Origin of the sequence: Pseudomonas sp. QTF5 (assembly GCF_000512695.2) — a bacterium.
Classification (GTDB): domain Bacteria; phylum Pseudomonadota; class Gammaproteobacteria; order Pseudomonadales; family Pseudomonadaceae; genus Aquipseudomonas.
Genome location: NZ_AZRW02000022.1, coordinates 1 through 56998 on the forward strand (window position 1 = coordinate 1; position 56998 = coordinate 56998).

The 56998-nt window shown below is 59.1% G+C and carries 54 protein-coding genes, 1 other RNA gene and 1 pseudogene (1 of these 56 cut by a window edge); 25 read left to right on the forward strand and 31 right to left on the reverse strand.

Annotated elements, in window-relative coordinates:
- Positions 1-75: 75 nt before the first annotated feature.
- Together IC37_RS17620 and IC37_RS17625 are read right to left on the reverse strand one after the other, a co-directional pair.
- Positions 76-714, reverse strand: a complete 639-nt coding sequence (locus tag IC37_RS17620; RefSeq protein WP_030129055.1) for a peroxiredoxin — start codon at positions 712-714, stop codon at positions 76-78.
- Positions 715-1006: 292 nt separating this feature from the next.
- The gene (locus IC37_RS17625) at positions 1007-2353 is read right to left on the reverse strand and encodes an OprD family porin (RefSeq protein ID WP_030129056.1); all 1347 of its coding nucleotides are present in this window, start codon (positions 2351-2353) and stop codon (positions 1007-1009) included.
- A 369-nt stretch (positions 2354-2722) separates the two neighbouring features.
- Between IC37_RS17625 and tauA the strand changes: the two genes are divergently transcribed.
- A complete protein-coding gene (tauA, locus tag IC37_RS17630; protein ID WP_371916333.1) occupies positions 2723-3709 on the forward strand; it encodes a taurine ABC transporter substrate-binding protein in 987 nt (328 codons plus the stop codon).
- Positions 3710-3877: 168 nt separating this feature from the next.
- On the opposite strand, the gene argA is transcribed toward tauA, so the two are convergent.
- Both argA and argE read right to left on the reverse strand, forming a co-directional pair.
- Positions 3878-5176, reverse strand: a complete 1299-nt coding sequence (gene argA, locus IC37_RS17635) for an amino-acid N-acetyltransferase (RefSeq protein WP_030129058.1) — start codon at positions 5174-5176, stop codon at positions 3878-3880.
- Positions 5177-5442: 266 nt separating this feature from the next.
- Entirely contained in the window at positions 5443-6612 is a 1170-nt protein-coding gene (argE, locus tag IC37_RS17640) for an acetylornithine deacetylase (protein WP_030129059.1), read from the reverse strand.
- A gap of 177 nt (positions 6613-6789) precedes the next feature.
- On the opposite strand from argE, the gene IC37_RS17645 reads away from it, so the two are divergent.
- A complete protein-coding gene (locus IC37_RS17645; RefSeq protein WP_030129060.1) occupies positions 6790-8157 on the forward strand; it encodes an inorganic triphosphatase in 1368 nt (455 codons plus the stop codon).
- Positions 8158-8283: 126 nt separating this feature from the next.
- Here IC37_RS17645 and IC37_RS17650 read toward each other — a convergent pair whose 3' ends face one another.
- Entirely contained in the window at positions 8284-8757 is a 474-nt protein-coding gene (locus IC37_RS17650) for an Lrp/AsnC family transcriptional regulator (RefSeq protein WP_008012567.1), read from the reverse strand.
- A 126-nt stretch (positions 8758-8883) separates the two neighbouring features.
- On the opposite strand from IC37_RS17650, the gene IC37_RS17655 reads away from it, so the two are divergent.
- The 3 genes from IC37_RS17655 to IC37_RS17665 all read left to right on the forward strand — a co-directional run bounded on the left by IC37_RS17655 (position 8884) and on the right by IC37_RS17665 (position 11545).
- Entirely contained in the window at positions 8884-9222 is a 339-nt protein-coding gene (locus IC37_RS17655; RefSeq protein ID WP_030129061.1) for a hypothetical protein, read from the forward strand.
- A gap of 101 nt (positions 9223-9323) precedes the next feature.
- Positions 9324-11108 (forward strand): GspE/PulE family protein, encoded by a 1785-nt coding sequence (locus IC37_RS17660; RefSeq protein WP_030129062.1) that lies wholly within the window; start codon positions 9324-9326, stop codon positions 11106-11108.
- A gap of 116 nt (positions 11109-11224) precedes the next feature.
- Positions 11225-11545: a DUF2388 domain-containing protein gene (locus tag IC37_RS17665; RefSeq protein ID WP_030129063.1), complete on the forward strand. Its 321-nt coding sequence runs from the start codon at positions 11225-11227 to the stop codon at positions 11543-11545.
- A 178-nt stretch (positions 11546-11723) separates the two neighbouring features.
- Here the strand turns inward: IC37_RS17665 and gcvP are convergent, their stop codons facing one another.
- Positions 11724-14597, reverse strand: coding sequence for an aminomethyl-transferring glycine dehydrogenase (gene gcvP / locus IC37_RS17670; protein WP_030129064.1), 2874 nt, complete (start codon positions 14595-14597; stop codon positions 11724-11726).
- Between the two features lie 489 nt (positions 14598-15086).
- Between gcvP and IC37_RS17675 the strand changes: the two genes are divergently transcribed.
- Together IC37_RS17675 and IC37_RS17680 are read left to right on the forward strand one after the other, a co-directional pair.
- The gene (locus tag IC37_RS17675; RefSeq protein ID WP_030129065.1) at positions 15087-15776 is read left to right on the forward strand and encodes a hypothetical protein; all 690 of its coding nucleotides are present in this window, start codon (positions 15087-15089) and stop codon (positions 15774-15776) included.
- 217 nt (positions 15777-15993) lie between these two features.
- Positions 15994-16689, forward strand: coding sequence for a hypothetical protein (locus tag IC37_RS17680; protein WP_030129066.1), 696 nt, complete (start codon positions 15994-15996; stop codon positions 16687-16689).
- Between the two features lie 68 nt (positions 16690-16757).
- Here the strand turns inward: IC37_RS17680 and gcvH are convergent, their stop codons facing one another.
- The 9 genes and pseudogenes from gcvH to IC37_RS17725 all read right to left on the reverse strand — a co-directional run bounded on the left by gcvH (position 16758) and on the right by IC37_RS17725 (position 25931).
- On the reverse strand, positions 16758-17141 hold the full coding sequence (gcvH, locus tag IC37_RS17685) for a glycine cleavage system protein GcvH (RefSeq protein ID WP_030129067.1): 384 nt from the start codon (positions 17139-17141) through the stop codon (positions 16758-16760).
- A gap of 50 nt (positions 17142-17191) precedes the next feature.
- Entirely contained in the window at positions 17192-18274 is a 1083-nt protein-coding gene (gene gcvT / locus IC37_RS17690) for a glycine cleavage system aminomethyltransferase GcvT (RefSeq protein ID WP_030129068.1), read from the reverse strand.
- Between the two features lie 155 nt (positions 18275-18429).
- The gene (locus IC37_RS17695; protein WP_030129069.1) at positions 18430-20046 is read right to left on the reverse strand and encodes an iron ABC transporter permease; all 1617 of its coding nucleotides are present in this window, start codon (positions 20044-20046) and stop codon (positions 18430-18432) included.
- Between the two features lie 204 nt (positions 20047-20250).
- Entirely contained in the window at positions 20251-21255 is a 1005-nt protein-coding gene (locus IC37_RS17700) for an extracellular solute-binding protein (RefSeq protein WP_030129070.1), read from the reverse strand.
- 236 nt (positions 21256-21491) lie between these two features.
- Positions 21492-22709 carry a 2-octaprenyl-3-methyl-6-methoxy-1,4-benzoquinol hydroxylase gene (locus IC37_RS17705; protein WP_177409412.1) on the reverse strand — a complete coding sequence of 406 codons (1218 nt, stop codon included), beginning with the start codon at positions 22707-22709 and terminating at the stop codon, positions 21492-21494.
- A 9-nt stretch (positions 22710-22718) separates the two neighbouring features.
- Positions 22719-22814: pseudogene (locus tag IC37_RS30585) on the reverse strand (tetrameric acyl-CoA thioesterase); the annotation flags it as partial.
- Between the two features lie 10 nt (positions 22815-22824).
- Positions 22825-24012, reverse strand: coding sequence for a 2-octaprenyl-6-methoxyphenyl hydroxylase (gene ubiH / locus IC37_RS17715; RefSeq protein ID WP_030129072.1), 1188 nt, complete (start codon positions 24010-24012; stop codon positions 22825-22827).
- Entirely contained in the window at positions 24009-25343 is a 1335-nt protein-coding gene (gene pepP, locus IC37_RS17720; RefSeq protein WP_030129073.1) for a Xaa-Pro aminopeptidase, read from the reverse strand. The genes ubiH and pepP overlap by 4 nt, the downstream gene beginning before the upstream one ends.
- Before the next feature lie 27 nt (positions 25344-25370).
- Positions 25371-25931 carry a YecA family protein gene (locus IC37_RS17725; protein WP_030129074.1) on the reverse strand — a complete coding sequence of 187 codons (561 nt, stop codon included), beginning with the start codon at positions 25929-25931 and terminating at the stop codon, positions 25371-25373.
- Between the two features lie 128 nt (positions 25932-26059).
- On the opposite strand from IC37_RS17725, the gene IC37_RS17730 reads away from it, so the two are divergent.
- The 4 genes from IC37_RS17730 (at position 26060) to IC37_RS17745 (ending at position 27484) form a co-directional block, all read left to right on the forward strand.
- The gene (locus IC37_RS17730; RefSeq protein ID WP_007982902.1) at positions 26060-26269 is read left to right on the forward strand and encodes a TIGR02449 family protein; all 210 of its coding nucleotides are present in this window, start codon (positions 26060-26062) and stop codon (positions 26267-26269) included.
- A complete protein-coding gene (locus tag IC37_RS17735) occupies positions 26266-26583 on the forward strand; it encodes a cell division protein ZapA (RefSeq protein ID WP_030129075.1) in 318 nt (105 codons plus the stop codon). Before IC37_RS17730 ends, IC37_RS17735 begins: the two co-directional genes overlap by 4 nt.
- Positions 26584-26613: 30 nt before the next feature.
- Positions 26614-26792: non-coding RNA, 6S RNA (gene ssrS / locus IC37_RS17740), on the forward strand.
- A gap of 86 nt (positions 26793-26878) precedes the next feature.
- Positions 26879-27484: a 5-formyltetrahydrofolate cyclo-ligase gene (locus IC37_RS17745; RefSeq protein WP_030129076.1), complete on the forward strand. Its 606-nt coding sequence runs from the start codon at positions 26879-26881 to the stop codon at positions 27482-27484.
- Between the two features lie 35 nt (positions 27485-27519).
- On the opposite strand, the gene IC37_RS30105 is transcribed toward IC37_RS17745, so the two are convergent.
- The gene (locus IC37_RS30105) at positions 27520-27669 is read right to left on the reverse strand and encodes a hypothetical protein (RefSeq protein ID WP_007899400.1); all 150 of its coding nucleotides are present in this window, start codon (positions 27667-27669) and stop codon (positions 27520-27522) included.
- 201 nt (positions 27670-27870) lie between these two features.
- Here IC37_RS30105 and IC37_RS17755 point away from each other — a divergent pair, with 201 nt between their 5' ends.
- Positions 27871-28323 (forward strand): EVE domain-containing protein, encoded by a 453-nt coding sequence (locus tag IC37_RS17755; RefSeq protein ID WP_030129077.1) that lies wholly within the window; start codon positions 27871-27873, stop codon positions 28321-28323.
- A gap of 131 nt (positions 28324-28454) precedes the next feature.
- Here IC37_RS17755 and IC37_RS17760 read toward each other — a convergent pair whose 3' ends face one another.
- On the reverse strand, positions 28455-28862 hold the full coding sequence (locus IC37_RS17760) for a flagellar basal body-associated protein FliL (RefSeq protein ID WP_030129078.1): 408 nt from the start codon (positions 28860-28862) through the stop codon (positions 28455-28457).
- Positions 28863-29013: 151 nt separating this feature from the next.
- On the opposite strand from IC37_RS17760, the gene IC37_RS17765 reads away from it, so the two are divergent.
- Positions 29014-29991 (forward strand): NADPH:quinone oxidoreductase family protein, encoded by a 978-nt coding sequence (locus IC37_RS17765; RefSeq protein WP_030129079.1) that lies wholly within the window; start codon positions 29014-29016, stop codon positions 29989-29991.
- A gap of 219 nt (positions 29992-30210) precedes the next feature.
- Positions 30211-31560, forward strand: a complete 1350-nt coding sequence (glpT, locus tag IC37_RS17770) for a glycerol-3-phosphate transporter (RefSeq protein ID WP_030129080.1) — start codon at positions 30211-30213, stop codon at positions 31558-31560.
- Here the strand turns inward: glpT and IC37_RS17775 are convergent.
- The 6 genes from IC37_RS17775 to IC37_RS17800 form a co-directional block, all read right to left on the reverse strand.
- Positions 31536-32204 (reverse strand): gamma-glutamylcyclotransferase, encoded by a 669-nt coding sequence (locus IC37_RS17775; protein ID WP_030129081.1) that lies wholly within the window; start codon positions 32202-32204, stop codon positions 31536-31538. The two genes, glpT and IC37_RS17775, sit on opposite strands and share 25 nt — an antisense overlap.
- A gap of 210 nt (positions 32205-32414) precedes the next feature.
- Positions 32415-33383 carry a CDP-6-deoxy-delta-3,4-glucoseen reductase gene (locus tag IC37_RS17780; protein WP_030129082.1) on the reverse strand — a complete coding sequence of 323 codons (969 nt, stop codon included), beginning with the start codon at positions 33381-33383 and terminating at the stop codon, positions 32415-32417.
- Positions 33383-34849 carry a 4-hydroxy-3-polyprenylbenzoate decarboxylase gene (ubiD, locus tag IC37_RS17785; RefSeq protein WP_007899385.1) on the reverse strand — a complete coding sequence of 489 codons (1467 nt, stop codon included), beginning with the start codon at positions 34847-34849 and terminating at the stop codon, positions 33383-33385. The genes IC37_RS17780 and ubiD overlap by 1 nt, the downstream gene beginning before the upstream one ends.
- Positions 34850-34991: 142 nt before the next feature.
- Complete coding sequence (rho, locus tag IC37_RS17790; protein WP_007899384.1) at positions 34992-36251, reverse strand: transcription termination factor Rho; 1260 nt, start codon at positions 36249-36251, stop codon at positions 34992-34994.
- Between the two features lie 247 nt (positions 36252-36498).
- Positions 36499-36828, reverse strand: a complete 330-nt coding sequence (gene trxA, locus IC37_RS17795; RefSeq protein ID WP_003206727.1) for a thioredoxin TrxA — start codon at positions 36826-36828, stop codon at positions 36499-36501.
- Positions 36829-36948: 120 nt separating this feature from the next.
- Entirely contained in the window at positions 36949-37656 is a 708-nt protein-coding gene (locus IC37_RS17800) for a FadR/GntR family transcriptional regulator (protein WP_030129083.1), read from the reverse strand.
- 257 nt (positions 37657-37913) lie between these two features.
- Between IC37_RS17800 and IC37_RS17805 the strand changes: the two genes are divergently transcribed.
- The 5 genes from IC37_RS17805 to ppx all read left to right on the forward strand — a co-directional run bounded on the left by IC37_RS17805 (position 37914) and on the right by ppx (position 42520).
- Positions 37914-38699, forward strand: coding sequence for a transporter substrate-binding domain-containing protein (locus IC37_RS17805; protein WP_030129084.1), 786 nt, complete (start codon positions 37914-37916; stop codon positions 38697-38699).
- Between the two features lie 22 nt (positions 38700-38721).
- Entirely contained in the window at positions 38722-39402 is a 681-nt protein-coding gene (locus IC37_RS17810) for an amino acid ABC transporter permease (protein WP_030129085.1), read from the forward strand.
- The gene (locus IC37_RS17815) at positions 39399-40049 is read left to right on the forward strand and encodes an amino acid ABC transporter permease (protein ID WP_030129086.1); all 651 of its coding nucleotides are present in this window, start codon (positions 39399-39401) and stop codon (positions 40047-40049) included. Before IC37_RS17810 ends, IC37_RS17815 begins: the two co-directional genes overlap by 4 nt.
- Positions 40036-40773, forward strand: coding sequence for an amino acid ABC transporter ATP-binding protein (locus tag IC37_RS17820; protein ID WP_030129087.1), 738 nt, complete (start codon positions 40036-40038; stop codon positions 40771-40773). Before IC37_RS17815 ends, IC37_RS17820 begins: the two co-directional genes overlap by 14 nt.
- A gap of 244 nt (positions 40774-41017) precedes the next feature.
- Positions 41018-42520, forward strand: coding sequence for an exopolyphosphatase (gene ppx, locus IC37_RS17825; RefSeq protein ID WP_030129088.1), 1503 nt, complete (start codon positions 41018-41020; stop codon positions 42518-42520).
- Between the two features lie 173 nt (positions 42521-42693).
- Here the strand turns inward: ppx and ppk1 are convergent, their stop codons facing one another.
- On the reverse strand, positions 42694-44916 hold the full coding sequence (gene ppk1 / locus IC37_RS17830; protein WP_030129089.1) for a polyphosphate kinase 1: 2223 nt from the start codon (positions 44914-44916) through the stop codon (positions 42694-42696).
- Between the two features lie 18 nt (positions 44917-44934).
- Positions 44935-45948 (reverse strand): porphobilinogen synthase, encoded by a 1014-nt coding sequence (gene hemB, locus IC37_RS17835; protein WP_030129090.1) that lies wholly within the window; start codon positions 45946-45948, stop codon positions 44935-44937.
- 261 nt (positions 45949-46209) lie between these two features.
- Here hemB and IC37_RS17840 point away from each other — a divergent pair, with 261 nt between their 5' ends.
- Positions 46210-46842, forward strand: coding sequence for a DedA family protein (locus IC37_RS17840; protein ID WP_008076083.1), 633 nt, complete (start codon positions 46210-46212; stop codon positions 46840-46842).
- On the opposite strand, the gene IC37_RS17845 is transcribed toward IC37_RS17840, so the two are convergent.
- Entirely contained in the window at positions 46823-48058 is a 1236-nt protein-coding gene (locus IC37_RS17845) for a sterol desaturase family protein (protein ID WP_030129091.1), read from the reverse strand. The two genes, IC37_RS17840 and IC37_RS17845, sit on opposite strands and share 20 nt — an antisense overlap.
- Positions 48059-48172: 114 nt before the next feature.
- Here IC37_RS17845 and elbB point away from each other — a divergent pair, with 114 nt between their 5' ends.
- A complete protein-coding gene (gene elbB / locus IC37_RS17850; RefSeq protein WP_030129092.1) occupies positions 48173-48841 on the forward strand; it encodes an isoprenoid biosynthesis glyoxalase ElbB in 669 nt (222 codons plus the stop codon).
- A gap of 116 nt (positions 48842-48957) precedes the next feature.
- On the opposite strand, the gene IC37_RS17860 is transcribed toward elbB, so the two are convergent.
- Together IC37_RS17860 and IC37_RS17865 are read right to left on the reverse strand one after the other, a co-directional pair.
- Positions 48958-49413, reverse strand: coding sequence for a YaiI/YqxD family protein (locus IC37_RS17860; protein ID WP_008076086.1), 456 nt, complete (start codon positions 49411-49413; stop codon positions 48958-48960).
- A 106-nt stretch (positions 49414-49519) separates the two neighbouring features.
- Positions 49520-51418 carry an FTR1 family protein gene (locus IC37_RS17865; RefSeq protein WP_030129093.1) on the reverse strand — a complete coding sequence of 633 codons (1899 nt, stop codon included), beginning with the start codon at positions 51416-51418 and terminating at the stop codon, positions 49520-49522.
- Positions 51419-51745: 327 nt separating this feature from the next.
- On the opposite strand from IC37_RS17865, the gene IC37_RS17870 reads away from it, so the two are divergent.
- Genes IC37_RS17870 through IC37_RS17885 form a run of 4 tightly spaced genes read left to right on the forward strand, consistent with a single transcriptional unit; the run spans position 51746 to position 54901 of the window.
- Complete coding sequence (locus IC37_RS17870; RefSeq protein ID WP_030129094.1) at positions 51746-53140, forward strand: COG3014 family protein; 1395 nt, start codon at positions 51746-51748, stop codon at positions 53138-53140.
- Positions 53141-53155: 15 nt separating this feature from the next.
- Entirely contained in the window at positions 53156-53527 is a 372-nt protein-coding gene (locus IC37_RS17875) for a YcfL family protein (protein ID WP_030129095.1), read from the forward strand.
- A gap of 39 nt (positions 53528-53566) precedes the next feature.
- Positions 53567-54154: a penicillin-binding protein activator LpoB gene (gene lpoB, locus IC37_RS17880; protein ID WP_007899345.1), complete on the forward strand. Its 588-nt coding sequence runs from the start codon at positions 53567-53569 to the stop codon at positions 54152-54154.
- 3 nt (positions 54155-54157) lie between these two features.
- Complete coding sequence (locus IC37_RS17885; RefSeq protein ID WP_030129096.1) at positions 54158-54901, forward strand: hypothetical protein; 744 nt, start codon at positions 54158-54160, stop codon at positions 54899-54901.
- A gap of 159 nt (positions 54902-55060) precedes the next feature.
- Here IC37_RS17885 and IC37_RS17890 read toward each other — a convergent pair whose 3' ends face one another.
- The 3 genes from IC37_RS17890 to IC37_RS17900 form a co-directional block, all read right to left on the reverse strand.
- Entirely contained in the window at positions 55061-55693 is a 633-nt protein-coding gene (locus IC37_RS17890) for a LysE family transporter (RefSeq protein ID WP_007899339.1), read from the reverse strand.
- A gap of 251 nt (positions 55694-55944) precedes the next feature.
- Complete coding sequence (locus IC37_RS17895) at positions 55945-56526, reverse strand: mechanosensitive ion channel family protein (RefSeq protein WP_030129097.1); 582 nt, start codon at positions 56524-56526, stop codon at positions 55945-55947.
- Positions 56526-56998 carry the end of an ATP-binding cassette domain-containing protein gene (locus IC37_RS17900; RefSeq protein WP_030129098.1) on the reverse strand. It continues 1438 nt past the right edge of the window, so only the last 473 of its 1911 coding nucleotides appear in the window; its start codon lies off the right edge, out of view; it ends in the stop codon at positions 56526-56528. The genes IC37_RS17895 and IC37_RS17900 overlap by 1 nt, the downstream gene beginning before the upstream one ends.

Here is a 56998-nt window from a genome sequence, read left to right on the forward strand (position 1 = left end):
CAAGGCAGCCTTCAGCTATGAAACATGTTTACCGGACACTAGTGACGCAGAGCGTGGGAACGAGAGTTAGCTGAGTTACCTGTTGGGTTGCGGTGTCAGGCGCAGGTACGGCTTCACTGCGCGATAACCCTTGGGAAAACGTCGTTTGATTTCGTCTTCGTCCTTGAGCGACGGCACGATCACCACTTCATCACCGTGTTGCCAGTTGGCCGGGGTGGCCACCTTGTAATTGTCGGTGAGCTGCAGCGAATCGATCACCCGCAAAATTTCATTGAAGTTACGGCCGGTACTCGCCGGGTAAGTAATCGTCAGTCGAATCTTCTTGTTCGGATCGATCACGAACAGCGAACGCACGGTCAGGGTGTCGTTGGCATTCGGGTGGATCAGGTCATACAGGTCGGACACTTTACGGTCCGCATCGGCGAGGATCGGGAAGTTGACGATGGCGTTCTGGGTTTCGTTAATGTCCTCGATCCACTTGTGGTGCGAATCCACCGGGTCCACGGACAGGGCGATGGCTTTGACGCCACGCTGGGCGAATTCATCCTTGAGCCTGGCGGTGAAACCCAGCTCGGTGGTGCACACCGGCGTGAAGTCCGCCGGATGGGAAAACAACACGCCCCAGCTATCGCCCAGCCATTCGTGGAAACGGATAGTGCCGGCGCTGGAATCTTGTTCGAAATCGGGGGCGATATCGCCAAGTCTGAGGCTCATGGTGCTGCTCCTTGTGAGTGCTTGTTGAGCCCAACTGTGCCTGCGTTTTTTATAGATTAAAAAGAATAAATATCGATTTATTTAGATCATAAGTGAATATTAAATATTTGTTCACTGGACCTGAATGCACATGAGGACGAACATCGCCGACAAGGTTCGAGAAGGCCTTGAGTTGCTGCAAAGAGGGGATTTTCAAGGCGAGATTACGGGGGTGACCCCGCTTTGAAAACGCAAAAGCCCCGCCCGGCGAGATGCCGGGCGGGGCTTTTTTACGTCGGTTACGCGAGTGCTGTTACAACAGCGGGATCGAGTAGCTGACGATCAGACGGTTTTCGTCCTGGTCGCGAACGCCCGGGATGTTGGTGCGCCATGTGGCGTTTTTCCACATAACGCCCACATTTTTCAGCGGACCTTCTTGTACGACATACGCCAGGGTCAGGTCGCGTTCCCACTCGGAACGGTCGGAATTGTTCTCGCGACCGTTGGTACCAACGGTGTCAATGTTATCGCCATGCAGGTAAACCATACCCGCCGTCAAACCAGGTACGCCAACCTTGGCGAAGTCATACGCGTAGCGAACTTGCCAGGTACGTTCGCCGGCACGTGCGAACTTGGCGATCTGACTGTCGGTAGTCAGGTAAGCCGACGCGCCGTCACCCTGGTTCAGATAAGGGAAGTCGCTGTTGCCGTTGCTGGCCTGATAACCGCCGCCGAAAGTGTGACCGGCAACAGAGTAAAGGAACAGGCCGCTGTACAGGTTGTTGTCGACTTTACCTCGACCGGAACGGAAGCCTTCATCGTTACCGGAACTGAAATAAGCCGAGTCGTGACCATTGGCACCGTCATCGGAGCTGTTGAAGTAACGCAAGTCAGACTTCAACACGCCAGGACCGATCGACCAGTTGTGAACCAGACCCAGGAAGTGCTGCTTGTAGAAATTTTCCAGGTTGCCGTAGTAGTACTGGGCAGTCAGGTCTTTGGTGAGTTTGTAGTCGCCGCCACCGTAGATGAACTTGTTGCTGTCACGACCGGCAGCGGTGCGAGCGTTCGCACCGGCAATCGACATCTCTTCGTTGCTGCTGGAGTTACGGCCCTTGACATGCTCGATCTGACCGCCGACCAATGTCAGGTCTTTGATTTCGTTCGAGGTGATCTGACCTCCCTGGAAGGTTTGCGGCAGCAGACGACCGTCGTTGGTCACGATCACCGGCAGTTTTGGCTGCAGAGTGCCCAATTTCAGTTCGGTCTGGGAGATCTTGGCTTTGGCAGTCAGGCCCAGGCTGGAGAAGTTATCAACCGCTTCGCCATTGGATTCGCTTGGGAAAACAGTGCCGCCATAAGAGTTGTTGGAAGCGCCGTTCGTGCCGCCGCCTGAATCCAGTTTGATTCCCAGCAAGCCGATGGCGTCGATGCCGAAGCCTACGGTTCCTTGGGTGTAGCCGGAGATGAAGCGCAGATCGAAGCCTTGGCCCCATTCTTCGTTTCTGCTCGGGTCGGCGGAGCCACTACGGTTATCCGTGTTGATGTAAAAGTTACGCAACCCCAATGTAGCTTTGCTGTCTTCAATGAAACCGGCGGCGCCTGCCTGCTGCGTCAAAACCCCTACGGCCACAGCCAGGGCCAAGGTGGACTTCTTCATTGTTTCGCTCCTCTCGTTCTAATTTTTGTATTCTTTGGTCTAGGGTCTAACGCCCCAGATCCACAGATGCGCGATTAGCGCCAGACCGTGACTAACAAGTCAATCGTAACCATGTGTGTCTACGACCAAGGTCTAACCGCAATGATTTGGTCCCTGCAGGGTAATGATTTCCTCATAAACCCAAAAAGAATTATTTCATTCTTTTTAATGCCATTTAGGAATATATCTTTTCGCCAACGATCCGAACCGGGACACAACGTATCGGCTCATAAGCTAATTCCTAAATGGTATTTATTGGCTTTTTTTTAGATCGATTAGCTTTTGCGTATCTCCCATACGTCAATCACTATCGAAAAGGCGACGCCCATGATGGCCAAACGCGCACTATCTAGTCAATTTGTTACAGTTTGTGTGTCGCTGATGTTTTCTTTTTCAGCCCACGCGGCGACGCTCACGGTCGGTTATCAAACCGGTATCGACCCCAGCAAAGTCCCTCAAGCCGATGGCGTTTACGAGAAAACCATTGGCCAGAAAATCGATTGGCGTCGTTTCAACAGTGGCCCGGAAGTGGTCACCGCCATTGCGTCCGGCGATGTGCAGATTGGCAACCTCGGTTCAAGCCCGCTGGCGGCAGCCGCTTCGCGCCACCTGCCGATTGTCGCGTTCATTGTTTCTGCTCAGATCAACGCTGCAGAAGCACTGGTGGTGCGCAACGGCAGCGGCATTGATAAACCGGAAGATCTGATCGGCAAGACCATCGCCACGCCCTTTGTTTCAACCTCCCACTACAGCCTGCTCGGCGCGCTGAAGCATTGGGGTCTGGACGCCTCGAAAGTCAAAGTGGTGAACCTGCAACCGGCGGAAATCGCCGCCGCCTGGAAGCGTGGCGACATCGACGGCGCGTTTGTCTGGTCGCCGGCGCTGGGGGAAATCCGCAAGACCGGCAAGACGTTGACCGACGCCGCGCAGGTCGGCCAATGGGGCGCGCCGACCTTCGAGGTATGGGTCGCTCGCAAGGATTACGCCGAGAAGCATCCTGAAGTCGTGGCCCGATTTGCCAGGGTCACTCTGGATTCATTCGCCGACTACGCCGCCCATAAAGACAGCTGGACCGCCGATTCGGTACCCGTGCAGAAAATCGCCAAATTGACCGGTGCCAATGCCGCCGATGTACCGGAGCTGCTGGCCGGTTCCGCATTCCCGGATGCCAAGGCACAACAGACCACCGCGCTACTGGACGGTGGCACAGCCAAGGCGATTGGCGAGACGGCGAAGTTCTTGAAGGAGCAAGGGAAGGTCGAGACGGTGCTGCCGGATTATTCGCCGTATGTCAGCGCGAAGTTTGTCTCTGAATAACACGCAAAACCTGTGGCGAGGGAGCTTGCTCCCGCTGGAGGCCGGAGGCCTCCCAAACCCGACAACGCGGTGAATCAGTCATAACGTGTTTACTGGTTTTGGGGCCGCTTCGCAGCCCAGCGGGAGCAAGCTCCCTCGCCACAAAAGCCAATACGGACAGCCACCCAGTCAGAGCGCTTTTTCGAAGATCTTCGAATTACGCTGGAAGTTGTAAAGCGACGCCCGCGCCGATGGCAAGCGTTCGACGCTGCTGGGCACGAAACCCCGCTCACGAAACCAGTGGGCCGTCCGGGTGGTCAGCACGAACAAGGTTTTCAGCCCCTGTGCCCGGGCGCGGGTTTCGATGCGTTCCAGCAGTTCATCACCGCGACCGCCATGGCGGTACTCCGGGTTCACCGCCAGACACGCCAGCTCCCCAGCATCCGAATCGGCAATCTGATACAGCGCCGCGCAGGCGATGATCATGCCTTCGCGTTCGACCACGCTGAACTGCTCGATCTCACGCTCCAGCACCTCACGGGAACGCCGTACCAGAATCCCCTGCTCTTCCAGCGGGCTGATCAAGTCCAGCAAACCGCCGACGTCCTCGATGGCTGCCTCGCGCACAACTTCGAATTGCTCCTGAGCCACCAGCGTACCGCCACCGTCACGGGTGAACAGTTCGGTCAGCAGCGCACCATCTTCGGCGTAGCTGACGATGTGACTGCGCGCCACCCCGCCCCGGCACGCCTCAGCGGCCGCGTCCAGCAGCTCAGCTTGATAGTTGCTGCCCAGGCGCTGCAAATGCGCCGGCACTTGTTGCGGACGCAGCTCGCGAACCAGGCGACCATTTTCATCGATCAAGCCCGGATCAGCGCCAAACAACAATAGTTTGTCTGCCCCGAGGTCGATGGCCGCACGGGTAGCAACGTCTTCGCACGCGAGATTGAAGATCTCACCGGTCGGCGAGTAGCCCAATGGCGACAGCAGCACGATGGAGCGTTCGTCCAACAGGCGATTGATGCCCTTGCGGTCGACCCGACGCACTTCGCCGGTATGGTGATAGTCGACGCCTTCAAGCACACCGATCGGCCGCGCAGTGACCAGATTGCCGCTGGCCACCCGCAGGCGCGAACCCTGCATCGGCGATGAAGCCATGTCCATGGACAGTCGCGCTTCGATGGCGATGCGCAGTTGACCGACCGCATCGATCACGCACTCAAGCGTCGCCGCATCGGTGATGCGCATGCCATGGTGGTAATGCGGGGTCAGGCCGCGAGCGGCGAGGCGCGTTTCAATTTGCGGACGCGAACCGTGGACCAGCACCAGTCGCACGCCCAGGCTGTGCAGCAGTACCAGGTCGTGGACGATGTTGCCGAAGTTCGGGTGCTCCACGCCGTCGCCGGGCAGCATGACGACGAAGGTGCAATCGCGGTGGGCGTTGATGTAAGGCGAAGCGTGACGAAGCCAATTGACGTATTCGGGCATGAACCTGGGCCTGTAATAAATAGCAGCCGAAAAAAGGGTAAAGCAGTAAACGCACAGCGGGCTGATGGTTATCGTCGGAACAGGCTTGGCAACACGCGCGCTCTCCTCATGAATACGGGTTGGGACCCTGGCAATTTATACGGTTAGTCAGCCAAAACACAGAACCTGTGGGAGCGGGCTTGCTCGCGAAGGCGGCGTATCAGACACATTAATATCAACTGACACTCCTCTATTCGCGAGCAAGCCCGCTCCCACATGGGTTGCGCTCAACTGACTGGTATCGCCGTTTTGGCCGGCGTCAGGCAGTAATGTTCAATCAATTGTCGTAATAGGTGCACGGTAGGCTGCAAACGTGACATTTCGAGGTATTCCCCCGGTTGGTGGGCGCAGGCGATGTCGCCCGGTCCCAATACCAACGTTTCACAACCAAGACGCTGAAGATAAGGCGCTTCCGTGCCGAACGCCACTGCTTCGGCACGATGGCCGGTGAGCTTTTCAGCGATCCTCACCAATTCCGAGTCCTCGGCTTGCTCGAACGGCGGCACTTCGGGGAACAGCGGCGCGTAATCGATCTTCACCTTATGCCGTTCGGCAATCGGATCGAGCTTCTGCAGAATCGCCGCGCGCAGGGCTTTGGGGTCCATACCCGGTAACGGACGCAAGTCGAACTCCAGCGAGCACTGGCCGCAGATGCGGTTGGGGTTATCGCCGCCGTGAATGCAGCCGAAATTCAGGGTCGGTTGCGGCACACTGAACTGCGGGTTACGGAATTCGCGCTGCCACGCCAGGCGCAGGCCGCGCAGTTCGCCCATGGCGTCGTGCATGGCTTCGAGGGCGCTATGGCCCAGACGCGGGTCCGAGGAATGGCCGCTCTGGCCGAGGATGTCGATGCGTTCCATCATGATGCCCTTGTGCATCCGCACCGGCTTCAGCCCGGTCGGCTCACCGATCACCGCCGCGCGACCTAATGGCCGCCCGGCTTCGGCCAGAGCGCGAGCGCCAGACATCGAGCTTTCTTCATCGCAGGTGGCGAGGATCAGCAAGGGTTGCTTGAACGGTTGATCGAGCAAGGGTTTGACGGCTTCGATGGCCAGGGCGAAAAAGCCCTTCATGTCGCAACTGCCCAAGCCGACCCAGCGACCATCCACTTCCGTCAGTTTCAGCGGGTCGGTCTGCCACAACGCCTCGTCGTACGGCACCGTATCGCTGTGACCGGCCAGCACCAGGCCGCCGGGGCCGGAACCAAAACTGGCCAGCAGATTGAATTTGCCGGGGCTGACCTGCTGGATATCGCAGGCAAAACCCAAGTCCCCGAGCCATGTCGCCAACAAGTCGATGACCGGCCGATTGGTTTGATCCAGGCTGGGTTGGGTACAGCTGACGGACGGCGCGGCAATCAGCGCAGCGAACTGATCTTTCATGGACGGCAAAGGCATCGCTGACTCCCAACTCCCGAATTGAAGTCCATCATAGAGCCATCCGGCGACAGGAATAAACCGCCGCGGCTGTCACCAAGTGTCAACAGACCCTACAACTCTTGAGTCCTGTACACTGCACGACCTTGGCAGCCACACATTCCCCCGGCTGCGCTCCCGATCCTGGATTTTCCGGCCATGCAGAAAGAAACCGAAATCAAACTCCGCGTCAGCCGCGAAACCCTCGCCGCCCTGCGCGAGCACCCGTTACTGAAAAAACGCAACAAAAGTGGCTGGGAACGCCGTGAGTTGATGAACCAGTACTTCGACACGCCTGAGCGCGACCTGGCCCGCGCCAAGGTTGCCCTGCGCCTGCGCCGCGATGGCGAAGAAGTGATTCAGACCCTCAAGACCCGTGGCCAGAGCGTCGCCGGTCTGTCCGAGCGTCACGAGTACGACTGGTCCCTGCCCAAAGCCAAGCTCGACGTGAAGAAACTCGACGGTGAATGCTGGCCCGAAGAGCTGGCCGAGCTGGACAAGAAAACCCTGAAAGCCATCTTCACCACCGATTTCGTTCGCGAACGCGCGGAAATCGCTTGGGGCCGTGGCAAGACCAAAGTGGTCATCGAAGCCGCGCTGGACCTGGGCCACGTGGTGGTCGGCAAGCAGAAAGAAGAAATCTGCGAGCTGGAACTGGAACTGCGCGAAGGCGAACCGGCCGCGCTGCTGGAACTGGCCGCCGAACTGGCTGCGACCCTGGCGCTGATGCCATGTGACATCAGCAAGGCCGAACGCGGTTATCGCCTGTTCGACGCCAACAGCTACTCGCTGAGCTTGCCGGCGCCGCAGATCACCGCCGAAATGCCGCTGGACGATGCGTTCGCCGCCCTGAGCTGGCATTTGCTGAGCAGCAGCCAGCGTCTGGCCGAGCAGTATCGCTTCAATGGCCACTGGCGCCTGTTGCAGGACTGGGTCGAGAACCTCGCTGAAATGCGTGCGCTGATCAGCAGCCTCGGCCAAGCCGCACCGCGTCAGTCGACCCACGATCTGCGGGTCGCGCTGGATGCCCTGCTGGAAGACTGGCGCCCGCTGGTACAAGCCGGCCTGGACGACGAAGACGTGCGCAAAGCTGCGCCGGAGCAGTTCCTCGAAGAGCTGGAAGATCCGCGCTGGGGTCTGTTCTCCCTGAACACTTCGCGCTGGTTGCTGGCCCGCACCTGGGCCGCCGATCGCAACACCCGTGGCGATCGCCAGGGCGCTGCGCAACTGGGCAGCTGGCTGCCACGCCTGTTGGGCGAAGAAGCCAACTCGCTGCAATTGCAGCGTTACCAGCAACAACCGGAAGACTTGGCCGAGCAGCTGCCGCGTATCGAGCGCATCCAGTCTTGGTTGCATCATGCACGTGGCGTGCTGGAGATCCCGGAAATGGATCGCTTGTACGGTGAGCTGAACAAACTGACGCAACTGGCCAACGAGCCGATCACCGATGAATCGCTGGATGCGCGTAAGCACCAGGCGATTGCGGTGTATCAGAATCGTGCCTGGAAAACTTTGCTGCGTCTGTAACACCGCCTTCGCGAGCAAGCCCGCTCCCACATTTGATCTTCAGCGAACACAAAATATGTGTACGACAGAAAATCAAGGTGGGAGCGGGCTTGCTCGCGAAGAGGCCCGCCCAAACGCTGCAAATCTCTACCCCCGCAACACCGGCAAACTCGTCGTGGATTTGATCTCCGACAACGCCACGATCGAGTTGACCTCCTGAATCCCCGGCACCATCGACAGCTTCTCGAAGAAGAAGCGCTCATAAGCCTCGATATCCGCCGTGACGATCCGCAGCAAGAAATCCACCGACCCCATCAGCACATAACACTCCAGCACTTCGGGAAAACCGCGAATCGCCTCGGTGAACTCAGTGAAGTTCGAACGTCCGTGGGCGTTGAGTTTGATCTCGGCGAATATCTGCGTGTTAAGGCCGATTTTCTTGCGGTCAAGCAACGTCACCTGACCGCGAATGATCCCCTCTTCCTTCATCCGCTGAATCCGTCGCCAGCACGGCGACTGCGAGAGCCCCACCTGTTCGGCGATCTGCGCGCTGGAGAGCGAAGCGTCCTCTTGCAGCAACGCGAGAATCTTGCGGTCGTAGCCATCCAGCTCGCTGTGCATAGAAAAACCTGTAGTGGGTACTAAATCGAATTGATCGATTCGATAAATGATCGATAAGCCCCATCATAGATAAGAAATGCCCGGCACCGAATGTAAAAATTCCTCCAGTGACTTTGGAGACCGAACATGCCGCATTTAGAAGCCGTGAACACCCCGCCCGCCCGTGCCGATGTCTGGAACGTCAGCAACGCCCACTGCCGCGTTCACTATCAATTACTGGCCGAGGCCGAACCGGATCTGCTGTGTCGGGCGCTCAATCTGTTCGCCTTGCAGTTTCTGACGCCGCAGCAGGTCAACGTACAGCGTATGGACGATCTGCTATCGGTCGACATCGTCATGGACGGCCTGAGCTGGCACCGGGCCCAGGTGATCGCGGAAAAATTACGTAACCTGATCAGCGTCTGCTCGGTGAACCTGCAAGCGGCTGATTCTGAGTGGGGAGAGCCGGCTCAGGCAGCTGGTTAAAAAAACCCTGAAAAAACCCGACACGTCTTGGTCCGGTAGTGGCCCAACGGTCTACGGGTGCGCGACTATCCTTTGCGAACGGTTGTTCATAAGGAGCCCGCATGTCCGTTCAACTCGCCACTCAGGACCGCTGGCTGGACCTCAATGATTTGCTGCGTGAATTGGTCGCCCAAGGCTTTATCAGCCAGGATTCGGCCGAATACGCACTCAACGCCCGCCGCCGTCACGCCATAAATGGTCAGCAGCACCCGCTGGAATTCATCGCCAGCCAACACCTGGACGACCTCAGCCGTCCCGGCAAACACCTCGATCTGGAAAGCCTGACGCTCTGGCTGTCTCAGCAGGCCGGTCAGCCTTACTTGCGCATCGACCCGCTGAAAATCAATGTCGCTGCCATTACGCCGTTGATGTCCTATGCCTTCGCCCAACGCCACAAGATTCTGGCGGTGTCCGTCGACCGCGATGCCGTCACCGTGGCCAGTGCCCAGCCCTTCGTCAGCAGCTGGGAAGCCGACCTGACCCATGTGTTGAAGCTGCCAATCAAGCGCGTAGTGGCCAACCCGGTGGATATCCAGCGCTTCAGCGTGGAGTTTTTCCGCCTGGCCAAATCGGTCAGCGGCGCCACCAACGCCGATCAACAGATAAGCAGCCTGGGCAATTTCGAACAGTTGCTCAACCTCGGCGCCAGTGACCAGGAGCCGGACGCCAACGATGCGCACATCGTCAACATTGTCGATTGGTTGTTCCAGTACGCGTTCCAGCAACGGGCCAGTGATATCCACATCGAACCCCGGCGCGAGCAAGGCACGGTGCGCTTTCGCATCGACGGTGTGCTGCACAACGTCTATCAATTCCCGCCGCAGGTGACCATGGCCATCGTCAGCCGCCTGAAAAGCCTGGGGCGGATGAACGTAGCGGAAAAACGCAAACCCCAGGACGGTCGGGTCAAGACCAAAACCCCGGACGGCGGTGAAGTCGAGTTGCGGCTGTCGACATTACCGACGGCGTTCGGCGAAAAAATGGTCATGCGGATCTTCGACCCCGAAGTGCTGCTCAAGGACTTCGATCAGCTGGGTTTTTCCGCCGATGACCTGCGTCGCTGGCAAGACATGACCCGCCAGCCCAATGGCATCATTCTGGTGACCGGGCCGACCGGGTCAGGCAAGACCACCACGCTGTACACCACCCTGAAGAAACTGGCGACGCCGGAGGTCAACCTCTGCACCATCGAAGACCCGATCGAAATGGTCGAACCGGCGTTCAATCAGATGCAGGTCCAGCACAACATCGACCTGACCTTTGCCGCCGGTGTGCGCGCACTGATGCGGCAAGACCCGGACATCATCATGATCGGCGAGATCCGCGACCTCGAAACCGCAGAGATGGCGATTCAGGCGGCACTCACCGGCCACTTGGTGCTGTCGACGTTACACACCAACGACGCCCCGAGCGCCATCAGCCGCCTGCTGGAACTCGGCGTGCCGCATTACCTGATCAAGGCCACGGTGCTCGGGGTCATGGCTCAGCGCCTGGTCCGGACTCTCTGCCCGCACTGCAAGGCGCCGCTGACCCTGGGCGAGGACGACTGGCAAACCCTGACCCGGCCCTGGCAAGCGCCACTGCCAGGCAACGCACAACGCGCCATCGGATGCCTGGAGTGCCGCGAAACCGGCTATCGCGGCCGCGCCGGGGTGTACGAAATCATGCAGCTGACTGACGGCATTAAAGCGCTGATCAACCCTGATACCGATTTGCTGGCGGTCCGGCGTCAGGCCTTCAAGGAAGGCATGCGCAGTTTGCGGTTGTCGGGGGCGCAGAAAGTGGCGGCGGGTTTGACCACGATCGAAGAGGTGTTGCGCGTGACGCCGCAGAGTGAGCAGAAGTAGCCCTGATGCCGGTCAACTAAGCCGTAGGAGCTGCCGCAGGCCGATAAACGTCACGGAACTCGATTGGGTAATTGGCGATCAAAGCCCCCAGTTAAAACCCAGTGGAGTCACCTTTTATGCGTCTCAAACTTGCTGTCGCTACCTTCGCCGTGTTGTCCCTTCCAGTCGGTTCGGCGATGGCTGATGACAGCTTTTTGCGTAACGTCCTTACTTCCGGTGCCACCACCGGTACGTCCTACCTGACCTCCAGGGATCACAAGCTGGTCGTCGCCGCTCAGGACGACGCCAGCAGCTTTGTCGCCAGTGACGGCACAATTCGCGGCCCCTACCTGGAAGCTGCGATGCAGAAAGTCCGCGCCGACAACCCTGGCCTGCAAGCCACGGACATGGAACTGGCGAACGCAATCCTGGCGAAGAATGCCATCGCCTCGAAATAAGATTCGTTGCTTAACAAAATGCCGCTCATATGAGCGGCATTTTTTTTGCCTGAAATGCGATCAATTGTGGGAGCGGGCTTGCTCGCGAAAGCGGTGTTTCAGTCGACATCAATGGTGAAAGTTAAACCGCTTTCGCGAGCAAGCCCGCTCCCACATTAGATCTTCATCTCTCGTGATTTCAGCGGTATTCATCCACCGGCACACACGCACAAAACAGATTGCGGTCACCGTAGACATTGTCCACACGGTTCACCACCGGCCAATACTTATGGGCCTTGGTGTGAGCATCCGGCGTCACCGCCCGCTCAATGCTGTACGGCCGCTCCCAAACCCCGATGATATCGGCCAAGGTATGCGGCGAACGTTTCAGCGGGTTGTCCTCGGCGGGCCAATTGCCGTTCTGCACCTCGGTGATTTCCGCACGAATACTCAGCATCGCGCCGATAAAACGGTCCAGCTCCGCCTTCGACTCACTCTCGGTCGGTTCGACCATCAACGTCCCCGGCACCGGGAACGACATGGTTGGCGCATGGAAGCCGTAGTCCATCAGGCGCTTGGCAACGTCCTCTTCACTGATTCCGGTCAGCGCCTTGAGCGGCCGCAAATCGAGGATGCATTCGTGGGCCACGCGCTCGTTGCGCCCGGTGTAGAGCACCGGGAACGCCCCGGACAAATGCCGCGCCAGGTAATTCGCGGCGAGAATCGCTACCTCGCTCGCATCTGCCAGTTGCGGCCCCATCATGGCGATATACATCCAGCTGATGGGCAGAATGCTTGCACTGCCCCAAGGGGCCGCGCTCACTGCGCCGTTTTCCGGTAGCGGGCCATCGATGGGCACCACTGGGTGATTGGCGACGAATGGCGCCAGGTGCGCCCGAACGCCGATCGGGCCCATCCCCGGCCCGCCTCCGCCGTGGGGAATGCAGAAGGTTTTGTGCAGGTTCATGTGCGACACGTCGGCACCGATGTCTGCCGGCCGTGCCAATCCAACCTGCGCATTAAGGTTGGCGCCATCCATGTACACCTGACCGCCATGGCTGTGGATAACTTCACAGATCTCGCTGATGCCTTCCTCGTAGACACCGTGGGTAGAAGGATAAGTCGCCATCAGGCAGGCGAGTTTGTCCCCCGCCTCCGCGGCTTTTTCTTTCAAGTCATCCAGATCGACATTACCCCCCTCGTCACACTCGACGATCACCACCCGCATCCCGGCCATTTGCGCCGAGGCCGGGTTGGTGCCGTGGGCAGAAGACGGAATCAGGCAGATATCCCGCGCGCCCTGATGGCGGCTCTCGTGATATTTGCGAATCGCCAGCAACCCGGCGTACTCGCCCTGAGCGCCCGAGTTGGGTTGCATGCAGATCGCATCGAAACCGGTGATCGCGCAGAGCCAGCGTTCCAGCTCCTCGATCATCAAGGAATAACCCACCACCTGTTCTTTCGGCACGAACGGATGCAGGTTGGCGAACTGCGGCCAGGTGATGGGGATCATCTCGCTGGTGGCATTGAGCTTCATGGTGCAGGAGCCCAGCGGAATCATCGATTGATTGAGCGCCAGGTCTTTGTTTTCCAGCTGCTTGAGATAACGCAGCATTTCGGTTTCGCTGTGATGAGCGTTGAACACCGGATGACGCAGATACGGCGTACTGCGTTGCAACCCGGCAGGAATGCCAGATGCCAGCGCTTCCGCGTCCAACTCGCCGACGTTGAGGCCATGATCGGCACCGAGAAACACGTCGAACAGCTTCGCCACGGTGGTTTCGTCACAGGTTTCGTCGAGGCTCAGGCCGAGCTGCCCACGGCCGAGAATGCGCAAATTGATCTGCGCCGCCTGAGCACTTTCAATGATCGCGGTCTGAGTGCCACCGACCTCCAGGGTCAGTGTGTCGAAGAAATGTTGGTTGAGACGGGCAATACCGTGACGCTCCAGGCCGGCAGCGAGGATGCAGGTTAGACGGTGCACTCGCTGGGCAATCCGTTTGAGCCCCTCCGGACCGTGGTAGACCGCGTAGAAACTGGCGATATTGGCCAGCAGCACTTGCGCGGTGCAGATGTTCGAGTTGGCTTTCTCCCGGCGGATATGTTGCTCGCGGGTTTGCAGGGCCATGCGCAGGGCGACGTTGCCGCGGGCGTCTTTCGACACGCCGATGATCCGCCCCGGAATCGCCCGTTTGTATTCGTCGCGACTGGCAAAAAACGCCGCGTGCGGGCCGCCGTAACCCATGGGCACGCCGAATCGCTGGGAGGAACCGAACACTACGTCGGCGCCCAGCTCCCCCGGCGGGGTCAGCAACAGCAGGCTTAGAAGATCGGTCGCCACACAGGCCAGAGCTTGCTGGGCATGCAGTTGATCGATCAATGGACGCAGATCGCGCACTTCGCCATGGGTGTCGGGATATTGCAGCAGCGCGCCGAACACCTGGTGCTGTTTCAAGTTATCCACAGCATCGACGATCAGCTCGAAACCGAACCCTTCGGCCCGAGTCCGTACCACGGAAATGGTCTGCGAGTGGCAATTCTCATCGACGAAAAACAGGTTACTTCTGGATTTGGCTACGCGCTTGGCCAATGCCATGGCCTCGGCTGCCGCCGTCGCTTCATCGAGCAGCGAGGCGTTGGCCAGTTCCAGGCCGGTCAGGTCGATGGTCAGCTGCTGGAAATTCAGCAACGCTTCGAGCCGGCCTTGGGCGATCTCTGGTTGATAGGGGGTGTAAGCGGTGTACCAACCGGGATTTTCCAGCACGTTGCGCAGGATGACGGCCGGCGTGAGGGTGCCGTGGTAACCCATGCCGATCAGGCTGGTCCAGACCTGGTTCTGCTCGGCGTAGCTGCGCAGTTTGGCCAGTGCAGCTTCTTCATCGAGGGCGGGCGGCAAGTCCAGTGGTCGGTTGAGGCGGATTCCCGGCGGCACCGTCTGCTCGATAAGCTCGACCCGGCTGCCAAGGCCGAGGCTGTCGAGCATCGCCTGCTGCTCGGCGGCATCGGGGCCGAGGTGGCGGCGCAGGAAGGTGTTGGGGTCGCGTAACTGGCTCAAGGACGGCAACTGGGACATGACGGGCTCTCTCTTGACTGGCGCTCGGCGTCGATGCAATGCGGTCAAACCAGCATAGCTCCCCCTACGCGCGCGGCATGGCGTCTTTGCACCTCAGGCTCATGATGCGCGGAGCCCTGTAACCCCCGCCCGCCTATCGAGCGCACCGTTTGTAATGTCGTATTACAAACCTTTTTTATTTCAGCGATATATACAGTTGCCAATAGCTATAAACAGGGGAAGTTCTTGCTATTTTTTTGCGCCAGAAATAGGCCATCTCTACGCCAAATTAAAAAAACGCCTGTAAACATGTGAAAAACCAGCATTAGCCAGCACCCTCTTTTTCTGGAAAAACCAATCGCGATAGATAAGACGCAACAATAGCTAATCAATCTATAGATCAAAAAACGGCATGCTATGTTTGTCTAGGGCTGGGCACGGGAGACAAAACGCCACTACCCAGTTACAACCAAACTCGATGCTTCAACTTATTCGAAATGGAGTTCAAAAATGAGTAGCCAACAAGTAATTTTATTCATCGAAGAAGAGCAGTTGATTGCACAAAAAAACAACAACTACAGTCTTTACCTAGCCAAAAAGGTAAACAATGACTTTACGGTTATCTGGCAATCAAAAGGTGCCAAAGCTACCGTTAATAACCCTAGCTATCAATACCGCAATACGTTCGACATCACGACACCCTCGTTCATGGTCAACTTTACCAACGATCCGATTCAACAAGGTGATGTCACTTTCACTTCCGGCGGAAAAAATTTGCCCATCAGCACCGGTCAAACAACAATACTGGATGCAAACGGCGTGTTTTCACCGGCAAAAAACGGCGGCAAGCCATCGGATGTGCTTATTACCAACCAATTGCAAGGTAATCCACACGAAATACTGCTGGATTCCAACGGCAAGAATATCTGGGTAAACCGCCAGAGCGGCATGAACATCGGCACCGCGACACTGACACCAAAAGACCAATACCAACTCTGGTTCGGCAACCTTCAAGAAACAGGCTCGCTGATTGCCAGCAACTTATCCGACGCCTATGTGGCAACCTTGCAGAATGGAGGCAGTATTACCCTCACCTATACAGACGAAGGCACTTGGGTAACTGGCGAACCAGCCAAGCGCCTAAGCGAAGCAGAAGTCAAGGCGCTTCATGCCAGGGTCGGGATCAAAGATGCTGCATAGCCTGCCGGGCTGATCGGGCATCGTCTGCCGGATGGGCTGTGAGTATTACGCGTACTGTTTACAACCTTTAGACAGCAGGCTTTTCTTAGGGAATAAAAACCCTGTGCATCGTGGATCTACAGGGTTTTTATTAATGCCCCTCGGCCGTGGATACTATCGGGCCAGATGGATCTGGATTTCCGCCATAAAATATCCCGCCGGATTAATGGGAAACACCATGAGCAATCAACAAATTATTGTTTATATTGAAGAGACACAATTAATTGCACAGAAAATCAATAATTACAGTCTCTATCTGGCGAAGAAAGTAAACGACACCTTCACCGTCATATGGCTATCAAAGGGCCCCAAAGCGGCAACCGGCCAACCCAGCTATCAATACAAAAACATTTTCGATATTTCAAGTGTTTCCTTTATGGTCAATTTTACAAACACTCCATTGCAAGAAGGCGATATCACGTTCACTTCAGGAGGCAAAAATCTGACCATCAATACCGGACAAATAACAACATTGAGTGAGTACGGTGTATTCAGCCCCGCAAAAAATGGCGGTGTGCCGGGAAATATTTTAATCAACAACCAACTTCCGGCCTATCCGCGTGAAATATTACTGGATTCCACAGGCTGCAGTATCTGGGTGGACTGTTCAGGCGGCATGAATATCGGCGCAACTACCATGACACCAAAAAACCAGTTCCAGTTATGGTTCGGTGCGGCCCAGGCAACGGGTTCATTAATTCCTGCCGACGTATCGAATTTTTATGTCGTCACGGTGAACAACGGAGAAACCCAAACAATTACTTACAATGGCAGTGGTGTTTGGGTTCCCGGCGAACCGGCAAAACGCCTGACAACAGAAGAAGTAACGGCGCTTCACGCCAGAGTAAGTAAAGCGGTAGAAGTGGCAGCATAAACACAAACGCCGCGCCCCATGGGAATGGGAACGCGGCGTTCTTGTGGATGATTCGCTTCTGGCGGTAATTACTCGCCGATAGCAGCCTTGTAGGCCACCGGGTCGAGCAGGTTGTTCAGCTCAGAGGTATCGCTTGGCTCGAGTTTGAAGAACCAGCTGTCATAAGGCGCGCTGTTGACCAGTTCCGGGTTGTTGGCCAACTCTTCGTTAACGGCAATGACTTTGCCGGAAACTGGCGAGTAGATATCCGACGCGGCCTTGACCGACTCGACGACACCCGCAGTATCACCGGCAGCGAACACTTTGCCGATTTCCGGCAGCTCGACGAACACTACGTCACCCAAGGCTTCCTGAGCATGGTCTGAAATACCCACTTTCACGCCGCCATCATGGTCTAGACGGGCCCATTCGTGACTCTCGGCAAAACGCAGGTCGACAGGGATTTCGCTCATGTTCTGTGTCCTCAAGAAAAATGTCAGCGGTCATTGCCCGCCAAAAAAAGTTAGATCAAGGTTTTGCCGTGGCGTACGAAGGTCGGTTTGACCACTCGAACCGGGTACCACTTGCCGCGAATTTCCACTTCAGCGCGGTCGGCGGTGGCCACCGGCACGCGCGCCAGTGCTATCGACTTGCTAAGCGTAGGAGAGAAACTACCACTGGTGATCTCCCCTTCGCCAACATCGGCGATGCGAACCACCTGATGCGCCCGCAAAACGCCACGTTCTTCAAGGACCAAACCCACCAATTTGTGCTGCACGCCAGCGGTTTGTTCGGCTTCCAGGGCAGTGCGGCCGATGAACTGACGAGTGGCCGGTTCCCAGGCAATGCTCCAGGCCATGTTGGAGGCCAATGGCGAAACGTCTTGATGAATGTCCTGACCGTAGAGGTTCATGCCGGCTTCGACACGCAAGGTATCGCGGGCGCCGAGGCCAATCGGGGAGATGCCCGCACCTACCAGATCGTTGAAGAAGCCCGGTGCCTGATCGGCCGGCAGCACGATTTCCAGACCATCCTCACCGGTGTAACCGGTGCGCGCGATGAACCAGTCACCGTCGGTGTGACCTTCGAAATATTTGAGCTGTTGAATGAGCGTGCCACGGGACTGAGTCACCAGTTCGGCAATCTTGTGCCGGGCGTGAGGCCCTTGAATGGCCAGCATTGCCAGCTCGGAGCGCTCGTTGAGTTGCACCTCGAAGTCGCCGAGATGAGCTTGCATCCAGGCCAGGTCCTGATTGCGGGTAGAGGCGTTGACCACCAAGCGATAACCGTCCTCGAGACGGTAGACGATCATGTCGTCGACGATACCGCCGTGCTCGTTGAGCATGGCGCTGTACAGGGCACGGCCGGGGCTGTGCAGACGTTCGACGTCATTGGCCAGTAAATACTGAAGCCAGGCCTTGGCCTGGGGGCCGTCAACATCGATCACGGTCATGTGGGATACATCGAAAACCCCGCAATCGCGGCGCACCTGATGGTGTTCCTCGACTTGCGAGCCGTAATGCAGAGGCATATCCCAACCGCCAAAATCGACCATCTTCGCGCCGAGGGCGAGATGAAGGTCATACAGAGGCGTACGCTGTCCCATGGGTTTCTCCTTCCGGGCGTGGCGAAGGTGCGGGCAGGTGCTGTACGGGGTGAAATGCCTGTAAATAAAGGCTTTCAGCCGATTTCAGCGACCCGGTCCGAGGACGGACCGCACCGAATGCCGCGCATTGTAGCCGCAAGGTGTAGGACTGACACCTACGTGTTTCGATGCGCCGAACGTCGGATCAATCCGATGACCGGTAACAGCCCGACCAACACCAGTGTCAGTGCCGGCAACGAAGCCCTCGCCCACTCGCCCTCGCTGGTCATTTCAAAGATCCGTACTGCCAGCGTGTCCCAGCCGAACGGGCGCATCAGCAGGGTCGCGGGCATTTCCTTGAGCACATCGACGAACACCAGCAATGCCGCGCTCAACGTGCCCGGCAGCAGCAGCGGCAGATACACTTTGAAAAACAGTCGCGGCCCACTGACGCCAAGGCTACGTGCTGCTTCGGGCAAAGATGGCCGTATTCGCGCCAGGCTGCTTTCAAGCGGTCCATAGGCCACCGCAATAAAACGCACCAGATAGGCCAGCAACAACGCCGACAGACTGCCCAGCAGCAACGGTTTGCCCGAGCCGCCAAGCCAGCCTGACAGCGGGATCACCAGTTCGCGATCCAGGTAACTGAACGCCAGCATGATCGATACCGCCAGCACCGAGCCCGGCAAGGCATAACCAAGATTGGCCAGGCTGATGCCGGAACGGATCGCACGGGTCGGCGCCAATCGACGGGCAAAGGCCAGTACCAGCGCGACACTGACGGTGATCAACGCCGCCATGCCGCCCAAGTACAGGGTATGGATGATCAAGCCGGCATAACGCTCATCCAGATCGAAGCGTCCGCGTTGCCAGAACCACACCACCAGTTGCAGCACGGGAATGACGAAGGCGCAGGCGAATACCAGACCACACCAGCTCATGGCCGCCAGTGCCTTGACCCCGCGCAGGTGATACAACGCCTTGACCCGGGGTCGTTCGTTGCTCGCCCGGTTGGCCCCGCGGGCACGGCGCTCGCCATACAGCACGACCATCACCACCAACAGCAACAGGCTGGCCAGTTGCGCGGCGGTGGAAAGACTGAAAAAGCCGTACCAGGTTTTGTAGATGGCGGTGGTGAATGTATCGAAGTTGAACACCGACACCGCACCGAAATCCGCCAGGGTTTCCATCAGCGCCAACGCCACCCCCGCGCCGATGGCTGGACGTGCCATGGGCAACGCCACGCGCCAGAACGCCTGCCACGGGGATTGCCCAAGGACTCGCGCCGCTTCCATCAAGCCTTTGCCCTGAGCCAGGAATGCGGTACGCGCCAACAGGTAAACGTAGGGATAGAAAACCAGCACCAGCACCAGAATCACACCGCCCGTGGAGCGCACTCGCGGTAGCCTCAGGCCGCTGCCGAACCATTCACGCAACAAGGTTTGCACGGGACCGGCGAAATCCAGCAGGCCGACGAAGACGAATGCCAGCACGTAGGCAGGAATCGCAAAGGGCAGCATCAGCGCCCAATCCAGCCAACGTCGCCCGGGGAATTCGCAAAGGCTGGTGAGCCAGGCCAGGCTGACGCCCAGTAGCGTTACGCCGAAACCGACGCCGAGTACCAGCGTGAGGGTATTGCCCAGCAACCGTGGCATCTGGGTATCCCACAGGTGGGACCAGATTTGCTGATCGATGGTTTGCCATGAGAAAAGCAGAACGCTCAGGGGCAGCAAGACCAGCGCAGCAATGGCGAAGACCAGGGGATACCAGCGGCGTTGGGCGGGGTGGGCCAAGGAAAGTTCTCTAGAAAGTACGGAGCCAACGCGGGCCTGCGTCTGCCCCATTTTTGTGGCGAGGGAGCTTGCTCCCGCTCGGCTGCGCAGCAGTCGTAAAGCAGCCGATGCGATTTAACTGACGCACCGCGTCACATGGTTTTAGGGCCGCTTCGCAGCCCGGCGGGAGCTGGCTCCCTCGCCACAGTCGCGGCAAACACAGATTCAGTTCCAGCCAGCCCGATCCATCATCCGGATCGCTTCTGCCTGACGCTTGCCAGCCACTTCCACCGGCAGGGTATCGGCAACGAACTTGCCCCAGGCCGCTACTTCTTCCGAAGGAGCCACTGCCGGGTTGGCCGGGAATTCCTGGTTCACGTCAGCGAAAATCTTCTGCGCTTCAGGCGTGGTCATCCACTCCACCAGCGCCTTGGCAGCTTCCGGGTGCGGCGCGTGCTTGGTCAGGCCGATGCCCGACAGGTTGACGTGCACGCCACGGTCACCCTGATTCGGCCAGAACAGCTTCACCGGCAGGTCTGGCTTCTGTTTGTGTAAACGGCCGTAGTAGTAAGTGTTGACGATGCCGACGTCGCATTGACCGGCGTTGATCGCCTCCAGCACGGCGACGTCGTCGGAGAACACGTCGGTGGACAGGTTGTTGACCCAGCCCTTGAGGATCTTCTCGGTTTTATCGGCGCCATGGACTTCGATCATCGTGGCGGTCAGGGACTGGTTGTAGACCTTCTTCGCCGTGCGCAGGCACAGGCGGCCTTCCCACTGCTTGTCGGCCAGCGCCTCGTAGGTAGTCAGCTCACCGGGTTTCACCCGGTCGGTGGAGTAGGCGATGGTCCGCGCCCGCAGGCTCAATCCGGTCCAGGCATGGGAGGAAGCACGGTATTGCAGCGGGATGTTGGCGTCGATCACCTTGGAAGTGAACGGCTGGAGGATGCCCATCTGCTCGGCCTGCCAGAGGTTGCCGGCATCGACGGTCAGCAGCAGGTCGGCAGTGGCATTTTCGCCCTCGGCCTTGATCCGCTGCATCAGCGGCGCTTCCTTGTCGGTGATGAATTTCACCTGCACGCCGGTTTTCCGGGTGTAGGCATCGAAGACCGGTTTGATCAGCTCATCGATACGCGAGGAGTAAACCACCACCTCGTCGGCGGCCTGGGTGGCGGTGCTGCCAATCAGGGTCAGGGCCAGTGCGGTCAGTAGACGCTTGGGTGCCAACATGGAAGCGGTCTCTCGAATGGGGAAGTGAGGCCAAATGATAAGGACTCACATTTCGCTTCTCAATCGAACAGTGAGTGGAGGCGTTACTGGATGTTGCACGGTTTGGATGTGCATTGAATGTGCCGCCGCCTTCGCGAGCAAGTCGAATCGTCGCACCGCCGCTCCCACATTGGAATGCATTTCAAAATGTGGGAGCGGGCTTGCTCGCGAAGAGGCCATCAACCGCAGCGAAGATCTCAGGCCTTGGCCAACGCCGGCAGATCCCCAATCAACCCAAGCGCTTCGCGCACAAACAACGCCTTGGCCTCGGGCATTTGATCGACCATCTTCAACCCGGTATTACGCAACCAGCGCACCGGCAACGGATCGGCCTGGAACAAACGCTCGAATCCTTCCATCGCTGCCATCAACGCCAGGTTGTGGGGCATGCGCCGACGCTCGTAGCGACTGAGCACTTTCACGTCGGCCAACCGCTCGCCACGCGCGGCCGCTTGCAGCAGCACTTCGGCCAGCACCGCGGCATCGAGAAAACCGAGGTTCACGCCCTGCCCGGCGAGCGGATGGATGGTATGGGCCGCGTCGCCGATCAGCGCCAGGCCTTCAGCCACATACCGCTTGGCATGACGCTGACGCAGCGGCACGCACAACCGCGGGTCAGCGCTGAGTACCGTGCCGAGGCAGCCTTCGAAGGCCCGCTCCAGCTCCTTGCAGAAGCCTTCGTCGTCCAGCGCCATCAGGCGTTCGGCTTCGCTCGGCGTGGTCGACCAGACGATCGAGCACCAATCCTGTTGACCGTCCCGCTCCAACGGCAGAAACGCCAGCGGGCCGTTGTCGGTGAATCGTTGCCACGCGGTCATTCGATGAGGTTTTGCGCTGCGCACGCTGGTAACGATCGCGTGGTGCATGTAATCCCATTCGCGAGTCGCAACCCCGGTCAGACGCCGCACCGCCGAGTTGGCGCCATCCGCCGCGATCACCAAAGGCGCCCGCAAGGTGCGGCCATCGGCCAGGGTCAGCAGCCAGTCGTCACCGGAGCGGCGCATCTGCTCCAGACGCGCGTTGGCGAGCATCCCGAGATCGCAGTCGTGCAGTCGGTCGAGCAAGGCGTCCTGAACCACGCGATTCTCGACGATATGCCCGAGCACTTCGGCATGCACACTGGTCGCCGAAAAATGGATCTGCCCGGTACCGCTGCCGTCCCAGACGTGCATGTCGGTGTACGGACTACTGCGTCGATTGGCGATGCCATCCCAGACGCCCAGACGTTCGAGTATTCGCTGGCTGGCCGCCGACAAGGCGCTCACCCGTGGTTCGAACGGAGCCTGCCCATCGAAGGGTTTGACGCTCAGGGGGCTGCCGTCCAACAGCAGGACTTCAAGCCCGCTGTTTTGTAACGCCAGCGCCAGGGCACTGCCGACCATTCCGGCCCCGACAATCAGCAGATCTGCGCGCATTTCCATGCTTTAAGCCTGTCTCGCTTGCGGCTTGAGCCGCACGTAAAGGTTTTTGTCGACCCGCGTCACCCAAGTGCTCGCGCCGTCGTGAATATGGACTTGCAGGTGCGCCCGCTTATACATCGGGACGCGTACCCAGGCCCATGGCCTGCCGGGCGAACCAGCGCTTGGCCGGCGGCAGCAAATCGAGGCCGAGCAACCCAATGTTGCGCCCCAGGGAAACCAGCGGCTGAGTGCTGCCGAATAACCGGGTGACCTGATCAGAAAAGCCCACGGTCAGGTTCTGATCCATTCGCTGACGCTCGCGGTAGGCCTGCAAGGTGGCGAAATCGCCCAGTGCGGTCTCGCTGCCCAACAAAGTATCGGCCAAGGCCTGGGCATCGCGCAGGGACAAGTTGAAACCCTGTCCGGCAATCGGATGCAGGCTATGGGCGGCGTTGCCGAGGATCGCCAGATGCGGGCGAACTTGTTCCTCGGCCTCGATCAGCGACAGCGGATATAGATGCCGTGCGCCAACCTGCTTCAGCGTGCCCAGGCGATAACCGAAAATGCCCTGCAACTCATTGAGAAAACTGCGCTCATCAAGGGCCGCCAGCCGTTGCGCATCCATGCCCAGACGAGTCCAGACCAGAGCGCAGCGGTTTTCCGGCAATGGCAGCAAAGCCATCGGGCCATCGTCGGTGAAGCGTTCGAAGGCCATGCCGTTGTGGGCCTCGCTCGGGGTGATGTTGGCGATCAGCGCGCTCTGGTTGTACGGGCGTTTTTTGATGCCGATCCCCAGTTGTTCACGCAGGCCCGAACGCCCGCCATCGGCCAACACCGCAAGGTCGCATTCCAGCAGGGTTTCATCGTCGAGCGTCAGGCTATAGCCGTCGGTCAGCGGCTCCATGCGGGTAACTTCCGCCGGGCAACGCCAACTGACCACGTCCTTGTCCAGACCTTGCCAGAGGCATTGTCCGAGCCAGGCGTTTTCCACCACATAACCCAGCGCCGGAACGCCCTCTTCCATCGCCGACAGCCGCGCTGTGGAGAAACGTCCACGGTCGGAAACATGAATCTGCTTGATCGGCTCGGCGCGGCGGGAGATTTCCTGCCACACGCCCAACCGTTGATAAACCTGCCGGGCGCCGAACGACAGCGCCGAAGAACGGGCGTCATAGCTCGGCTGGTAGGTGTGGCCGGGAGCAAACGGCTCGATCAGCACAATCTTCCAGCCACGGACCTTGGCCCCGGCCTGCAATGCCAACGCCAGACTGGCGCCGACCAGGCCACCACCGATGATTGCCAGATTAACTCGACTCATGCCGCTTGTGTCCGTGCAGCGGCCATCAAGGCTTCGATCTCGGCGACCGTTTTCGGTACGCCGTTAGTCAGGATTTCACAACCGGTTTTGGTGACCACCACGTCGTCCTCGATGCGCACGCCAATGCCGCGCCATTTTTTCGCCACGCTTTGGTTGTCCGCTGCAATGTAAATGCCCGGCTCGACCGTCAGCGCCATGCCGACTTCCAGCACGCGCCATTCACCGCCCACCTTGTACTCGCCGACATCATGCACATCCATGCCCAGCCAGTGGCCGGCGCGGTGCATGTAAAACGCCTTGTAGGCTTCGCTGGCGATCAACTCGTCGACGTCGCCCTGCAACAGGCCCAGCTTCACCAGCCCGGCGGTAATTACACGGACCGTGGCTTCATGCGCCTGATTCCAGTGTTTATTCGGGGCGATTTCGGCAAACGCCGCTTCCTGGGAAGCCAGCACCAACTCGTAAATCGCCTTCTGCTCCGGTGAATACTTGCCGTTGACCGGCCAGGTGCGGGTGATGTCACTGGCGTAGCAGTCGATCTCGCAACCGGCATCGATCAGCACCAGATCGCCGTCCTTGAGCACCGCGTCATTCTGCTGGTAGTGCAGGATGCAGCTGTTGCGCCCAGCCGCGACGATTGACCCGTAGGCCGGCATCTTCGCCCCGCCCTTGCGGAACTCGTAATCAAGCTCGGCTTCGAGACTGAATTCATGCAAACCGGCACGGCTGGCCTGCATCGCACGAATATGTGCCTGGGCGGAAATCCGTGCGGCTTCGCGCATCACCTTCACTTCTGCCGCCGATTTATACAGACGCATGTCGTGGAGCAGATGATCCAGGGCAACGAATTCGTTCGGCGGCTGGGCGCCGAGGTGCGCTTTAGAGCGGATCACGTTGATCCAGTCCATCAGGTGCCGATCGAATTCCGGGTTGCTGCCCATGGCCGAATACACCCGGTCACGACCTTCGATCAGGCCCGGCAGGATGTCGTCGATGTCGGTGATCGGGAATGCGTCGTCGGCGCCGAAGTCGCGGATCGCGCCTTCCTGACCGGCACGCAGGCCGTCCCACAATTCCCGTTCGGCATTACGTTCCCGGCAAAACAGCACGTATTCGCCATGCTCACGGCCGGGCATCAAAACGATGACGGCCTGAGGCTCGGGGAAACCGCTGAGGTACTGGAAGTCGCTGTCCTGACGGTAGACGTGCTCGACGTCGCGATTGCGGATAGCCACCGCGGCGGCGGGCAGGATGGCGATGCTGTTGGGTTCCATCTGCGCCATCAAGGCCTTGCGGCGACGGCTGTATTCCGATTTCGGGATATGAATCATGGGCAGATGGCTTTCCCTGGCACGCGATTAATGCAACGACGGTTTGGCAGCAGCCGGTTCATCGGCTTTTTTGGTTTCGGAGAACAACAGCAGCGGCGCGACGCGCAGGTATTCCATCACTTCCATGTAGTCGCTTTCGCCGTCGTCGGACTCTTCCAGCGCATCTTGCACTTGGGCGATGGCCGCCAGATCCTGCAACACTTCGGTAGCCTCGGTGCTCAGCATGCTGCTATCACGGCAGTTCAGGCCGAAACCGCTGAGAAAGCCCTGGCACCATTGGCCCAGTGCAGCGGCCCGGTCAGCCAGCGGCTCGTCATCGGTCGGCAGCAGCAGAACGACGGTCACGTCGTCGCCGGTGAGTTCGCCCTTGACCATCTCTTGCAGGCCGATCAAAGCATTGCGAACGTTGTCTTGCGGCTCGCCTTCGAGCAACTCGGCGGCATCAACCAGCCAGCCTTCGGCATCGAAGCCGGCACCGGCGCAACTGCGACCGAGCAGCAGGCCATGCAGTTCGGCAGGCGAGACGGGATGGCCGCTGGTGCTCAGCAGGGTGGCGAAGGCTTGGTACGGAGAATTCTGAATGGGCATGGGCAGCTAGGCGCCAGACGGCGCTATGTCTAGAATGAAGGCCTTGTATCCTACATCGACAGACTCGCCAAGACTATTAAAGGCTGTCCGCCTGTTACCTACCATCAGACACAAACCCAGTGGACACAATGGAAGACACCGACCTGCAAGCGCTGATGGCCAGACTCGAACTGCTAATTACTCGAGTCGAGCAACTAAAGAGTCAGAACGGACTCCTATTAGCTCAGGAAAAGACCTGGCGCGAGGAACGCGCGCACCTCATTGAAAAAAATGAAATCGCCCGGCGTAAGGTCGAATCGATGATTTCGCGCCTCAAGGCTCTGGAGCAAGACTCATGAGTTCAAGCAATAGCGTTACCGTGCAGATCCTCGACAAAGAATATTCGATCATCTGCCCCCAGGAAGAGCGCAGCAACCTGATCAGTGCCGCTCGTTATCTGGACGGCAAGATGCGCGAAATCCGCAGCAGCGGCAAAGTCATCGGCGCCGACCGCATCGCCGTGATGGCCGCGCTGAACATCACGCACGATCTTCTGCACAAGGAAGATCGTGCGGATGTGCAGGCCAGCGGCTCGACCCGAGAACAGGTTCGCGACCTGCTGGACCGCGTCGACCTGGTGCTCGCCACCGATCCGGATGTCACCAAGGGCTGATTCGCGTAACCGCTTGAGGTATACTCGCATCACTCCCTGGGGTGCTTGCCAGTTGACGACGTCCCTGAGCCGATTCGCACTACCCTGGAGGTTGCACGTTGGGCTGGTGTGCATGTCCGCTAGACGGAAAGCCTTAAAGCCTACTGCATCTTCCACCTTGAACTTTCGGGTTCAAGGGCTAAGTCGACAGCGGTTCATCCGGGGAGCCTGATTCCAGTCCGATGCCGGTTTTCATACCGGCATCGGCTTTTTTACGGGTACGCTTTCAGTACTCGCACATCCGAAGCCTGAATCCATGACCGAACCTGCGCTGCTGCCCCGCCCGCAACTTCGACGCATGCTGCGCAAGGCCCGCCGCGCACTGACCCCCAGTCAGCAGCGCGAGGCCGCTCGCGGGCTGTATAAACAATTGGCCCAGCACCCGCTGTTCCGCCGCGCAAAACACATCTCTCTGTACCTGCCCATGGACGGTGAAATCGATCCGCGCCTGCTGATGCGTGCCGCGCAACGTCGGGGCAAGGCCACGTATCTGCCGGTGCTCAGTGCCTGGCCGCAAACCAAAATGGTGTTCCAGCGGATTCGTCCCGGCGAAAAGCTCAAACCCAACCGCTTTCGCATCCCCGAACCACGGCACAACATTGCCCGACAACGCAAAGTCTGGGCACTGGACCTGGTGTTATTGCCGCTGGTGGGGTTTGACGATGTCGGCGGACGCCTGGGAATGGGCGGTGGTTTCTACGACCGAAGCCTGGCGTACCTGGCGCGCCGCAAAGACTGGCGCAAGCCGACACTGCTGGGTCTGGCCCATGAATGTCAGAAGGTTCAACGATTGGCTCAGGCGAGCTGGGATGTGCCGCTGCAGGGAACGGTCACGGACAAGGCGTGGTATTTCGCGGACTAGACGCCACTGAAATCAGCGGCGTCCAAAAGACAGGTTCAGCGTTTGAAGGCCGACGGCTGTTGCTGCGCGATCTCGACGGGAGCATCGGTCTTGTTGGCCCACAGGCTTTGGGCATAGCCGGTGGTCACGACGCCCAAACCGAACAAAATAACCAATATCCATAGTAAATCCGGTTTGCGTTTCATCGATTGCCCCCCTCAAGGCACATCAACACGATGACAGCAGCGGTTTCCGTTTAGGTGTAGGCCGTGCAGCAGCGTCAAGCTTGGAAGGCCGGCATTTTGCGACAACGTGAACCGACACGCAAACGCTGGCGTCAACCGACTGTCGGTTTGTCATAAAATTGACCCACCACTTGCCCGTACACCTCGCAAGGAGCAAAAACCATGGCCTATTGGCTGATGAAATCCGAGCCCGACGAACTCTCGATCAAAGACCTGGAAAAGCTTGGCCGAGCGCGCTGGGACGGGGTTCGCAACTATCAGGCACGTAACTTCCTGCGGGCCATGGCGGTGGGTGATGAGTTTTTCTTCTATCACTCCAGCTGCCCGGAGCCGGGAATTGCCGGGATCGGCAAGATTGTCGAGGCCGCGTATCCGGACCCGACGGCGCTGGAACCTGAAAGTCATTACTTCGATCCGAAGGCCACTGCCGAGAAAAACGCCTGGAGCGCGATTGATGTTGCGCATATCGAGACGTTTTCCAGGGTGCTGAAGCTGGATTATCTGAAGCAGCAAACGGCACTGGCCGAGATGCCGCTGGTACAGAAAGGCTCGCGACTGTCGGTGATGCCGGTGACGGCCGAGCAGTGGGAGGCGGTGATTGCATTACGGGCATGAGCGATGTAGCAACTGCAAGAATGCCTTCGCGAGCAAGCCCGCTCCCACATGAAACCGAGTTGCTGGATAAGTACGCGATCAACTGTGGGAGCGGGCTTGCTCGCGAAGGGGTCAGCCCAGACAAAAAAGTCTCACTGGATAATGAGGTTGTTGAACAACAAATCCTCAACCACCGGCTTACCGGTCTCGTCGTTCATCACTTGCTGAGTCTGCTTCAAGGCTTCCTGACGCAGTTTTTCCTTGGCTTCGACGTTGTTCATGGCTTCAGTGGTCTGCTGCGCAAACAGCGCCACCAGTTGATTACGAATCAACGGTTCGTTGGCCTTCACCGCTTTGGTCGCCTCTTCACCGGTCACCCGCAACGCCACATCGGCCTTGTAGACCTTGAGCCTGGGCGTACCGTCCAGCCCATAGTTACCCACGAACGGCGGGCTCAGGGTGATGTAGTTGACCTTCGGGGCTTCACCTTCTTTGGCTTCTTCGGCCATCGCTGCCACAGGCAGAGACAGGGCCAGCATCAACATGATCCACGCTTTCACAATTCGCTCCTTATCCGGTTTTGCGGCCTGGCATAACGACCCGCCGCTCAAGCACAAGCTTATGGCTGACTATCAGGGTCGGGCATGCTCGTTGACCCAATGACTCACACACCTACACTTATCGGCCATCACTCCCAAAGGAATAGCCCTGATGAAAGCCGTGCTGTGCAAAGCCTTCGGTCCTGCCGAATCGCTGGTGCTGGAAGACGTCGCCAGTCCTGTTGCGAAGAAGAACGAAATCCTGCTGGACGTGCACGCCGCCGGAGTGAATTTCCCGGACACGCTGATCATCGAGGGCAAATACCAGTTCAAACCGCCCTTCCCGTTTTCTCCGGGTGGCGAAGCGTCTGGCGTGGTCAGCGCGGTGGGCGAAAAGGTCAGTCACCTCAAGGTCGGTGACCGGGTCATGGCCCTGACTGGTTGGGGCAGCTTTGCCGAGCAGGTCGCGGTGCCGGGCTACAACGTGCTGCCGATCCCGTCATCGATGGACTTCAACACCGCCGCCGCATTCAGCATGACCTACGGCACTTCGATGCACGCCCTCAAGCAACGGGGCAACCTGCAACCCGGCGAAACCTTGCTGGTGCTCGGCGCTTCCGGCGGCGTGGGCCTCGCCGCGGTGGAAATCGGCAAAGCCATGGGCGCCCGGGTGATCGCCGCCGCCAGCAGTGCGGAAAAACTCGCGGTGGCCAAGGCCGACGGCGCTGATGAGTTGATCAACTACAGCGAAACCAGCCTCAAGGACGAGATCAAACGCCTGACCGACGGCCAGGGCGCTGACGTGATCTACGATCCGGTGGGCGGCGACCTGTTCGATCAGGCGATCCGCGCCATCGCCTGGAACGGCCGACTTTTGGTGGTCGGTTTCGCCAGCGGACGAATCCCTGAGCTGCCAGTGAATTTGGCGCTGCTCAAAGGTGCCGCAGTAATCGGCGTGTTCTGGGGCTCCTTTGCCCAACGCCAGCCACAGGACAACGCAGCGAACTTCCAGCAACTGTTTGGCTGGTTTGCCGAAGGCAAGCTGAAGCCGCTGGTGTCTCAGGTTTATCCCCTGAGCAATACGGCGCAGGCCATCAATGATCTTGGCCAGCGCAAGGCGGTCGGGAAAGTGGTGGTTCAGGTTCGCTGATCGTTTACTCACCTGCTTCACCTAAACCGGATCGCAGCCCTGCGACCCGGTTCCGCCATCCCCATACCGTCCTTCATTTATACCTGAGCGACATGTTCATAAAAGAACATGCGATCTCCAACATTCCCCCTGTTTGGCCGATGCGAACCGGTGCTATTTTCGGTAACGAAACTGTAACATTCGCATCCGCAGTCAAAACAAGAAATCTGGAGCTCTTGAATGTTTGCTTTCTTTCGTCCTGCCGCACATCAGGCTCCATTGCCTGAAGAAAAAATAGACGACACCTATAAACGACTTCGCTGGCAGATATTCGCCGGGATTTTCTTTGGTTATGCGGGTTATTACCTGCTGCGCAAGAACTTCTCCCTGGCCATGCCCTACCTGATCGATGAGGGTTACACCCGTGGTCAGCTGGGTCTGGCGATGTCGGCGATTGCGATTGCCTACGGCCTGTCGAAGTTCCTCATGGGCTTGGTGTCCGACCGTTCAAACCCGCGTTACTTCCTGCCATTCGGCCTGCTGGTGTCGGCCGGTGTGATGTTCATTTTCGGTTTCGCGCCGTGGGCAACGTCCAGCGTGACCATGATGTTCATCCTGCTGTTCATCAACGGTTGGGCCCAGGGCATGGGCTGGCCGCCGAGTGGCCGAACCATGGTGCACTGGTGGTCGCAGAAGGAGCGCGGTGGCGTGGTGTCCGTGTGGAACGTGGCGCACAACGTCGGCGGCGGTCTGATCGGCCCGTTGTTCCTGCTCGGCATGGGGCTGTTCAACGACTGGCATGCCGCGTTCTACGTACCCGCGGCGGTGGCTCTGGCGGTGGCGGCGTTTGCCTTCATTACCATGCGCGACACCCCGCAATCGGTCGGCTTGCCGCCGATTGAGAAGTACAAGAATGACTACCCGGAAGGCTACGACGCCAGCCACGAAGAGGAATTCAGCGCCAAGGAAATCTTCGTCAAATACGTACTGCGCAACAAGATGCTCTGGTACATCGCCATGGCCAACGTCTTCGTCTATCTGCTGCGTTATGGCGTGCTGGACTGGGCACCGACCTACCTCAAGGAAGCCAAAGGCTTCACTGTGGATAAAACTTCGTGGGCCTATTTCTTCTACGAGTGGGCAGGGATCCCTGGCACGCTGCTGTGTGGCTGGATGTCGGACAAAATCTTCCGTGGCAATCGCGGCCTGACCGGCATGGTGTTCATGGCGCTGGTGACCGTGGCAACGCTGGTGTACTGGCTCAACCCGGCCGGCAACCCGACTGTCGACATGATCGCGCTGGTCTCCATCGGCTTCCTGATCTACGGCCCGGTAATGCTGATCGGCCTGCAAGCGCTGGAACTGGCGCCGAAAAAAGCCGCCGGCACTGCGGCAGGCTTCACGGGGTTGTTCGGTTATCTGGGTGGTTCGGTCGCGGCCAGTGCAGCAATGGGCTACACCGTGGATCATTTCGGCTGGGACGGCGGTTTCGTCTTGCTGATCGGTGCATGCCTGCTGGCGATGGCCTTCCTTGCGCCGACGCTGTGGCACAAGCAAGTCGCCAGTCAGAGCCGCGAAGCGATCGCCTGATCGGCCTTTGATTTGCAGCGCTTGAGCCGCGCCTCCAGATTCCGGTCTGGCATGGCGTGGCTACGCAGGGCGTGCGCAGTCTGCTCGACATACTCGCGAGTGGTGCCGTAACGCCCGCAAGCGCTTTCAAACACCTGGCTCAGCACATGATCCGGCAAGTTGCCGGCATAGCTGGGCAGGTGCCGTTCCAATACAAATCCCAATGCCTGAACCTGGCTTCCGTCTTCAAGACGGCAGTTGAGCCAGTGTGGGCGATAGGACGGGAATGGCATTTCACGCTGCCAGAGTGCATAAAGCGAAGCGTCGAGTTGTTCTTCGGGCAAGCGATAGGCAAACCCGCTGCACGAGCCGCCGCGATCCAGGCCAAACACCAGCCCTGGCACTTCCGGCGTACCGCGATGTTCGTGGGACCACAGGTACAAACCGCGATGGTAGCCATGCACGCGACCGCGCACTCGCTCAACCGCAGGACATTCAGGGCGCCAGATCAGCGAACCGTAAGCGAACAGCCAGACCGGCCCACCCTTGTGGCGCGCCATGGTCGCCTGCATTGAGCCGAGTAATTGTTCGTGCGTGAGCTGCGGCCCCAGATCGAGCCGCGGAGGGTAAGCCAGATTCAAAAAAGCAGATTCAATGGCGCTCATGGCGAATAGCGTTCAGCTCCCCGCGGGTAAAGAACTACTTAATAGAACGCACCGCTGTAACAATAAGGCACATATGTTTTAAGGCAATTTAAGTGCCATGGCGGCGCTCTAAAATTTATTGCCTGAATGAGATATAACCTACCGGCATTTATATAAATCTATAAATACCGATCGGCTATATGTGGCGTTATAACGATTTAAAATCGCGGATCAAGATCGGGGCGCGTAAGCGAAAACATCCGCGCGCATTTGATGGGCATCCATCCCCGCTTCGACCAGCGCATCCAGCGTGCCATAGACCATCGCCGGAGAGCCGCTGGCGTAGACGTGCAGGGCTTTCAGATCAGGGAAATCTTCACACACCGCCTCATGCAACATGCCGCAGCGCCCGCCCCAGCCGCATTGATCGCTGACGACTTTATGCAGATACAGATTGGGCAGCTTCAACCATTCGTCCCAATGTTCAATGTCATAAAAGTCTTCGGGACGACGCACGCCCCAATACAGATGCACCGGATGCTTGAAACCCGTAGCCCGGCAATGTTCGATCAAACTATGGATCTGGCCCATACCGGTACCGGCAGCAATCAGTACCAGTGGACCGTCCGGCAGTTCCGCCAGATGGGTGTCGCCGAATGGCATCTCGATCCGCACCATCGGGTTGCGCTGAAGCTGTTCGATCAGGCTCAGCGCACTGGTTTCGCGCGCCAGCACGTGAATTTCCAGGTCGCGGCCGGAATGCGGTGCAGAGGCCAGGGAAAAGGCGGATTTCTCGCCGTTCTCACGCTCGATCATCAGGTACTGACCGGCGTGATAGCGCGGCGGCTTGCCCGCAGGCGCACGCAGACGTACGCGCCAGGTGTCGCCGCCGACGTCCCTGCATTCAATGACCTGACACGACACGCTGCGCACCGGCAATTCTCCCAGCGCGAGCACGCCATCCCACAGCACGATGCAGTCTTCCAGCGGCTCTGCAATGCAAGTGTAGAACTCGCCATGGTCGCGCACATCGCCGGCCTGTTCGACCCGCCCTTCCACCAGCAACGCGGCGCACACATGGCAATTGCCATTGCGACAGCTTTGCGGGCATTCATAGCCCAGGCGCCGCGCGCCATCGAGAATCCGCTCGCCGGGCAGAATCTCTAGCACTGCTCCGGAGGGCTGCAAGGTTACACGCATCAATCTATTCCTAACTGATTCCAGATGGCATCGATCCGTTGGGTAACGGCTTCATCCTTGACGATGACCCGGCCCCACTCGCGAGTGGTTTCGCCCGGCCATTTATGCGTGGCATCGAGACCCATCTTCGAACCCAGGCCGGAGACCGGCGAGGCGAAGTCGAGGTAGTCGATCGGCGTGTTGTCGATCATCACCGTGTCACGCTTGGGGTCCATGCGCGTGGTAATGGCCCAGATCACGTCGTTCCAGTCCCGTGCGTTGATATCGTCGTCAGTGACGATAACGAACTTGGTGTACATGAACTGTCGCAAAAACGACCAGACACCGAGCATTACCCGCTTGGCATGCCCAGGATACGACTTCTTCATGGTCACGATGGCCATGCGGTACGAGCAGCCTTCGGGCGGCAAGTAGAAGTCGGTGATCTCCGGAAACTGCTTTTGCAGGATAGGCACGAACACTTCGTTCAGCGCCACACCGAGAATCGCCGGCTCATCCGGTGGACGACCCGTGTAGGTGCTGTGGTAGATCGGTTTGATTCGGTGGGTGATACGCTCGACGGTGAACACCGGGAAGCTGTCGACTTCGTTGTAGTAACCGGTGTGGTCGCCATACGGGCCTTCGTCGGCCATTTCTCCCGGATGGATCACGCCTTCGAGGATGATCTCGGCGGTGGCCGGCACTTGCAGGTCGTTGCCGCGGCATTTCACCAACTCGGTGCGATTGCCACGCAGCAGACCGGCGAAAGCGTATTCGGAGAGGCTGTCCGGCACCGGCGTCACGGCACCAAGAATCGTTGCCGGGTCAGCGCCCAAGGCCACAGAGACCGGAAACGGTTGGCCGGGGTGTTTCTCGCACCACTCACGGTAATCCAGCGCGCCGCCCCGGTGGCTCAGCCAGCGCATGATCACCTTGTTGCGGCCGATCACTTGCTGACGGTAGATGCCGAGGTTCTGGCGATCCTTGTTCGGACCTTTGGTGACGGTCAGGCCCCAGGTGATCAGCGGACCGACGTCGCCCGGCCAGCAGGTCTGTACCGGCAACATCGCCAGATCGACATCGTCGCCTTCGATGACCACTTCCTGGCACACCGCGTCTTTTACGACTTTCGGCGCCATGGCAATGATCTTGCGGAAGATCGGCAGCTTGGACCAGGCGTCCTTCAAGCCCTTCGGCGGCTCGGGCTCCTTGAGGAACGCCAACAGCTTGCCGATTTCGCGCAACTCGCTGACCGCTTCTGCGCCCATGCCCAGCGCCACGCGCTCGGGAGTGCCGAACAGGTTGCCGAGTACTGGAATGTCATAACCGGTAGGGTTTTCGAAAAGCAGCGCCGGGCCCTTGGCGCGCAACGTGCGATCGCAGACCTCGGTCATTTCGAGCACTGGGGACACTGGAACCTGGATGCGCTTGAGTTCGCCGCGCTTTTCCAGGCCGCTGATAAAGTCGCGCAAGTCGCGATACTGCATGCGTGAGCCTCGTGTTGGCCGTGGCGTTCGGGGCAGGCAGTTTAGCGCCGAACCCCTCTATTCAGAACCACGAACTGCCGGTTCATCAAAAATCAGATAGCAAAAAGCCGGGTTTCCCCGGCTTTTGCTGACTTTCTGCGATTTACTTGCGCTTCATCGACAGGAAGAACTCATCGTTGGTCTTGGTCTGTTTCAGCTTATCGACCAGGAACTCGATGGCAGAGACTTCATCCATCGGGTGCAGCAGCTTGCGCAGAATCCACATACGCTGCAGTTCGTCGTCGGCCGTCAGCAACTCTTCGCGGCGAGTACCGGAACGGTTGATGTTGATCGCCGGGAACACACGTTTTTCAGCGATCTTGCGATCCAGAGGCAGTTCCATGTTGCCGGTGCCTTTGAATTCCTCGTAGATCACTTCGTCCATCTTCGAGCCGGTTTCAACCAGCGCGGTAGCGATGATGGTCAGCGAGCCGCCTTCTTCGATGTTCCGTGCAGCACCGAAGAAACGTTTCGGTTTCTCCAGGGCGTGGGCATCGACACCACCGGTCAGCACCTTGCCGGAGCTCGGGATCACGGTGTTATAGGCACGCGCCAGACGGGTGATGGAGTCGAGCAGGATCACCACGTCCTTTTTGTGTTCGACCAGGCGCTTGGCCTTCTCGATCACCATTTCGGCAACCTGCACGTGGCGGGTTGGCGGCTCGTCGAACGTCGAGGCAACCACTTCGCCGCGCACGGTGCGCTGCATTTCGGTCACTTCTTCCGGACGTTCGTCGATCAGCAATACGATCAGATGAACTTCAGGATTGTTACGAGCGATGTTTGCTGCGATGTTTTGCAGCATGATCGTTTTACCGGCTTTCGGCGGTGCAACGATCAGACCGCGCTGGCCTTTGCCAATCGGGGCGCACAGGTCGATGACACGACCGGTCAAGTCTTCGGTGGAACCGTTGCCGGCTTCCATCTTCATGCGCACGGTCGGGAACAGCGGGGTCAGGTTCTCGAAGAGAATCTTGTTTTTCGCGTTCTCGGGACGATCGTAGTTGATCGTGTCGACCTTGAGCAGCGCGAAATACCGCTCGCCTTCCTTTGGAGGGCGGATCTTGCCAACGATGGTGTCACCGGTGCGCAAGTTGAAGCGGCGGATCTGGCTCGGCGAGACGTAGATATCGTCCGGGCCGGCGAGATAGGAAGCGTCAGCGGAGCGCAGGAAGCCGAAGCCGTCCTGGAGAATCTCCAGCACGCCATCACCGGAGATTTCCTCGCCGCTTTTAGCGTGCTTTTTGAGCAGGGAGAAAATCACGTCCTGCTTGCGCGAACGGGCCATATTTTCTATGCCCATCTGTTCGGCCAATTCGAGCAGTTCGGTAATCGGCTTTTGCTTGAGTTCAGTCAGATTCATATAGGAATGACGTAATCATTTATGGAGGGGGGAAATTAAGCTTTTGGCTTAATGAGGCCGCGCCGCAGAGAAGGCGACAGGATCGCGTACTTATTCGAAAAGGAGTGCGTCGGCGACGGCTAGCAGGGGGCAGTGGAGAAACCAGTGCGGGGCCGAATGTACCACCTGAGTTTCGGAGCGTCTAGCCCTCAATAACGAAAAGGCCCCGCATTATGCGGGGCCTTTTCATGACGCTTTATAACAACGCTTAGATGTTGGCGTCGAGGAAAGCAGCCAGTTGCGACTTCGACAGCGCGCCAACCTTGGTGGCTTCGACGTTGCCGTTCTTGAACAGCATCAGCGTCGGGATACCACGTACGCCGTGCTTGGCCGGAGTTTCCTGGTTTTCGTCGATGTTCAGCTTGGCAACGGTCAGCTTGCCTTTGTAGGTTTCAGCAATTTCGTCCAGAACAGGAGCGATCATTTTGCAAGGGCCGCACCATTCAGCCCAGTAGTCGACCAGTACAGCGCCTTCGGCCTTGAGTACGTCGGCCTCGAAGCTAGCGTCGCTAACGTGTTTGATAAGATCGCTGCTCATGGAAGTCTCCAGGTTGTAAGCAAAAAAACGTGGCCCATCATAGCCGCCCTTCCCCCGTTCAGGAAGCCGCAGATGATTGAGTCTCGCTATGGTGGCCCATGAGTTTGGGTATAGCTCAAGTCATGAGGTGGCGGGAGCGACGAAAGCAATTCCGGTGCGTAGGGCGGCGTTGCGCACATGCTCTTGCATAGCCTTCTGCGCGGCACCAGAGGCCCGACGAGCCAGCGCGCGGAGGATTTTACGGTGTTCCTGCCAGGTTTCCATGGCCCGTTCGGCCCGGATGAACGGTAGCTTCTGGCTCTCCAGAAAGATGTCGGCGCTGGCCGTCAGGATGCTCAGCATCGCCTGATTGCCGCTGGCCAGGAGAATGCGCCGGTGAAACTCGAAATCCAGTCGCGCCGCCGCATCGAAGTCGGCGGCGCGCAGTTCGTTGCGCATGGCGGCGACGTTGTCTTCCAGGGCATCGAGCTCATCGGTGCTCAGGGTCACGGCTGCCAGCCCGGCGGCAAAACCTTCCAGCGCGTAGCGCAACTGGAAGATGTCCAGCGGCGATGCCTGAGCCGCGAACGGCCAGCCCGGCGTCGCATCGCTGCGAGGCAGATCGACCGGTGACTGCACGAACACGCCCTTGCCCGGCTGGATACTGATCACGCCCAGTGCACTCAGCGACGACAATGCCTCACGCAATGACGCCCGACTGACCCCCAATTGCACCGCCAGGTCCCGTTGCGAGGGCAAGGCATCCCCTGCCCCGAAACCTTGCTCGGTGATCAGCTTGCGGATGGCTTGCAGCGCCACTTCGGGTACGGCGCGGGAAATCGAGTTCATGGTTTTTTCAGTCGAGACAGGCCAATGAGCGGCTAGTTGTAAAGCTATTCGCGACGCCCGGCAAGTCGTGCCCCATGGGGGTTCGGGAATTTTCACGGGTGCGCCATCAGGGTGCGAAATGCCACCCAACTGTTCAGACCAGTAAGACCGTACGACACCAGCAAAACCGTGGCCTGCGGCCCCCAAAAACCAATCTTGGCATGGCCCGTGCTCTGTCGATCCGCAGAAATCACTTCCCGCCGATCCGGAGATTTGCCATGACCATGCGTTACAGCGTCCTCATCAAAGCCCTGTTCGCAAGCCTGATGCTGAGCCAGGCACCCGCCCACGCCGACGGTCTGGAGGATGTGGTCAAGCGCGGTACCCTCAAAGTCGCCGTGCCCCAGGACTTCCCGCCGTTCGGTTCGGTCGGCCCGGACATGAAACCGCGGGGCCTGGACATCGACACCGCCAAACTGCTGGCCGACCAGCTCAAGGTCAAACTCGAACTGACCCCGGTCAACAGCACCAACCGCATTCCGTTCCTGACCACCGGCAAAGTCGACCTGGTGATTTCCAGCCTCGGCAAGAACCCTGAGCGCGAAAAAGTCATCGACTTCTCCCGTGCCTACGCACCGTTCTACCTCGCCGTGTTCGGCCCGCCAGACGCCGCCATCAAGGGCCTGGACGATCTCAAGGGCAAAACCATCAGCGTCACCCGTGGCGCCATCGAAGACATCGAACTGACCAAAGTCGCCCCCGAAGGCGCGACCATCAAACGCTTCGAAGACAACAACTCGACCATCGCCGCCTACCTCGCGGGGCAAGTCGACCTGATCGCCAGCGGCAACGTGGTGATGGTGGCGATCAGTGAGAAAAACCCGAAACGCGTGCCGGCGCTGAAAGTGAAGCTCAAGGATTCGCCGGTGTACGTCGGCGTTAACAAGAACGAGCCGGCGCTGCTGGGCAAGGTCAACGACATCCTCACCACCGCCAAGACTGACGGTGCGCTGGAAAAGAACGCGCAAACCTGGCTGAAAGAGCCGCTGCCGGCCGATCTCTGATCGTTCGCGCGGGAGACGATTTATGGCTTATCAGTTCGATTTCTTGCCGGTGGTGGAAAACACCGACCTGCTGCTGCGCGGTGCGCTGTTCACCCTTGAGTTGACGGCCATTGGCGCGGTGCTCGGGGTCGGTCTGGGTATCGTCGGGGCACTGGTGCGGGCGTGGAACATCCGCCCGTTCGCCGGCATTTTCGGGGTTTACGTCGAGTTGATCCGCAACACCCCATTCCTGGTGCAGTTGTTTTTCATCTTCTTCGGTTTGCCGTCGCTGGGCCTGCAGATTTCCGAATGGCAGGCGGCGGTGCTGGCGATGGTGATCAACCTTGGCGCCTATTCGACCGAGATCATCCGCGCCGGCATTCAAGCGATCCCCCGCGGGCAGCTGGAAGCCGCAGCTGCCCTGGCGATGTCTCGCTTCGAAGCCTTCCGCCACGTGGTTCTGTTGCCGGCGCTGGGCAAGGTCTGGCCGGCCCTGAGCAGCCAGATCATCATCGTGATGCTCGGCTCGGCGGTCTGTTCGCAGATTGCCACCGAAGAGCTGAGCTTCGCCGCCAACTTCATTCAATCGCGCAACTTCCGCGCCTTTGAAACCTATGCCCTGACCACACTGATCTACCTGTGCATGGCGCTGCTGATCCGCCAATTGCTGAACTGGATCGGCCGGCGGTTTATATCAAGAAACAGCGCAAGGACCAGCCAATGAGCGATTTCACTTTCTGGGACATCCTGCGCAACCTGCTCACGGGCCTGCAATGGACCCTGGCATTGTCGCTGGTGGCGTTCATCGGCGGTGGGCTGATCGGTTTGCTGGTCATGGTGATGCGGATTTCAAAAAAAACCCTGCCCAGCCACTTCGCCCGCACCTATATCGAACTGTTCCAGGGCACACCGCTATTGATGCAGCTGTTTCTGGTGTTCTTCGGCGTGGCGCTGGCCGGCTTGGAAATTTCACCGTGGATGGCCGCAGCGATTGCCCTGACGCTGTTCACCAGCGCCTATCTCGCGGAGATCTGGCGCGGCTGTGTCGACTCAATCCCCAACGGCCAGTGGGAAGCCTCGTCGAGCCTGGCGCTCAATCCGCTGGAGCAATTGCGTTACGTGATCCTGCCGCAAGCCCTGCGCATCGCCGTGGCGCCTACCGTGGGCTTCTCGGTGCAAGTGGTCAAAGGCACCGCCGTGACCTCGATCATCGGCTTCACCGAACTGACCAAGACCGGCGGCATGCTCGCCAACGCGACCTTCGAGCCCTTCATGGTCTACGGCCTGGTGGCGCTCGGTTACTTCCTGCTCTGCTATCCCTTGTCCCTCAGTGCGCGCTACCTGGAAAGGAGACTGCATGCCTCTGCTTAGAATTTCCGCCCTGCATAAATATTACGGCGACCACCATGTGCTCAAAGGCATCGACCTGAGTGTCGACGAAGGCCAGGTGGTGGCGATCATCGGCCGCAGTGGCTCGGGCAAATCCACTTTGCTGCGCACCCTCAATGGTCTGGAGTCGATCAATGACGGCGTGATCGAAGTCGATGGCGAATACCTCGACGCCGCCCGCGCTGACTTGCGCAGCCTGCGGCAGAAAGTCGGCATGGTGTTTCAGCAGTTCAATCTGTTTCCGCACCTGACCGTTGGCGAAAACGTCATGCTCGCGCCGCAAGTGGTGCAGAAAGTGCCGAAAGCCGAAGCCGCCGAACTGGCGCGGCAGATGCTGGAGCGGGTCGGGCTGGGGGAGAAGTTTGATGCGTTCCCGGATCGACTGTCTGGCGGCCAGCAACAGCGGGTGGCGATTGCTCGGGCGTTGGCCATGTCACCGAAAGTGCTGCTGTGTGACGAAATAACCTCGGCACTCGACCCGGAACTGGTCAATGAGGTGCTGAGCGTGGTTCGGCAACTGGCCAAGGAAGGCATGACGTTGATCATGGTCACCCATGAAATGCGCTTTGCCCGCGAGGTGGGGGATAAATTGGTGTTCATGCATCATGGCAAGGTGCATGAGGTGGGGGATCCGAAGGTATTGTTTGCCAATCCGCAGACGGCGGAGCTGGCGAATTTCATTGGGACGGTTGAGGCGGTGGGCTGAGCGATTTTCAGTGGCTGACAGGCCGTCTTCGCGAGCAAGCCCGCTCCCACAGGGATTTTGCATTGCCTATATTCCTGCGAACAACACCGAACCAATGTGGGAGCGGGCTTGCTCGCGAAGGGGCCATCCGCAACGCCGCAAGTGTCCCGTGGTAAAAGATCGCAGCCTTCGACAGCTCCTACGCGTTGGCGGCAGCGTTTGATCGTGGCAGGATGTCGAGGTTATCGACCGAGACCCCCTGACCATGCCGCAATCCCAAGCCAAGAATCTGTCCCTGATCGCCGCAATCGACCTGGGCTCCAACAGCTTTCACATGGTCGTGGCCAAGGCCCAGAACGGCGAAATCCGGATTCTCGAACGTCTCGGGGAGAAGGTTCAGCTGGCCGCCGGCATCGACGAAGAGCGTCAACTCAGCGAAGAATCCATGCAGCGCGGGCTCGATTGCCTGAAGCGTTTCGCCCAACTGATCAGCGGTATGCCGCCCGGCACCGTGCGGATCGTCGGCACCAACGCCCTGCGCGAAGCCCGTAACCGCGCCGAATTCATCCGTCGCGCCGAAGAAATTCTTGGCCATCCGGTAGAAGTCATCTCCGGCCGTGAAGAAGCGCGTCTGATTTACCTCGGCGTCTCCCACACCCTCGCCGACACCCCGGGCAAGCGCCTGGTGGCCGACATCGGCGGCGGCAGTACTGAATTCATCATCGGCCAGCGCTTCGAACCGCTGCTGCGCGAAAGCCTGCAAATGGGCTGCGTCAGCTTCACCCAGCGCTATTTCAAGGATGGCAAGATCACCCCGGCCCGTTACGCCCAGGCGTACACCGCGGCGCGGTTGGAGATCATGAGCATCGAACACGCCCTGCACCGCCTGACCTGGGATGAAGCCATCGGCTCCTCGGGCACCATTCGCGCCATTGGCCTGGCGCTGAAGGCCGGCGGGCATGGCACTGGCGAAGTGAATGCCGAAGGCCTGGCCTGGCTCAAGCGCAAGCTGTTCAAATTCGGCGATGTCGATAAAATCGATTTCGAAGGCATCAAGCCCGACCGTCGGGCGATCTTCCCCGCCGGGCTGGCGATTCTCGAAGCGATCTTCGACTCCCTCGAACTGCAGCGCATGGATCACTGTGAAGGCGCCCTGCGCGAAGGCGTGCTCTATGACCTGCTGGGCCGTCATCATCACGAAGACGTCCGTGAGCGCACCCTCAGCTCGCTGATGGAGCGTTACCACGTTGACCTGGAACAAGCCGCGAGGGTCGAACGCAAGGCACTGCACGCTTTCGATCAGGTGGCCGAAGACTGGGACCTGAATGACGGTGTCTGGCGCGAATTGCTGAGCTGGGCGGCCAAGGTCCATGAAGTGGGTCTGGACATCGCCCACTATCAGTACCACAAGCACGGCGCCTACCTGATCGAGCACTCGGACCTGGCCGGATTCTCCCGCGAAGACCAGCAAATGCTCGCGCTGCTGGTGCGGGGCCACCGACGCAACATTCCCAAAGACAAGTTCGCCGAATTCGGCGATGACGGCATCAGGCTGATTCGCCTGTGCGTGCTGCTGCGTTTTGCGATTCTGTTCCATCACATCCGCGGCACCCAGGAAATGCCACAAGTCGTGCTGCACGCCAACGGTGACAGCCTGGATGTGTTGTTTCCGGAGCACTGGCTGGACGACAACCAGCTGACCCAGGCCGACTTCGCCATCGAAGCGGAATGGCTCACCCGTGTGGACATCGTGCTCAACGCCCGCTAAACCCTGTGGCAAGGGAGCTTGCTCCCGCTGGGCTGCGAAGCGGCCCAAAAAAGAGGGACTGCTACGCAGTCCAACGGGAGCAAGCTCCCTCGCCACAAGTCATTCACCGCTCGGGCGGGAACAAAAAAGGGCGATCCATATGGATCGCCCTTTTTGTATCAACCGAATCTACGTTAACGAACAGCCAGAATCGGGCTGCCCAAACGCTCAAGCAAGGTTGCCTGGGCACTGCGCGGGTTCTGGTTGCCGGTCGGCGTGTTGCGGATGTAGCGACCGTCCGACTGCAAACTCCAGCTGTGGGTGTTATCGGTCAGATAAAGCTCCAGCTCTTTCTTGACCCGCAAAATCAGCTTCTTGCCCTCGACCGGGAAGCAGGTCTCGACGCGCTTGTCGAGGTTGCGTTCCATCCAGTCGGCACTGGACAGGAACATCTGCTCTTCGCCGCCATTGAGGAAGTAGAAGACCCGGGTGTGCTCCAGAAAACGACCGATGATCGAGCGCACGTGGATGTTGTGCGAAACCCCGGCGATGCCCGGGCGCAGGCAGCACATGCCACGCACCACCAAATCGATACGCACCCCGGACTGACTGGCCTTGTACAACGCGCGGATGACCTTCGGATCGGTCAACGAGTTGAACTTGGCGATGATGTGCGCTGGCTTGCCGTCGAGGGCGAACTGAGTCTCCCGGGCAATCATGTCGAGCATGCCCTTCTTCAACGTGAACGGCGCGTGCAACAGTTTCTTCATGCGCAGGGTTTTACCCATGCCGATCAACTGGCTGAACAGTTTGCCGACGTCTTCGCACAAAGCATCGTCGGAGGTCAGCAGGCTGTAGTCGGTATACAGGCGGGCGTTGGCTGCGTGATAGTTGCCGGTACCCAAGTGGGCGTAGCGGACAATCTCGCCAGCCTCGCGGCGCAGAATCAGCATCATCTTGGCGTGGGTCTTGAAGCCGACCACGCCGTAAATCACCACCGCACCGGCCGCTTGCAGACGACTGGCCAGTTGCAGGTTGGATTCTTCGTCGAACCGCGCACGCAATTCGATCACCGCCGTCACTTCCTTGCCGTTACGCGCGGCGTCCACCAGCGCATCGACGATCTCCGAGTTGGCGCCGCTGCGATACAACGTCTGACGAACCGCCAACACGTGCGGATCCTTGGCGGCCTGGCGCAGCAAGTCGACCACCGGGGTGAACGACTCGAACGGGTGCAGCAGCAGGATGTCCTGCTTGCTGATCACGCTGAAAATGTTCTCGCTGTTTTGCAGCAGTTTCGGGATCTGCGGGGTGAACGGGGTGTATTGCAGCTCCGGATGACTGTCCAGACCGGTGATGCTGAACAGCCGGGTCAGGTTGACCGGGCCGTTGACCTGATACAGCTCGGTCTCGTGCAGGTTGAACTGTTTGAGCAGGTAATCGGACAGCTGTTTCGGGCAGGTGTCGGCGACTTCCAGGCGCACCGCGTCACCGTAACGACGGGAGAACAACTCGCCGCGCAGGGCGCGGGCCAGGTCTTCTACATCTTCGGTGTCGACCGAGAGGTCGGCGTTTCGGGTCAGGCGGAACTGGTAGCAGCCCTTGACCTTCATGCCTTGGAACAGGTCATCGGCGTGGGCGTGGATCATCGACGACAGGAACACGTAGTTGTCGCCCGGGCCGCCGACTTCTTCCGGCAACTTGATGACGCGCGGCAGCAGGCGTGGTGCCGGGATGATCGCCAGGCCGGAATCGCGACCGAAGGCGTCGATGCCTTCGAGCTCGACGATGAAGTTCAGGCTCTTGTTCACCAGCAACGGGAACGGGTGCGTCGGGTCGAGGCCAATCGGGGTGATGATCGGCGCGATCTCGTCGCGGAAATAGCGGCGCACCCAGGTCTTGATCTTGGTGGTCCAATGACGCCGACGGATGAAGCGGACCTGATGTTTTTCCAGCTCCGGCAACAGAATGTCGTTGAGGATCGCGTACTGGCGATCAACGTGACCGTGCACCAATTCGCTGATGCGGGCCAGGGCCTGGTGCGGTTGCAGGCCATCGGCGCCGGCCTGTTCACGGGCGAAGGTGATCTGCTTCTTCAGGCCAGCCACACGAATCTCGAAGAACTCGTCCAGGTTGCTGGAGAAAATCAGCAGAAACTTCAGTCGCTCCAGCAATGGGTAGGACTCATCCAGCGCCTGTTCCAGCACGCGGATGTTGAACTGCAGTTGCGAGAGCTCACGATGGATGTACAGGCTGCTGTCATCCAGGCCGGGTATGGTAATCGCTGGCGCCGCAACAACGGGCTCGGCCACCACCGCGGGTGGAGCAGGTTCCAGCTCCGGCGGGGTTTCGGCGATTTGCTCCACCACAGGTTGAGCGTCTTTTACGGCAACTTCAGTGAGTCCTTCGGTATTCATCGAATGTTCCTGGGAGGGCTATTTTTGCTCTCGTAACAATTGAGCGGCACGGACGGCAAAGTAAGTCAGGATGCCATCAGCGCCTGCACGTTTAAAAGCGGTCAGGGATTCGAGGATAACCCCTTCACTCAACCAGCCATTCTGGATTGCCGCCATGTGCATGGCGTATTCGCCGCTGACCTGGTAGACAAAGGTCGGCACTTTGAATTCTTCTTTGACCCGGTAAAGGATGTCCAGATACGGCATGCCTGGCTTGACCATGACCATGTCCGCACCTTCTGACAAGTCCGCGGCCACTTCGTGCAGGGCTTCGTTGCTGTTGGCCGGGTCCATCTGATAGGAGGCCTTGTTGGCCTTGCCCAGGTTCAGCGCCGAACCCACCGCATCGCGGAACGGACCGTAATAGGCGCTGGCGTATTTGGCCGAGTAAGCCATGATCCGCACGTTGACGTGATCGGCCAGCTCCAGCGCTTCGCGGATCGCCTGAATGCGACCGTCCATCATGTCCGACGGGGCCACCACCTGAGCGCCGGCTTCGGCGTGGGACAGGGCCTGTTTAACCAGTGCGTCGACGGTAATGTCGTTCTGCACGTAGCCTTCTTCGTCGAGAATGCCGTCCTGACCGTGGGTGGTGAACGGGTCCAGAGCGACGTCGGTGATCACCCCCAACTCCGGGAACCGGTCACGCAATGCTCGGGTGGCGCGCTGGGCGATGCCGTTGGGGTTCCAGGCTTGCGCGGCGTCCAGGGATTTGAGTTCCGGCGGTGTCACCGGGAATAGTGCCAGCGCCGGAATCCCCAGCTCGACCCACTTGGCCGCCTCTTCCAGCAACAAGTCGATGGTCAGGCGTTCGACGCCCGGCATCGAGGCCACCGCTTCGCGACGGTTTTCACCGTCCAGCACGAACACCGGCAGGATCAGGTCGTCGACGGTCAACACGTTTTCACGGACCAGTCGACGCGAGAAATCATCACGACGGTTGCGACGCAGGCGGGTTGCAGGAAACAAACGGTTGGCGGGGGTAAAGCTCACGGCAGACTCCTGAGCCCGCGCTGGCGGGCGAGCGTGACAGTTATAAGCGGCCATTATGACGAACACATGACAAAAGTGTCTCGTCTTGAAGTCACTGTTCAACTGAACGTGACTCCAGGACGAGACACCTGTGCACCCCTGTGACAGGTAGCCGCATTCCATTGTCCTTGTAGGAAATGTTCACGTCGAGACACATTTTGACACTTTCCTGAATGTGTCCGAGGGGTTAGGCTGCGCGTTCATTTCGCCAGCACCCAGACAATGCTCCAACAATTTCTTCAGGAATTCGGCTACTTCGCCCTCTTTCTCGGCACGTTCTTCGAAGGCGAAACCATCCTGGTGCTCGCGGGCTTCCTTGCGTTCCGTGGATACATGGACATCAAGGTGGTGATGCTCGTGGCATTCCTCGGCAGTTATGCCGGCGATCAGCTGTGGTACTTCCTGGGACGCAAGCACGGGCGCAAATTGCTGGCGCGCAAACCGCGCTGGCAACTGATGGGTGATCGGGCGCTGGAACATATCCGCAAGCACCCGGACATCTGGGTGCTGAGCTTCCGCTTTGTCTATGGACTGCGCACCGTGATGCCAGTGGCGATCGGTCTGTCGGGCTATCCGCCGGGACGTTATCTGCTGCTCAACGGAATTGGCGCAGCCATCTGGGCCGCCGCGCTGGCTTCCGCCGCCTATCACTTCGGCGCAGTGCTCGAAGGCATGCTGGGCAGCGTCAAGAAATATGAGCTGTGGGTGCTGGGCGCCCTGCTGGTACTGGGTTTTTGCCTGTGGCTGCGGCGGCGCTTCAAGAATGCCCGTCTGGCGAAGAAGATCTACGCCGACGAGCAAGCGTTGAAAGCCGAACAGGCCAAATCCAGCGAACCTACGACGCCCATCGAGTGAAGCGGTTTCTACAACAGTAGAGACCGATGCCGCTGAGCAGGCTGTAACTGAGCAACCCTACCCAGCCCACCGCGCTGCCCGGCCATAGCCCGACCATCGGCGCCAGCCACACCAGCGGCAGGTTCGATGCCAGACGCAACAGCTCCAGCTTCAACGCCTGCGGGCGATTTTCCAGGGCCATGCCCAACACAAACAGCCCCAGTGCCACGGCACCCCAGCCCAACACCAGGGCCGACGTCGGCAGGCTCTGTTCCAGGTTCATCAAGTAACTGCCCAAGGCGATATAGACACAAAATTGCAGCGCCACATACCACTGCTGGCGCCCGTCCAGCGGCACCTCGAATTTGCGGAACTGGCTCAGGTCCGGTTTGCTCATCGGGTATCTGGCCGCCACATCCGCCGGTCGCCAACCGGTGCGCATGAACCAGATCCGCAGCTTGTCCCACCAGTTTTCGGCGCGCCGAGCGTCATCCCATAGCTGCGCATAGAACTGCACGTTCGCCCACAATGGATTCCAGCTCGCCAGCGGCGTGGTCACGCCGAAAATCACCGGTTCGTTGTCGTCCTCTTCCTGGAACGAACCAAATAGACGGTCCCAAATAATGAACACCCCGCCGTAGTTGCGATCCATGTAGAGAGCATTCTGTGCATGGTGAGCCCGATGATTGGACGGCGTGACGAAGAACCATTCGAACCAGCCGAGCTTGGGAATGTGCCGGGTATGCACCCAGAATTGGTACAGCAGATTCAGCGCCGCAACGCTGACGAATACCACCAGCGGCACGCCGAGCACAGCCAGGGGCAGATAGAAAATCCAGCTCAGCAGAAAGCCGGTGCTGGTCTGGCGCAAGGCCGTGGAGAGGTTGTAATCCTCGCTCTGGTGATGCACCGAGTGGGCGGCCCAGAGGATGTTGCGTTCGTGGCCCATGCGGTGCAGCCAGTAGTAGCAGAAGTCGTAGAAGACGAAAGCAAACACCCAGACCCAGACGCTGTCGGCCGACAGCTCGATCAAGGCCAGGTGCTTCAGGGCGAAAGCATAAGTCACCAGGCCGATGCCTTTGGTCAACAGGCCCGTGGTAGTCGACAGCACGCCAGTGCTGACGCTGTTGATCGCGTCTGCCACGCGGTAATTGCTCACCCCGCGCCAACGGTCGGCCAGCAACTCGACCGCAATCAGCACAAAGAAAAACGGCACCGCATACAGAATGAAGTTCATGACGCGACCTGATCAGAATCGTTCAGCAGAGATTAGGTGTAGCCGCGAATTAACCCTATGGCAACGAGTGACAAATTAGTGGACATTTAACGCCATGAATCTGGAGAAAAGCCCATGAGCAAAAAAATTGCAGTGATCCTTTCCGGCTGCGGCGTGTACGACGGCGCCGAGATCCACGAAAGCGTGATCACCCTGTTGCGGCTGGACCAACGCGGTGCCCAAGTGCAGTGTTTCGCACCCGATATCGCGCAGTTGCACGTGATCAACCACCTGACCGGCGAAGAAATGCCCGAGTCGCGCAACGTGCTGGTGGAATCGGCGCGGATCGCCCGGGGCAACATCAAGGATATCCGTGAGGCCAGCGTCGAAGACTTCGATGCCCTGATCGTTCCTGGCGGGTTTGGATCAGCCAAGAACCTGTCGAACTTTGCCGTCGAAGGCGCAGGTTGCAGCGTTCAGCCTGACGTCCTGGCGTTGACCGAAGCGTTCGCCGAAGCCGGCAAACCGGTGGGGCTGATCTGCATCTCACCGGCCCTGGCCGCAAAGATCTACGGCCCGGGTGTGACCTGCACCATCGGCAACGATGCCGATACCGCCGCTACGATGAACAAGATGGGCGCCACCCATGCCGAGTGCGCGGTAACCGACATTGTCGAAGACAAGGCTCGCAAGCTGGTGAGCACTCCGGCGTACATGCTGGCGCAATCGATCAGCGAGGCCGCTTCCGGCATCAACAAACTGGTCGACCGCGTACTGGAACTGACCCACGAAAACGACGAGTAACACTGCTCAATGTGGGAGCGGGCTTGCTCGCGAAGACTGACTGACATTCAACATTGATGTTGGCTGATACACCGCTTTCGCGAGCAAGCCCGCTCCCACAGGGTTCAATACATGGCTTAAGACTTGCGGGACAACCGGGTAAGTATCCGGTCCAGCGCATTGGCGAACGCCTGCTTCTCACGCTCGCCGAACGGTGCCGGTCCGCCGCTCATCTGACCCTGCTCGCGCAGATCGGTGAACAGGTTACGCACCGCCAGTCGATCGCCCATGTTCTGCGCATCGAACTCCTTGCCCCGTGGGTCCAGCGCCGCAACGCCCTTCTTCACTAGCCGGTCTGCCAGCGGCACATCGCTGCAAATCACCAATTCACCTGGCACCGCGTGTTCCACCAGATAATCGTCGGCGGCATCCGGGCCGCTGGGCACCACGATCAGCTTCACCAGGGCGAGGCCCGGTTTGATCTGTGGCTGACCGGCCACCAGCACCACTTCGAACTGGCGCTTGAGGGCGAACTTCACCACCAGATCCTTGGCTGCCCGCGGGCAAGCGTCGGCATCGATCCACACGCGCATATTATTTTCCTCTGTTGAAAAACATCGCGGGCAAGCCCGCTCCCACAAGGTTAGCGCTGAACCTGTGGGAGCGGGCTTGCCCGCGAATATGAGCGCAGCGAATGCTTTAAGAAACCGACACCCGCCGCTTCTCGGCCATCCGGCTACGGCTGTACAGCACGATGATCGCAATGATCGCCACGGCCTGAGCACTCAGCGAATACGCATCAGCGTGAATCCCCAGCCAGTCGAAGTCAAAGAACGGCACCGGCCGCGTGCCGAAGATCCCGGCTTCCTGCAACGCCTTCACGCCATGGCCGGCAAACACCACCGACAACGCGCAGAGCAGCCCGGCATTGATGCCGAAGAACAACGCCAGCGGCAGTTTCGCCGAGCCGCGCAAAATCACCCAGGCCAGACCGACCAGCATAACCAGCGCCGTCGCCCCGCCCGCCATTACGGCGTTGTGCCCTGCCGGCCCGGCCTGTAACCACAGGGTTTCGTAAAACAGGATCACTTCGAACAGTTCGCGATACACCGAGAAGAACGCCAGGATCGCAAACCCGAAACGCCCGCCGCCGCTCACCAGGCTGCTCTTGATGTAATCCTGCCAGGCCGCTGCGTGGCGACGGTCGTGCATCCACACCCCGAGCCAGAGCACCATGACACTGGCAAACAACGCCGTCGCGCCTTCCAGCAGTTCACGCTGGGCACCGCTGACGTCGATCACATATGCCGCCACCGCCCAAGTCGCCAGCCCGGCCAGCAGCGCCAGGCCCCAACCGATGTTGACGCTGCGCACCGCCGATTGCTGACCGGTATTGCGCAGGAACGCGAGGATCGCCGCGAGCACCAGAATCGCTTCCAGACCTTCTCGCAACAGAATCAACAGACCGGAAATGTAGCTCAGCGACCAGCTCAAGCCATCACTGCCAAGCAAGCCAGCGGACTCTTTCAATTTGGCCTTGGCCGCCTCCAGACGCTCCTCGGCCTGGGCCACCGGCAAACCGTCCTGCAATGACTGACGGTAAGCCATCAGGGACTTCTCGGTGTCTTTGCGCACGTTGGCGTCGACATTGTCCAGGGAGCTTTCGACCAGCTCGAAGCCTTCCAGGTACGCCGCCACCGACAGGTCATAGGCCTGATCGTGATCGCCGGCGCGGTAGGCCGCGATGCTCTTGTCCAACGTGGCGGCCGTGTAATCAAGCAGCTGCCCCGGGCCACGCTTGACCTGCGGCGGTTGCGCCCGTTGCGCTCGGAAGGTCGCGGCCGCTTGCGGACCTTCGGCGGCCTGCACTTCGGCTGGCGTCTGACGTGCCAGGTCGGCGATGTTGTAGGTTTTCCCGGATTTTGCCGCGGCCGGATCGGCACTGAAGCTGGCGATATAGGTCGCCAGGTCCCAACGTTGACGATCATCCAGCTGATCGGCGAAGGCCGGCATGTCGGTACCTTCGACGCCCATGCCCAGCGTGTTGTAGATCGCGTAGAGGCTCAGACGGTCCAGTCGCACGGCATCGCGCAGATTGGCCGGCGGTGGCGTCATACCGACACCTGCCGGGCCATCACCAGCGCCCGCATCGCCATGGCACACCGAACATTGCTGGGCATACAGCGGCGCGCCGCGAGTCGGGTCCGGGGTGATGACCGGAGCCTGGCTGACTTCATAGGTCACCGCCAGTTTTGCCCCCAGTTGCCGCGCCTGACGGGCGACATCCGCGCCGTCCTTACGCGCGGTGATCGCAGCGCCAAGGCTGCTGACGCCCTGCTCCAGCTCCGCGCGCTCGGGTTTGGCCGGCAAATCGGCGATCAAGCCGTGCAGAACCTTCAGGAATTCCTGCTGTTCGCGGTACTCGGACTCATCGATGACTTTGCCCGCCTCGACCGTCGCCGGGTAATCGGCGCCAATGTAATCGAGCAAATGCAGGGCCTTGGGCGCACCTTCTGCGGTTTCGGCCAGCGCATTGAAGCTGCAGAACGCGATCATCGGCAGCACGAGCCACGCCAGAAAACGAGAGGAGGCAATCATGAATAAATCTCAAATGGAAATACGAAGTAACACATTGTTCACTTCCAATGAGTTTCACTCAAGCTTTGTTGTGTTGGTTTTTGCGGTGGGACCCACAATCGGTTGCTTCAGGCTTTCAACAAGTAATGGCATCGCTCTGAACATATGGAGTTAAAAAGCCATTACATAGCCATCATCCCTGTCTATAATGCCTCGCCGTCGTTATTGCGATTCGGCATTTAAGCTCCTCTTTTTATGAGGAATTGGCAGGACGCCTGTCTCCCTGCCGATAGGTCCCAACAGCCCGACCAGCACGCGGCTGCTTATCTTCAGGGAAGATGTACCCCTATGGCATTCCGTGCCCCAACCTTGATCGCGCTCAGCGCCGTCACGTTGCTTTCCGGCTGCTCGGCCTTTCGTAACTACGACTCGGAACTTGCACAAACCAACCAGCAACTGGCTTCAGGCAACGTCGACGCCGCATTGACCCTGCTGGAAAAGAACAACACCAGCAAAGACAAAGACCTGCTCTATTACTTCGAGAAGGGCGAACTGTTGCGCGCCAAGGGCGATTTGTCCGGTAGCCAGAACGCCTGGACCAGTGCCGATCAGGTAGTGGGCAAGTGGGAAGACGCGGTCAAGCTCGACAGCGCCAAGTACCTGGCTCAATTCGGTAGCTTCCTGGTCAACGACAAGGTCCGTCGTTACGAAGGCTATGACTACGAAAAAGTCATGCTGACCACGCAGATGGCCCTCAACCTGCTGGCGGTAAACGATTTCGACGGCGCGCGCACTGCGATCAAGAAGACTCACGAACGTGAAGCGGTGATCGCCGACCTGCGTGACAAGGAATACCTCAAGAGCGAAGAGCAAGCCGAGAAAGAAGGCGTCAAAACCCAGTACAAGGATCTTCAGGGTTACCCGGTGGCCAGCCTCGACGCGCCGGAAGTGGTCAGCCTGAAAAACAGCTATCAGAGTGCGTTCAGCCATTATCTGGCCGGTTTCGTCTACGAAGCCCTGGGTGAGAAAGATCTGGCGGCGCCGGGTTATCGCAAGGCCGCCGAACTGCGTCCGAACACGCCGCTGCTGGAACAGGCACTGGTGAATCTCGACAAACCCGTCAAGGACGAGAACAGCGACATCCTGATCGTCGTGCAAAGCGGTCTGGCGCCGTCCCGTGATTCGATCCGCATTCCGCTGCCGTTGCCGATCAGCAACAACGTGGTGATCACGCCGCTGTCGTTCCCGATCATCAAACCGGATACCTCCACTGCCGCCTTCGCCCAGATCGGAGTGGACGGTCAGCAGCTGGACCTGACCCAACTCAACAGCACCACTGCCATGTCCCGTCGCGCGCTGCGTGATGACATGCCGGGCATCATCCTGCGCACCACCGTGCGGGCGATCACTCGTGGTGTGGCACAGAAGCAGATCAACGAAACCAACCCGCTGGCGGGTCTTGCAGTCGGTATTACTTCAGCCGTACTCGAAGGTGCCGATACCCGTACGTGGCGCACGCTGCCGGACAACACTCAGGTGGTGCGTCTGCGTTTGAAGAAAGGCGAGCATAGCGTCACGCTGCCGAGCGCCGTGGGCGGCTCGGTGGTCAAGGTCACCGTCGATCAGCGCTTTCAGGTCATCACCCTGCGCGCCGTGGGCAATCAAGTATTCGCCAGCGGCGTGGCTGCGCACGTGATCCCGAGCGCCAACCCGACCGCCGTGGCCAGCCTCAAACAACCTTAAGAACGGAGTCTTTGCATGCGCTTCAAATTCATCGCTGTCGTCGCCCTGGCCTTGCTGGCTGGCTGCGCGACCCCGCCACCGCCGGAGCCAGGCAGCGCTGCCAGCAAGGTCGTGGCCATGGGCAAACTCAAGAACATCGTGGTCGGCGCCATGCGCGTAGCCCGGGAAAACGGCTTCATGACGGTCAATACGCAGCTGAGCAACACCAGCTACAACAACAAAACCTTCTACTACCGTTTTGCCTGGCTCGGCCCTGAAGGCTTCCCGGTTGCCGAAGAGGAAACCTGGAAAAGCCAGATGATGTACGGCGAGCAGACCAGTTTCATTCAGGCCATTGCGCCAACCGCCAAAGCCGTGGATTTCCGTCTGGAAATCAAAACGCCTTAAGCCCGACACCCTATTCGTTCAGTTTTAGAGAGCATTCCCATGTTTGCACGCTTTTCGTTCATCGCCGTCATCGCCCTCCTGGCCAGCGGTTGCGCCAACACTTCGCCAACGCTGGGCAGCAAAAACATCAGCTACGGCGACACCAAAGCCGTGGAAACCGTGACCAATGAGTTCGGCTCCACCGACCTGCAAATGATCGCTGAATCCATGACCCGTTCCCTGGCCCAGTCCGGCATCCTGCAAGGTCGCCCGGTGGTTCAGGTTTACGATGTGAAGAACAAGACCAGCGAGTACATCGATACCCGCGAAATCACCACCAGCATCAAGACTCAGCTGATGAAGACCGGCGTCGCCCGCTTCGCCAGCGACAACACTGCGATGCAGAGCCAGGTTGACCAGCTCAAGCTGCAAAACCAGAGCGGTTTGTACAAGAAGAGCACTGTGGCCAAGACTGGCAACATGATCGCTGCCCAGTATCGCATCGAAGGTTCGATCAGCTCGATCGTCAAGCGCAGCAGCGACTACAAGGACGTCTTCTACAAATTCAGCCTGCAGTTGATCGACGTTGAAAGCGGTCTGGCCGAATGGATGGACGAAAAAGAGATCCGCAAAACCACGGAGCGTTAAGCGATGCGCGCATGGATTGGCATGATGGCCCTGGCTTGTGCGTTCAGCGTGCAAGCGGCCCCGAAAGTCGCGGTGACGGATCTGGCGTACCAGGAGCGAGTGGAGCAATACATCCACATCGTTTCGGCACAGAGCAACCACAGCCAGAGTTACTACGGCGCCAGCGGCTCTTCGAGTTACAACGAGATCGAAGCGACCAGCAGCTACATCGAACAAGGCGAGCTGCGTAAATTCACCGGCGACATCAAGGGCGAGATTCTGCGCACCGGTATGTTTCAGCTGGTGCAGGGCACGCCTTATACAGCATCGTCCAAAGGTGACGTGTATGACGTGATCAAGCGCATCAAGGCCGGTAGCTTCAAGGGTGCCGACTACGTGCTGTTCGGCACCGTGTCAGACATCGATTTCACCCGCGACACGACCGAGCTGGCCAACACCGACAGCTATTCGGCAGTGCTGGGGCTGACGCTGGTGGCGGATTTCAGTCTGATCAACACCAAGACCTTTGAAATCACCTCGGCCTTCACGGCGATGGGCGAAGGTCAGGACACCAAACTGGTGAATGGGCGGGATATCAGGATTTCGCTGAACCGCCCACGGGTAGTGCGCGATGTGTCCAAGGCGCTGGGTGAAGATGTGGCTGCGCAACTGAGCCAACAGCTCGGCGGCGGTGGCTATGAGCAGCCGGGACAAGCCCCGTTGCGCAATAACCTGCCGCGGGATACGGCGCCGGTGATTCTGCACTGAGTAGGCTCTGATCGTTCCCACGCTCCGCGTGGGAATGCAGAAGCCAGGGACGCTCTGCGTCCCAAAGAGCCGAACGCGGAGCCTCCGTTGAGGCTCCCACGCAGAGCATGGGAACGATCAGGCGACCTGAAGAGGTCGCCTTTTTTGTGCCTGAAGGTTTTACACCGCCGCTTTACGCAGGGTCGCCATGAACGCCGCCGCGCCGATGAACAGCCCGGCAAAGGTACGGTTCATTCGTTTTTGTTGCTTGGGTGTGCGCAGCAAACGCAGCACCTTGGCCGCCAGCCCGGTGTAACCGGCCATGACGATCAGATCGACACAGATCATGGTCACGCCGAGGATCAGGTACTGGGCCACCAGCGGCGCGTGGGGGTCGATGAATTGCGGCAGCACCGCGAGCATGAACACCAAGGCCTTGGGGTTGCTGACGTTCACCAGAAAACCGCGGAACACCAGCGCCATCGGTTTGCCGATCTGCCGTATGGCTGCGTCGTCGCTCATGTCATTGGGCAGCGCGCGCCATTGCTTGACCGCGAGATAGACCAGGTAGGCCACGCCGAACCATTTGATCGCATAGAAAGCCGTGGCGGAGGCCGCAAGGATCGCACCGACACCGGCAGCAACAATCGCAATCTGCAACGCCAAGCCCAGTTGCAGACCCAGGGCGTTCCAGTAACCGCGCCAGAAACCGTAGCGCAAACCGCTGGACATCGACGCAATGGCGCCGGCACCGGGAGAAAGACTGATCACCCAGCAGGCGGCAAAAAACGCCAGCCATGTTTGAAGCACCATCGCACACCTCGACTCAGACTCGTGACAGACGTCTAAGCTAATGCGCCTTTGGGCCGATGACTACCGATTTTTTGTAGGACAGAGCCACTGCCAACCAGCGTTTACGGCTTGAGGCCCCCTTCGCGAGCAAGCCCGCTCCCACATGGGATCTTCGTTGGACACAAAATTTGTGATCCACATCAATCTAGTGTGGGAGCGGGCTTGCTCGCGAAAGCGGTGTGTCAGGCGACATCGATGCAGGAATTCAAAGCCTATTTTTCAAACCCGCTGGACGGGAATATATCGGTGCCACGCCAGCGTCGAACCGAGCGCTGGAAGAACAGGCTATTGGGCACTTGCACCATGGCGCTGCCGGTACCGAGTTCTTCGGCTTCGATCAGCGTGGTGTAGAGCAGATTGATCGCCACCACCCGGCCTTTGACGCCGGGCTTGTCAGTGGTATCCACCAACTCGACCACATCGCCGATGCGGAACGGGCCGACGGTAAAGATCAGAATCGCGCAAAGCAGGTTGGACAGCACGCTCCACATGGCGAAAAACGCCACGGCGGCTACTGCAACGAAACCGGACAACGCCGTCCAGAGCACTGTGGCCGACACGCCAAGGCGCTCCAGCACAAAGATCAGCGCGCTGCCCATGATCAGCCAGCGCAAACCGCCACGCAGCGGCATGAAAAACTGCGGCGGAAACGGGTAGCGCTCGCCCAATCGAGTCAGGCATTTAGCGACGACGCGCTGGGCGATATAACCGGCCAGCAGGATCAGCAGGATTTGCACGACCAGCCAGAGCGGCTCGCCCCACATCGCCGGCACCGGCAGCTTGAAGGCTTCCATCAGGACAGCGCTTCCAGCTCCGCCTGCATGCTTTCCAGCAGTTCCAGCGCCTCCATCCAGGCTTCTTCCAGTTCGGCTTCACGCACCTTCAGCTTGGCCTGCTCAGCCAGCAGATCACGCAAATCGTTCTTGCGCATCGGCTCGTAAATGTCGCTGTCGCCAAGGCTGGTATCGATCTTCGCCAGCTTCTCGTGCAGCTTGCCCAACTCGGCTTCAAGCTTGTCGGCCTCGCGCTTGTGCGGAGCCAACTGCTGACGCAATGCAGCAGCGGCCTGGCGCTGGGCCTTCTTGTCGGTCTTGTCCGGATTGACCGGAGTGTTGCTGACCGGGGCATTGCGTTGACGGTATTCGACCAGCCAACGGGCGTAGTCTTCCAGATCGCCGTCGAACTCCTCGACCTTGCCGTCTGCCACCAGATAGAAATTGTCGGTAGTGCTTTTGAGCAGATGGCGATCGTGGGAGACCACCAGTA

Bases quoted from the DNA above. Each gene is read 5' to 3' on its own strand.
- lpoB (WP_007899345.1), top strand. From the start codon at position 53,567: ATGTTTGCACGCTTTTCGTTCATCGCCGTCATCGCCCTCCTGGCCAGC.
- IC37_RS17765 (WP_030129079.1), top strand. From the start codon at position 29,014: ATGAAAGCCGTGCTGTGCAAAGCCTTCGGTCCTGCCGAATCGCTGGTG.
- IC37_RS30105 (WP_007899400.1), bottom strand. From the start codon at position 27,669: ATGAAACGCAAACCGGATTTACTATGGATATTGGTTATTTTGTTCGGT.
- IC37_RS17810 (WP_030129085.1), top strand. From the start codon at position 38,722: ATGGCTTATCAGTTCGATTTCTTGCCGGTGGTGGAAAACACCGACCTG.
- IC37_RS17840 (WP_008076083.1), top strand. From the start codon at position 46,210: ATGCTCCAACAATTTCTTCAGGAATTCGGCTACTTCGCCCTCTTTCTC.
- IC37_RS17745 (WP_030129076.1), top strand. From the start codon at position 26,879: ATGACCGAACCTGCGCTGCTGCCCCGCCCGCAACTTCGACGCATGCTG.
- IC37_RS17860 (WP_008076086.1), bottom strand. From the start codon at position 49,413: ATGCGCGTGTGGATCGATGCCGACGCTTGCCCGCGGGCAGCCAAGGAT.
- IC37_RS17620 (WP_030129055.1), bottom strand. From the start codon at position 714: ATGAGCCTCAGACTTGGCGATATCGCCCCCGATTTCGAACAAGATTCC.
- IC37_RS17775 (WP_030129081.1), bottom strand. From the start codon at position 32,204: ATGAGCGCCATTGAATCTGCTTTTTTGAATCTGGCTTACCCTCCGCGG.
- rho (WP_007899384.1), bottom strand. From the start codon at position 36,251: ATGAATCTGACTGAACTCAAGCAAAAGCCGATTACCGAACTGCTCGAA.
- IC37_RS17645 (WP_030129060.1), top strand. From the start codon at position 6,790: ATGCAGAAAGAAACCGAAATCAAACTCCGCGTCAGCCGCGAAACCCTC.
- IC37_RS17815 (WP_030129086.1), top strand. From the start codon at position 39,399: ATGAGCGATTTCACTTTCTGGGACATCCTGCGCAACCTGCTCACGGGC.
- gcvH (WP_030129067.1), bottom strand. From the start codon at position 17,141: ATGAGCGAAATCCCTGTCGACCTGCGTTTTGCCGAGAGTCACGAATGG.
- IC37_RS17665 (WP_030129063.1), top strand. From the start codon at position 11,225: ATGCGTCTCAAACTTGCTGTCGCTACCTTCGCCGTGTTGTCCCTTCCA.
- IC37_RS17735 (WP_030129075.1), top strand. From the start codon at position 26,266: ATGAGTTCAAGCAATAGCGTTACCGTGCAGATCCTCGACAAAGAATAT.
- ubiD (WP_007899385.1), bottom strand. From the start codon at position 34,849: ATGCAGTATCGCGACTTGCGCGACTTTATCAGCGGCCTGGAAAAGCGC.
- IC37_RS17885 (WP_030129096.1), top strand. From the start codon at position 54,158: ATGCGCGCATGGATTGGCATGATGGCCCTGGCTTGTGCGTTCAGCGTG.
- IC37_RS17890 (WP_007899339.1), bottom strand. From the start codon at position 55,693: ATGGTGCTTCAAACATGGCTGGCGTTTTTTGCCGCCTGCTGGGTGATC.
- elbB (WP_030129092.1), top strand. From the start codon at position 48,173: ATGAGCAAAAAAATTGCAGTGATCCTTTCCGGCTGCGGCGTGTACGAC.
- glpT (WP_030129080.1), top strand. From the start codon at position 30,211: ATGTTTGCTTTCTTTCGTCCTGCCGCACATCAGGCTCCATTGCCTGAA.
- trxA (WP_003206727.1), bottom strand. From the start codon at position 36,828: ATGAGCAGCGATCTTATCAAACACGTTAGCGACGCTAGCTTCGAGGCC.
- ubiH (WP_030129072.1), bottom strand. From the start codon at position 24,012: ATGAGTCGAGTTAATCTGGCAATCATCGGTGGTGGCCTGGTCGGCGCC.
- pepP (WP_030129073.1), bottom strand. From the start codon at position 25,343: ATGATTCATATCCCGAAATCGGAATACAGCCGTCGCCGCAAGGCCTTG.
- IC37_RS17700 (WP_030129070.1), bottom strand. From the start codon at position 21,255: ATGTTGGCACCCAAGCGTCTACTGACCGCACTGGCCCTGACCCTGATT.
- IC37_RS17845 (WP_030129091.1), bottom strand. From the start codon at position 48,058: ATGAACTTCATTCTGTATGCGGTGCCGTTTTTCTTTGTGCTGATTGCG.
- IC37_RS17680 (WP_030129066.1), top strand. From the start codon at position 15,994: ATGAGCAATCAACAAATTATTGTTTATATTGAAGAGACACAATTAATT.
- IC37_RS17675 (WP_030129065.1), top strand. From the start codon at position 15,087: ATGAGTAGCCAACAAGTAATTTTATTCATCGAAGAAGAGCAGTTGATT.
- IC37_RS17650 (WP_008012567.1), bottom strand. From the start codon at position 8,757: ATGCACAGCGAGCTGGATGGCTACGACCGCAAGATTCTCGCGTTGCTG.
- gcvP (WP_030129064.1), bottom strand. From the start codon at position 14,597: ATGTCCCAGTTGCCGTCCTTGAGCCAGTTACGCGACCCCAACACCTTC.
- IC37_RS17705 (WP_177409412.1), bottom strand. From the start codon at position 22,709: ATGCGCGCAGATCTGCTGATTGTCGGGGCCGGAATGGTCGGCAGTGCC.
- IC37_RS17625 (WP_030129056.1), bottom strand. From the start codon at position 2,353: ATGAAGAAGTCCACCTTGGCCCTGGCTGTGGCCGTAGGGGTTTTGACG.
- ppx (WP_030129088.1), top strand. From the start codon at position 41,018: ATGCCGCAATCCCAAGCCAAGAATCTGTCCCTGATCGCCGCAATCGAC.
- IC37_RS17780 (WP_030129082.1), bottom strand. From the start codon at position 33,383: ATGCGTGTAACCTTGCAGCCCTCCGGAGCAGTGCTAGAGATTCTGCCC.
- IC37_RS17800 (WP_030129083.1), bottom strand. From the start codon at position 37,656: ATGAACTCGATTTCCCGCGCCGTACCCGAAGTGGCGCTGCAAGCCATC.
- IC37_RS17820 (WP_030129087.1), top strand. From the start codon at position 40,036: ATGCCTCTGCTTAGAATTTCCGCCCTGCATAAATATTACGGCGACCAC.
- IC37_RS17730 (WP_007982902.1), top strand. From the start codon at position 26,060: ATGGAAGACACCGACCTGCAAGCGCTGATGGCCAGACTCGAACTGCTA.
- tauA (WP_371916333.1), top strand. From the start codon at position 2,723: ATGGCCAAACGCGCACTATCTAGTCAATTTGTTACAGTTTGTGTGTCG.
- argA (WP_030129058.1), bottom strand. From the start codon at position 5,176: ATGCCCGAATACGTCAATTGGCTTCGTCACGCTTCGCCTTACATCAAC.
- IC37_RS17755 (WP_030129077.1), top strand. From the start codon at position 27,871: ATGGCCTATTGGCTGATGAAATCCGAGCCCGACGAACTCTCGATCAAA.
- IC37_RS17895 (WP_030129097.1), bottom strand. From the start codon at position 56,526: ATGGAAGCCTTCAAGCTGCCGGTGCCGGCGATGTGGGGCGAGCCGCTC.
- ppk1 (WP_030129089.1), bottom strand. From the start codon at position 44,916: ATGAATACCGAAGGACTCACTGAAGTTGCCGTAAAAGACGCTCAACCT.
- IC37_RS17865 (WP_030129093.1), bottom strand. From the start codon at position 51,418: ATGATTGCCTCCTCTCGTTTTCTGGCGTGGCTCGTGCTGCCGATGATC.
- IC37_RS17875 (WP_030129095.1), top strand. From the start codon at position 53,156: ATGCGCTTCAAATTCATCGCTGTCGTCGCCCTGGCCTTGCTGGCTGGC.
- IC37_RS17870 (WP_030129094.1), top strand. From the start codon at position 51,746: ATGGCATTCCGTGCCCCAACCTTGATCGCGCTCAGCGCCGTCACGTTG.
- gcvT (WP_030129068.1), bottom strand. From the start codon at position 18,274: ATGGGACAGCGTACGCCTCTGTATGACCTTCATCTCGCCCTCGGCGCG.
- IC37_RS17805 (WP_030129084.1), top strand. From the start codon at position 37,914: ATGACCATGCGTTACAGCGTCCTCATCAAAGCCCTGTTCGCAAGCCTG.
- argE (WP_030129059.1), bottom strand. From the start codon at position 6,612: ATGCCTTTGCCGTCCATGAAAGATCAGTTCGCTGCGCTGATTGCCGCG.
- IC37_RS17655 (WP_030129061.1), top strand. From the start codon at position 8,884: ATGCCGCATTTAGAAGCCGTGAACACCCCGCCCGCCCGTGCCGATGTC.
- IC37_RS17660 (WP_030129062.1), top strand. From the start codon at position 9,324: ATGTCCGTTCAACTCGCCACTCAGGACCGCTGGCTGGACCTCAATGAT.
- IC37_RS17725 (WP_030129074.1), bottom strand. From the start codon at position 25,931: ATGCCCATTCAGAATTCTCCGTACCAAGCCTTCGCCACCCTGCTGAGC.